The sequence below is a fragment of the Streptomyces sp. SAI-127 genome, assembly GCF_029894425.1.
Lineage (GTDB): Bacteria > Actinomycetota > Actinomycetes > Streptomycetales > Streptomycetaceae > Streptomyces.
Map to the genome: position 1 here is coordinate 342,542 of NZ_JARXYJ010000002.1, position 41,273 is coordinate 383,814.

Sequence of the window (41,273 nt, forward strand, 5' to 3'; positions counted from 1 at the left end):
ACCTCCCGCAACGGGCGGCGGATGGAGCGGAGAACACGCCGAGGCGGATCGTGCGGGTGGTCGCTGAGCGGCACGCCGGGCCGACGGGGCCGGCGGGCGAGCTGACCGCCGACGGGGTGGCGCTGTGGCTGTCGCCGTTGGACGACGACGAGCAGGAACAGGCCGCCGCCGGCACGGAGAAAGTGCACGTCACACGACTGGCCCCCTGCTGTGGCGCGGACGGTCCCGCGCATCGAGCGTGGTCTGGGCGGGGCAACGACGCCCCGGCCGAGCGCATAGAACGGATCCTCATGCCCGTCACCGTGAAAGACCACCGGGTACCCCACAAGTCCACCGTCCCCGCGAACAAGGACGAGCACGTCGAACTCTTCGTGCGGGAGCGCGACGGCACGTCCCTTGGCCACCTCGGCGAGCGCACGGCCGTCCTGATGCTCCACGGCCGGAGCGTTCCGGTGCTCGCGGGCTTTGATCTCGATTTCAAGTCGTACAGCTGGGCCGATGCACTGGCCAGGGCCGGTTACGACGTCTTCATGATGGACCTCCAGGGCTCAGGGCTGTCGCCGCGGCCGAAGATGGACGACCCTCGCAACGTCAACCCCGCCCAGCAGCACCTTCTGAAGCCGAGACCTCCGGGATTCACGCCGGGCCCGCCGAACTATCCGTTCCAGCTGACCAACTCGAACAGCGACCGGGACGACCTGAACGCCGTCGTGGACTGGATCATCCGCGAGCGCGGGGTGGAGAAGGTCGCCTTCATCGGCTGGTCCGCGGCCGCGTTCACGATGGGGCCGTACGCGGTCAAGAACCCGGGCAAGGTGTCGAGCCTGTTCCTGCTGGCGCCGATCTTCCCGCCCGAAGGCACGTCGAACGCCCCCGACCCCCTGCCACAGCCCGGCTTCCCGACGTTTGTGAGCACGAAGGGGGGAACCTGGGACGGGTGGGGCAGCGAGGTGCACTGCGAGGGCCAGCGCGAAGATGAGATGCGCGACAAGGTGTGGGACGCGATCATGGCAAGCGATCCGGTGGGCAGCACGTGGGGGCCGGTCGGTGAAGGGCGCAATCGCATCCGAAACTTCGTCCGGTGGGGTTGGAACAAGACCACCGCGGGGCAGGGTGGCGTCCTCGGCGGCAGCGTGCCGGTCCTCATCGCGTACGGGGAGTACGACAGGCAGGTGAACACGTCGAGCGAGGATCCGGAATTCAACTTCTCGGTCCCCGCGCTCTACAACGCCATCGCCGGCAACCACAAGCTGATGGTCAAGCTGGACTGCGCCGGGCATTCGCTGGTGTGGGAGATGCAGCACAAGAACGTGCACAACCTCTCGAAGCACTGGCTCAAGCACCTGAAGGTCGACGGCAAGACCCAGGGCATCTTCGACATGAACACCAACGGCGACATCAGCCCGGCTCCATAGAACAGCCGAGCCCTCGACCGCGAACCGCGGGCGCCCAGGCCGCCGAGGCACCGGCGAGGTGGAGTCCGCCGCCTGCGTGCCCTCGCCCGAACGACGGGCCACGGCATCGTCCACGGCAGCGTCGTCGCCCTGGGCGGGAGCGTGACCGGGTGGATCATCTGGTGGCTCCAGCAACGCTGACCCGGCGCTGATCCCGTCGTCCACCCGGATTGGTGGTCCCGGTCGTCCAAGACCGGGACCACCAGATCCGCCAGTTCTCCCCGATGACCGGCGAAGTGCGAGCTCGATCAAGGGGCCTCGATGAACGGCAGCCCGACCGCGGCGAGCTTCCTCTGGAGGTTGATGTCCCTGGTAGCCACGTAGATCGCGGAGCCGGGAATGGCAGCGCCTGGACGGTGGCGTGCCTGGCCCGGATACGGTTGGCGAACCGGTCGCTCCGCCATGGACAGTGCACCTTCTCCTCAGGCTGGACCGATACCTCGCCAAGGTTGTTCCACAGATGCCTCCTGTCAGAGACCTGGACAGCCTGGGGCGCCCCGGCCGTGGCCGCCTTCAGCGAAGAACGGCGCGCGGTCCCGGCAGACGACCTCGACCCCAGGTCGCTTCGGCAACCATGCAGCCATGCTTGACGCCTCCCGGTCAGGCAGCGGTCCACCGGCCGACGGGTTTCGACATCGACCAGCACCGTTCCGTAGACCCGTCCTTTACGTGTGGCGTACTCATCGACACCAACCACCCGCGGGGACGGGACTTCCGGTTCGGACAACGCGCCGAGCAGCCGCAACACCGCGCTGCGACTGGTGGACACCCGAAGGCCCGTGCCATCCGGGCGCCGGCCCGGCCGGCGAAGACCCCGGACCGCAGTGTCGACCACACCAAGATCGACCCTGGCCATTTCGGGCATCTTCCCGAAGCTCCGTCGGAGCGCCAGCTGTCACTCAGTCCGCGGGCATCACGGAAAGCGAGCCAGAACCGGTTCTCGCGAACAAGGCCAGCGGGGCTTTGAAGCAGGTCAGATGCGCAGCGGATGCGCTTGGAGGTGCAGGTCGAGACGGGTGCGGGGGAGCTGCGGTCCTTGCAGGGCTGGTTGCGGGCGGATTCTGAGATACGCCGCGTCTGTCGCGGTTGAGGTGCGGGGTGTGGTCGTGCTGGGCCCGCGCGGTGCTCAACTGCCCGATGGGCTCTCGGTGTGGCCTGACCGATGAGTTTTGCGCGCCGTGCTGGTCTGTACGCCGAATACCGACTCACGGGAGGCTGACGCCATGCGGAAACTGACCTTCGCCATGAGTATGAGCCTGGACGGCTACATCGCCGCGCCCGGCGACGACCTCGGATGGAGCGTGCCGAGCGACGAGCTGTTCCAGTGGTGGTCCGACCGGGTGGACACGACGGGCCTGGCGCTGTACGGACGCAAACTGTGGGACACGATGAGCTCCCACTGGCCGACCGCCGACAAGGAGCCGGATGCCACACCGGCGGCGATCGAGTTCGCCGGCCGCTGGCGGGACATGCCGAAGGTGGTGTTCTCCTCTACGGCCAGAACGGTCGACTGGAACACCCGTCTGGTCACCGGCGACGCGGTCACCGAGATCGCCAGGCTCAAGGCCGACGACGGCGGCCCCATGGACATCGGCGGTGCCACACTCGCCGCGGCGGCCATGCGGGCCGGGCTGATCGACGAGTACGCGATCGTCACCCATCCGGTCCTGGTGGGCGGCGGCACGCCGTTCTTCACCGCCCTGGACAACTGGGTGAAGCTCAGCCTGGTGGAGACCCGGACGTTTCCCGGCGGCGTGATGCTGACCAGGTACGAGACCAGGCGCTGAGTGCCCGACGGCGGATCAGCGCGGGCTTCGGGCCATCCGAGGATCTCGTGGCGCTGTGTTCCGAGGCGATCGTGACGTCCCTGCCGGATCGATCCTGTTCAGGGTGTCTCAGCCCCAAGGTGTCTCAGCGCGGCGCAGCTGCCATAGACGGGACGTGACGGGCGTCGCGGCCTCGTGCCGCAGCGGCCGCTCAGAGGTGGCCGTCCAGGAACTTCCGTATCTCGGCGATGGTCATGGGCCCCGTGCCGTGCGCCACCGCCTCTCCCTCCACCAGCAGGACGCAGGACGGGGCTCCGGTGATCCCGTATCGCTCGGTTGCGGCCGGACACCGCGTGATGTCAGTGCGGACAGCCGTCAGGCGGCCCGCGTAGTCGTCGGCGATGCCACCCACGACAAGGTCCATCACCCGGCAGGGTTCGATGGCCTTGGGCCATGCCCCGGTGAAGTACGCGAGGACCGGAACTTTGCTCATCCCGAGGATGAAAGAGAACTCCGCGTCCTCACGGGGTCGGTGAACCCGCTTCGCCATGCAAGCTCCTGACCTCACGTTCCGTCATTCCATCCCCATCATCCCTCGCGCCGTGTGCCAGGTCGGCGGTCTGTCGTCCGGCTGACCTTCGGAACGGAGGCACGGGGCCGTCGCGGAACTACGGTGGTCCCCGGCGCGAGCGGCCCGGCCCCCGGCCCCTGGTGAACGGCCTGGCCGCCCCGCCGGTCACCCAGCTGCAGCCCGCCGCGCGCCCGCGGGTCAGCTCGTTCCTGGCCGGCGCCCGCCGCGACGACGTGAAAGCCGTTTTACCGGGCGTAGCGGCCCAGATCGCCGACCAGATGCTCGATGAGCGCGTCGACGAACGGGCCGGTGTGCATCGTCCACCGGATCCAGTCAAGCCGTATCCGCCACCGCGCTTCTCAGAGGCAGCGCCCCCGCCGGGCTTTACGAGGCCTTGTCTCGTCTTCATAGGGACGAGGCACGACTGCTGGACCGCCGGCGGACGCGGTCGTGGACGGCCGACGTACGCGTCAGCTGACCCGAAGACCGAGCGCCAGCGTCAGTTCAAGGACCCGGCGTGGCGACGCGAGATCCGGAAACAGCTCCCGCAGCTGCGACATCCGGTACCGGACTGTCTGAGGGTGGACGAACAACGCCGCCGCCACCTCGTCCCGCCTGCCCTGGTGCAGCAGCCACTCCCGCAACGTTTCCTCCAGCCGTCGTGCGGTCGCGGCGGGCAAGGTCCGCAACGGTGCGAGGGCTCGGGCACGCAGGTCTGCGAACGCGTCCGCGTCGGCGCTCAGCACCAGCTCGGGCAGGTGGTCCTCGGTGTCGCGAATATCAGAGGAGAGCAAGCGCGCGCGTACGGCTCGTGCGTACGAGGCGGACGCACGAGTCCATGGCCGGGGCGGGCCGACCACGGCGGTGCGGTCGGTCAGCTGCCGCAAGAGATGTGGTCGGTCGGCATCGGGGACGAGCAGCACACCGGTGGCTTCCGGCAGATCGTCGAGGACGAGGGTGCTCGGGTCGAGCGCGCGGTAGGCGGGCCGGGCCTGGGCGGCGGGCAGCAGGACCGCGGTCAGCGAGACCGGAGGCTGCCATCCGGCCCGTTGAACAGAGGCCAGCAGCACGTCCGGGCTCGCGCCGGCGAGGAGGTCGCGGGCCAGGTGTTCCAGGTGGCGCTCCTGGTCCCTGCCCCGGGCGGCCAGTTCGTCGGCGTGGCCCGCGGCGCTCGCGGCGGAGAGCTCGTCGATGTAGGCGAAGGTCAGCTCGGCGAACTTGGCGACCTCGGCGGCGGGCAGACCTGCGGGTACGGCGCCTGCTGCCAGGCATCGCCATGCCACGCGGGCGCCGACGCGGTAGGCGCTGAGCAGGGCGTCCATCGAACGGCCGTCGCGCACCTCGCCGCGGCCCAGCTCATAGGCCGCGTCACCGGCGTCGCCGCCTGTGGCGTTCCCGCTCGCGAGGTCCAGGTAGTGCCCCAGGGCGGTGCGGACGGCTCGGCGGATGGTGGCGCCCATGTGGCCCGAGAGGGCGTTGGCGTAGGGAGGGACCTCGTCGATGATCGCCTGGACGACCTCGTCGGCGGTGGTCTTCAGCGCGGCCCGCAGTGCTGTGACCGTCGTCTCGTCCAGGGCCAGTTCGCTGGCCCTCTGGATTGCATGGCTCACGTTTCTATTCCCTGCGAACAATTCAGCCAGCCAGATTTACGTCCTGTGGTCAGGACTTTACGCCTTGAGGCGCAGCAAGCTGGAGTCATGACGAGTACAGCTCTGCGCAGCAGGGCGTGGAAACTGCTGGAGATGGTCACGACGCCGCTGCTGCCGTCGGACTACCTCGACCTGGTCAGCCCGCTGCGTGCGGGCGCTGACCTGCGTGGGCGCATTGAGGCCGTGCACCCCGAGACGGGGGACGCCGCGACCATCGTGATCAGGCCGGGACGGGGCTGGCGCGGCCACACGGCCGGTCAGTACGTGCGGATCGGAATCGACGTCGACGGAGTGCGCCTGTGGCGTGCCTACTCCCTCACCTCGCCGACAAACCGCCAGGACGGCCGCATCACGATCACCGTGAAGGCGATCCCGGACGGCAAGGTCAGCAACCACCTGGTCCGCAGGGCGAAACCGGGCACGCTGATCCAGCTCGACCAGCCGACCGGTGACTTCGTGCTGCCGCAGGCCAAGCCCGCCAAGGTGCTCTATCTGACGGCCGGCAGCGGCATCACGCCCGTGATGGGCATGCTGCGCGACACCGAGTTCGACGACGTCGTCATGGTCCACTGCGCGCCACAGCCGCAGGACGTGATCTTCCGCAGCGAACTGCACGACCTGGTCGCGGACAAGAAACTGCGGCTCACCGAGGTGCACACCGACACCGACGGCATGCTCGACATCGCCCGTCTCGACGAACTCGTGCCCGACTGGGCCGAGCGCGAGACCTGGGCCTGCGGGCCCGCGGGCCTGCTCGACACCGCCGAAAAGCACTGGAGCGAGCACGGCGTCCTGGAGCGCCTGCACACCGAACGCTTCCGCCCCACCATCGTCGTCGCCGGCGACGGCGGCGAGGTCACCTTCAGCGCCACCGGAAAGACCGTCGACGCGGACGGCGCCACGCCGTTGCTGGACATCGGCGAGGAGGCCGGAGTGCTCATGCCCTCCGGGTGCCGCATGGGCATCTGCTTCGGCTGCGTCACGCCGCTCAAGGCGGGCGCCGTCCGCGACCTGCGTACCGGCGAGATCACCGAAGCCGAACCGGGCGTCCTCATCCAGACCTGCGTGTCCGCCGCCGCGGGCCCCTGCGACATCGAACGGTAGGAGCACCTTGACCGCCATCGACCCCACCGCCCACCTGACCGCGGAGCAGATCGAGGAGCTCGGCCGCGAGCTGGACGCGATCCGCGACGAGGTGATCGCCGGCCGCGGCGAGAAAGACGCCGCCTACATCCGTAAGGTCATCTCGGCGCAGCGCACGCTCGAGCTGGTCAGCCGGGGCGTGCTGCTGTTCTCGATCTTCCCGCCCGCGTGGCTGCTCGGCACCGCCGGGCTGTCCGTCGCGAAGATCATGGACAACATGGAGATCGGCCACAACATCCTGCACGGCCAGTGGGACTGGATGCGAGACCCGAAGATCCACTCCACCACCTGGGAATGGGATCACGTCTCGCCGTCCGAGCAGTGGAAGCACTCGCACAACGAGCTGCACCACACGTACACCAACGTGATCGGCAAGGACAACGACCTCGGCTACGGCATCATGCGCGTCGACGAGGACCAGAGGTGGCATCCGATCCACCTCGGCCAGCCGCTGTGGAACTTCATCAACGCCTGCTTCTTCGAGTACGGCATCGCCGCCTACGACCTGGAGCTCGGCAAGAACCTGCACAAGCGCCGCCGCAAGAACCCGGAGTTCCGCGCGCGGGCCAAGGCCGTCGGCCGCAAGATCCGCAAGCAGGTGCTCAAGGACTACGTCATCCACCCGCTGCTGTCGGGCCCGTCGTTCCTCCCCACGCTCGCGGCCACGTTCACCGCGAACCTGGTCCGCAACATCTGGTCCCACTCGGTGATCATGTGCGGGCACTTCCCCGAAGGCGTGCAGGTCTTCGAGCGCCGCTCCATCAAGGGCGAGACACGCGGCCAGTGGTACCTGCGCCAGATGATGGGCTCGGCGAACATCAGCGGCAGCAAGGCCATGCACTTCATGACCGGCAACCTCTCGCACCAGATCGAGCACCACCTGTTCCCGGACCTGCCGAGCAACCGGTACGCCGAGGTCGCGGTGAAGGTGCGCGCGCTGTTCGAGAAGTACGAGCTGGAATACGTCACCGGCCCACTGCCCAAGCAGGTGTTCTCCGCTTGGCACAAGGTCGTCCGGCTCTCACTGCCGAACAAGAAGCCCAAGGTCAAAACGCCGGACCGCGCGCAGGAGCTCGTCGCCGCCTGATTCCCGGTTCGGTTCGGATCCCTCGGCCGACCGGCGGCACCACCGGGGTTCAGCCCGTGTCCGGGTGCCCTGGTCCGCCAGGGCCTCGTACGCCGCGTCAGCGTCAGCCTCGTCCGCGCCGAACCCTGCAGGGTCCGGCTCGTCGTCCTCCGCCCAGAACACCTCCTGGGACAGCCGCTCTTCCCCGGCAACGAGTGGGGCATCGCCAAATCTGTCGATCAGCACCCGCCGTGGACGGGCGGGTGACAGCAAGCGGGGGAGTGGTCGGCGCGGAATCGCGCACCCCCCACAGGGCGTCCGGGGTCCCGCCGATGCCGTGTAGCCCGACCCCGTTTCGGGAGCCGGCGAAGGCCCTGATTCAGAAGGTCGCGCAGCTCAGGTGAAGGACAGCAGCATGTTCGTCTCGCCGATGGCCAGTGTGGTGCCGATGACGCAGAACAGGCCTTGAACGACGCTGGTGATCGGCATGCGCAGCCGTGCGTGGACGTAGCACGACACGGCGAGCGCACACGGGATGAACCAGACCACGGCCAGCTGAAGCGGCGACACGTCCTCGCTCTCGGTCGGCGTAGGCCCTGGCGGCCCGGAGTGCGACATGCCGACGATGAACATGAACAGAGCCACTCCCGCCAGGGCCGCGGCATCGGCCACCGCCAGCAGCAGCGCGACCGCGGCATCGGTCAGCCGAGAGGGCCGCTGCCTCTGCGCCCCGGTGCCGTCATCCTCATCCGTGACGGACCGCTCGCCGAAGCGTCGCCGCAGTCCGCCGCTGTCGTTCCGGATTCTCTCCCACCAGACCACTGCTCGACTGCACCATGGAGGCGGCGATTCCACCCCGGCCCGGTTCATAACGACTCGGCTTCCGCCGACGCAGGCCGACCCGGGCCGTCGCGGTGGCGTACGTGGCGTCATGGGCGGAAGGTGATGTCGGCGGGCCTCCTCTCAGGGACCGCCCGATACTCGTCGCTCTCGGGGACGGCCGCCGCCCGCATACGTCTCAGCGTGTTGCTAGCGACGTTGGCTCGCGTGCGCTGATCGGCCGCGTACGTGCGGACCGATTGGCGGCGGATTCCTCGACTTGTCCGGGTGCTGTTCTGGGGCCGGAGAGCGTTGACCCGCCCGCCTGCGGCCAAGCGCTGCTCGGGGGCTCTCAGGGGCGGCGTGACGACAGGGTGATGTGCGCACCGTCGTGATCCAGGATCCGGACCGGATCCCGCTGGCACCCCGCGCACAACGGCTCAACGGGCAGCGACGCCATTTCGGGTGCGCCCGGGATGGCGGGAGCGTTGCTCATGCCCGGTGGACCGCGTGCCCCAGATACGTCACCACCGGGCTGCCTTCTGGTTCGAGCACCATGTCGACCAGTTCCGGCAGCTGCTCGTCGGTCAGCGTGCCACGCCGGCGCCCGCGCGTCGCGCGCACCAGGCTGCGTACGTCGCGCGGCTTGAACGCCGAGACGTCCTGTCCGGACAGCCCCGCCCGGTCGAGGGCCTCGGCGAGCTCCGCCGGGCGGCGCAGCCGGTGTGCGGCGTAGCGGCCGCGGGGCATGATCCGTGTGCCCGGGAAGGCTTGGAAGGCGCCGAGGTATATGAGGCGGGACACCGGGGTGCGGTTCACCGTGTCGTAGACGAAGGCCCCGCCGGGGCGCAGCACGCGCGCCGCCTCCGCGAGGACCGCGTCCGGCCGTTCGGTGATCTCGAGGGTGTCGGCGCAGTACAGGAGGTCGAAGGAGCCGTCCGGCAGGTCGAGTTGCTCTGCGGGTGTCGTCAGGTAGGTGATGCCCAGCCCGTCGTCCGCGTCAAGGGCGAGGGCCGTCGCGGCGGGGGACGGGTCGGCGGCGACGACCTCGAAGCCGAGCCGGGCGAGGCCGCGGGCCAGAATGCCGCGCCCGCTGCCGATGACGAGCGCCCGGCTGCCGGCAGCCGCGAGGCTCGCCTTCGAGAGCACCTGCCGCAGGTACTGAAGGCGTACGGACTGAAAGGTCAGGGCCCGGATGTGGCGTCCGTCGACGGCCGCGGGCCCGGCCGAGTCGAGTTCTATGCGCGGGGCGGTGGGCATGGCAGGCTCCCTCGACGCTCCGGGTCAGGTATCCCTAGGGAACCTAGCATCGACGAGTTCCCTGAGGGAACCCGGCGCCGATACGATGGCCTTGTGACCCGTACCCCCCTCTCCGGCGTCGCGTGTTCGATCGCCCGCGCGACCGATCTGTTCGGCGACGCCTGGACGGCCCTGATCATGCGCGACGTCCTCGTCGGCCTCCGCCGCTTCGACGAACTGGCCCAGGACCTCGGCCTGTCTCGCAAGATCCTCGCCGCGCGGCTGGCCCGGCTGGTCGAGGAGGGCGTACTGACGCGCGAGCGGTACCAGACCGCGCCGCCGCGCGAGGAGTACGTGGCCACGGAGAAGGGCCGGGAGCTGTACCCCGTCCTGCTCGCGCTGATGGCCTGGGGCGACAAGTGGTACGCAGGCCCCGCGGGGCCGCCCGCCCGGATCCGCCACGACGCCTGCGGGCACCTGGCAACGCCGGTCGTGGCCTGCGACGCCTGCCGGGAGCCGCTCACGGTGGCCGACACGACGCAACTGCCCGGCCCCGGCGGGCGGGTGGGGCCGGGCACGCAGCTGCTCGGACCGCTGATCGCTGCGCGAGGAGAGGCGGTCCCAGAGCCGGCTACGGCCCCGGATGCCGGCCGATCAGGCCCTTCATGATCTCGTTGTCGACCGTCCAAGTCCTCTTGACCCGGGCGTCCAGCCCAATGCACACCACGCGGCGCTCAGCCCCAGCATCGGCCTGACCGCACCCAAAGGCTGTCGTCCACGGTCCACCGCCGTCAGCTCACGCACCACGCACAGCCGGAACGGCACACCAGCCACGCCCGACCAGCCCCGACACGCAAGATCCTGTACGAGCTCCGAGGCAAAGGAGATCTACGGTGTCGCACCATGACCACTCTGATCATCGGCGGTAGCGGTTTCCTGGGTGCCGAGTTGATACGGCAGGCGACCGCAGCCCAGCAGACCACGGCCGCCACGTATGCCACCAGGCCCGGCAACGCCTCCCAAGCTGCCTGGTACCACCTTGATCTGCAGGACGCCGCACGCCTGGACGCCGTCATGACCGAGGTGAGGCCGCGCCTCGTCATCAACGCCTCGAGCGGCGCCTGGACGTGCGCCTCGACAGCTGGGCGACCCAGCGCCGCCTGACCACCAGGCTGCGCGGCGCTCGAGAGTTCTGCAAGTCTCCGCGCTGGCCCAGCCCGTCGGCTCATGAGTGAGCGGCCAGGGCCCCATGGGGCCCCGGCCGCTCCGCTGTGCAGGGGCGGCAGGATTTGAACCTGCGGCGTGCGGGTTTGGAATCCGCTGCTCTGGCCGGGCTGAGCTACGCCCCTTCGGTAGCTGGAGCCTGGCACGGCCGGGGCCCCGGCCGCGACCGGTTTTCGGGCGCCACGTCTGCGTCCTCGAGGGGCAGGAACGGGGGGCGTGTCTGGGGCCGCTCCATGGCCGCACGGCGGCGGCCGGCGAAAGTGCGCGTTCTCCACGGCGTCACTCTGCCTGGGCCCGATCGTCGTGGGGCGGCTGTCGACGTTCTCGACGGGGCGTTCGGTCACGGGCCCGCGCGTAGCACCAGAGCCCGCTTGCATACCGGTTCGCCGTCATGCGATGGCTGTCAGGGACAGCGAGGTCTCGGCTGTGGTCTTCTTTGTCGGCTGACGGCGGTGCTTGAGCTTGGTGCGGGCGTTTGCTCGTTCTTCCGCGGCGATCTGTTCCAGAACGGGTGGCCGACGATCAGAGCTGCGAGCTCGAGTTCCCGCGTGCGCAGCGTGCCGATGCGCAGCTGGTCCGCAGGGTCCCAGTCCGGGGAATCAGGGCGGGAAGAGGGACGCACGTGGTTCTCGTGGGTCGTCCACGCGGCCAGCGGCTCGACGGACCAGGGCTGCTTCTTGAGAAGGCTTTCAGCTCGCCTCGTACTCCTCAAGCTCGTCCTGGGCCTTGATGAGGTCCTTCGGTTCCCGGCTCGCCCTGAACGGTGACGGCACACTGGTCCTTCCCGCCGTACGCGGGGAACCGACGAAATGCGATGCTCCGGGTGACGGGATGCGTGGGGCTCAAGGCCAGTCGGCTGAGCAGTGGCCACATATCCGTCGACTCTCGCGGGACTCACAGTGCGTCGGCGCCGGCTAGCCGAGCCTTCGCAGCACCTCGGCGATGTTGGATCGGTACGTCTGCAGCGCCCGGAGTCCGGCGGCGTAGCGGTCGCGGTGCCGTGCGATGTCCACGGCCTGCGTCCGCGCCTGTGCAGCGTGCCAGAGCTCGGCTGTATGGTGGCGGCGTTTGCAGGTGACGTCCGCGGCGGCGGTGGCCCGCTCCCGCTGCGTATGGCGGGTGTTGCCGTCACTGCCCCGCTGCCAGGCGGGGTCCGTGTAGGCCGCGACGGGGTCGGGATAGCGCTTGAATCCTTGTTCTGCCACACAGCGGGACCACACATCCCATGCCGCACGGAGACGCGGGTCGCGCTTGACCGCCTTGTCGATCTCGATCGCCCGTGTACTTGCGTAGAGCCAGTCCCGCTTGAGGTCGATGCCGCGCATCAGCCGCCGGTTCGTCTCGGCGTTGCAGGCGGGGAAATCCGCATACTCGGCGTTGGTCATCCGGCGGCCCTTCGGCCGGGAATCCCGGGACGTTGCCGGGTCCCAGCCGTAGCCCCAGCGGCGGGCGGTGGCGAGATCCAGGGCGCCATAGTCGGTGCTGACCGCGGTCATGACGAAAGGGTCGCTGGGGTAGCGGGGGTCGAGTGGGAAGTCCGGGTGGCCATGCTCCGCCATGCACTGCCGGTCCAGCAACGCCGATGCACGCTGCGATCGTTGGTAGTCCTGCGGCGTGAAGTCGTAGCGGTCGGCCGGGAGGGGGCCGAGGTCCGACGCCGTACGGATGACCTCCGGGCGTCCTGGACCGGAGACACAGATCGCTGCCAGCACCACCACGACACCCAGTCGCCACCCCAGCATCGTCATGCGCAGGGATGCTAGCGAACAGCGCGCAGCGGCCGGCCATGGCCCCCGGCAACTCATCCACACATGCCAAGACTGGGTCAGCGACGAGATGCAGCGATGCCCAGTGACGAAATGCCGTCGGCGCCCGGATGCTCTGTGCTGGTTCGGACTTGCTTCCCAGATTGGGAACCGCAGCCGAGGTCGGTGGGCGAATCTGGAGGGTGCTCAGCAGGCCGAAGGAGAACCGTGGCACTCTGCGTGGACGAGATCAAGGCCTCCACCGCGATCGCGAAGCTCCGCGGTCTGCAGTACTTCCACTGGTGCCGCTTGACCGCCGGCACCGAGGCCGAACTGTGCCTGTTCGCATCTGCTGGCGGCGCCTGAAAAAAACAGTGCTGATCCGAGCCCTCAGCCCGAACCGGCGACCAGTGCCTCGCCGAGCGGGGTGCGCCGGTAGAGCACCGACCGTCCGGACCGGGCGCGGACGAGCAGCCCCGCGCCTCGCAGGATGGCGAGGTGGTCTCCTACCGCGCCGGGTGTCATGGCGAGGCTTCGGGCGAGGTGGCTGGTACTGGCCGGGGCGTCCAGCGCCAGCAGCAGCCGGGCTCGGGCCCGGCCGACCAGAGCGGTCAGCGCGTCCGGTTGCGGAACGGTCTGCTGTTCGCCCCACAAGGCGGCGGTGCCGCGGGCGGGATAGACCAAGGTCCTGGGCCAGGGGTCTTCCAGGTGGGCGGCGATATTCCCGACGAAGACCGAAGGGATCAGCAGGAGCCCGTCGCCGGCGAGGCGGACTGTTCCGACGTGGGGGAAGTGACCGATCTCGATGCCGCCGGCTTGCCAGGCGATGCTCGGGTGCAGGCTCTCGATGGTCGTGACCCATCCGTGTTCGCCGATCACACCCACCCGGTGCACGACGTCGCGCTCACAGATCGCGCGCAGTTGCGGCCAGTCCGGGGCGAGCAGTTGGTGCCACGCCTGGTCCATCGCCTCGGCGATCCTGGGGACGGCGTCCGTCGAGTCCAGCACTGCGCGTACGCGGGGATCGCGGGCGGACGGGCCGGTCGCGTTGGTGGCGATTTCGTGGCGGGCCGCTTCCAGCGGTGTGGCCCGGATCATGGCCAGGTCGTCTGCCCAGGTCTGGTTGAGGCCGCGCGGGGGTGGGGCGACGAAGTTCGGTCCGGATTGTGTCGTGTGCAGCGCGAGGGCAGCGTTCAATTCGGTCTCGCGGCGAAGCCGTTCAAAGGCCGGCAGGAGCCGGGTGGCCCAGGCTCGCGGCAGCGGCCGGTCTTGCCCGGCGAGCGAGCGCAGCAGGAAGCAGAGCTCCATCGCGGGGGAGAGCGCGAAGCGGCTGCGCAGCAGGTCCTCGACGGACACTTCGAAGCGGAGCACCCTGCCATGCTACCGAGGGACGTCTGTTCCGATTCGTCCAGCGACGAATCATTGGTGAGTGGCGTGGCCGCACGGCGAGGCTGGCCGTCATGACCCCAACCGCCGAACTCGCGCAGGGCAACCACCGTGCCACCTACCGGGAGGTGCTGGCCGAGCCACGCTTCCGGCTGCTCTTCTCGACCCGTACCGTCGCGATCACTGCGGACGCGCTGCGGATCACGACGTTCTCGGTTCTGGTCTTCTCGGCCACCGGCTCCGCACTGCTGAGCGCACTGGCCTTCGGCATCGGCTTCCTCCCACAGCTGTTCGGCTCGCTGCTGCTGGGCTCGCTGGCCGACCGACTGCCGCCCCGCGCGCTCATCACCGGCGGCTACGCCTTGACGTGCGCCGCCGCCCTACTGCTCGCCCTGGTGCGGATGCCGATCGCGGCAAGCCTCGGTGTCGTGGCGCTGGTCGCCCTCGCCACACCGGTGTTTCACGGCGCGTCGAGTCGGCTGGTCGCGCAGTCACTGGAGGGCGACGCCTATGTACTGGGCCGTTCACTGAACAACATCGCTGCCTCCGGCGCGCAATTGTTCGGTCTGGCGCTGGGAGGTGCGGCCGTCGCGGTACTCGGCCCGCACCGGGCGCTCGCGGTAAGCGCCGCCCTCTACCTCGGCTGCGCGCTCGCTATCCGCATGCGGCTACCCCGGCTGGAGCTGGGAGAGCTCGGCGGCACGCCCGGCAGCGATCGGGGCGATGGCGGGGCCGTTAGGGCCAGCCTGCACGGTGCGGGCCTGCTGCTGCGCGGACACACGGTACGACGACTGATGCTGGCCCAGTGGCTACCGCCCGCGTTCGTAGCGGGCGCGGAAGGTCTGATCGTCGCCTACGCGGGAGAACGCCACTTCGCGCCCGGCTGGTACGCGGTGCTGATGGGCTGTCTGCCGGTCGGCATGCTTGTCGGCGACCTGCTGGTGGGTCGACTGCTTCGGCCACCCACCCGGGAGCGACTGGTAGTCCCCTTGATTGCGCTGACGGGACTGCCGCTGGTCGGCTTCGCCGCCGAGCCCGGGGTGGGCGTCTCCTCCTGTCTGCTGCTGCTCTGCGGCTCCGGATTCGCATCCGGTCTCGGCCTGCAACGGCCGTTCCTGGACGCCCTGCCGCAGGATGGCCAGGGCCAGGCCTTCGGTCTGCTCGGCTCCGGCAGCATGACGTTGCAGGGCGTCGGGCCGGCCTGCTTCGGCTTGGTGGCCGCAGGCATCGGAACAGGCGGCGCAATCGCCCTGGCAGGCGGCGCGGCGGTGCTTACCGCCAGCTGGATTCTCACCTGGCACCCGCCCACCTCCCCGGTCCCCGTCCCGAACTACTCATCGGGATCGGAGAACGGCACCGAACAGCATGCGTGAAGTTCTCCTGCGTAATAACCGTCGCAGGTCGGGCCGGCCGCGAACCGCCAGGCACCCCACCCCACTCTCACCCCCACGTCTCTCCGACAGACAGTCAATCCCGGTAGCCCATTGGGTTGGGAGTCCGAAGCATCGGCTCTGCCAGCCGCTGCGGACCATGTACGGGATCTTGAGACCACGAGCAGCACACAGAGAGGCTCATGCCGCATGATCGATGAATTCGCGAAGGACAACCTGCACGGGAGACTGCGGCGGGACCGCGAGGCGCTGCTCTGGAAACTCGACGGCTTGTCCGAATACGACGCCCGCCGACCTTTGACAGCGACCGGGACCAACCTCCTCGGCCTGGTCAAACACGTGGCCAACGTCGAGGCCCGGTACTTCGGCGAGGTCTTCGACCGCCCTTCCCCGGAACCGCTGCCCCGGTGGCAGGACCACTCCCACGGCAGCGATCTGTGGGCGACCCAGGACGAAACCCGCGATCAGATCATCGGGTTCTACCGGCGCACATGGGAACACTCGGACGCAACGATCAACGAGCTTCCCCTCGACGCCCCCGGCCACGTGCCGTGGTGGCCGGAGCCTTGTCCCAACACGAACCTGTTCGCCGTCATGGTCCACGTCCTCGGAGAGTCCATCCGGCATGCCGGGCACGCCGACATCCTGCGCGAGGGCCTCGACGGCCGGACCGGGGTGCGCGCCGAAAACGAGAAGCAAATCGACGAGGAAGCCCGTGCGGCCTACTGCGCGAAGATCGAGCAGGCCGCCAGGTCAGCCGTCCCAATCAAGGCTTCCGCATCGTTCGCCATAAGGCGATCTTGAACACCCTCGTTCTCGTCTCCGCGGGCACCCCTTGGACGACACCACCAGGAGGAACCAGTGTCATACCCGCAACTGCTCACCCCCGAGGAGAAGCTCGACGACGCGAAGAAGCTGTTGAGCCTCCCGCGTATCGTCGTGATCTGCGGTTCCACCCCCTTCATGACCGAGATGGCCGAGGCCGATCTGCGGGAGACCAAAGCCGGAAAGATTGTCGGCAAACCGGGCTGTGACATGAAGTCGCCGCACGAACTCTGGTCCGATCCTGTCGAGGCCGAGGCGCTGAAGGTTCGACTCGACGATCTGCACCGGGCGAAGATCCGGCTCGCTGATGAGGTGCTCGTAGCCGGCGCTTACATCGGAGACAGCACCCGAGCCGAAATCGCCTACGCCCGGTCGCTGGGCAAGCCCGTGCGGTTCACGCACCCCGAAGTCGACCCTGACGCCTGACCGCCTCGCGGTGGCTTCGGCCGCCGCCCACCCCACACCCCCTGCAAGCATCCCTTGGAATTGATCATCTAAGGGCTTGCAGGGGATCAAGGTGATGCTTCCCGTTCTGACGCTCCTTGGTGTGGTATGCCCATCCCGGATGAAACTCGTCACCAACTCGCCGTGAAGTTCGCGGTGTTGCTCCCGCATCTGGACGAGCGGCAGCGACGGCTGCTGATGGCTGCGGAGGCCCGGGACCTGGGGCACGGCGGTGTCCGAGCCGTGGCACAGGCCGCTGCGGTCAGCGAGACGACGGTCCGCAAGGGCGTGTTCGAACTCGAGGCCGGTGAGGAGCCTCTGGGGCGGGTGCGGCGTCCGGGCGGGGGCCGTCGGAGGGTCGCGGATCTGGATCCGGGGCTGCGGCCGGCACTGTTGGCGCTGGTTGAGCCGGATGTGCGGGGTGATCCGATGTCGCCGCTGCGGTGGACGGTGAAGTCCACCCGCACGCTTGCGCGCGAGCTGACCCGGGCGCTCCGGGTCGCCGGGCGGTTTCGTGTCTTCTTCACTCGTGGCCTGGAGGAAGAGCTTCCCCGCTCGGTCTGCGGCAGCCCGTCGTACTGGTGGTGGCTGGGGTGGCCGCCCGCGTGCAAGTGCCGGAATTCTCGCCACGCGTCGCGGACGTCCGGTCCGATGTCCTCGACGATGTGCAGAGCCCAGTCCAGCAGCGCCGTCCTGGTGGCGGCACTTCGATCCTGGGGTCTTGTCGCCGCGGTCGGTCTTGCTGTCCTCGTGCAGCTCCCCGGGGGGCGGACCCGCCACGGTTCCGTGACGGACGTGCGGTGTTCTGGCGGCCGTTCCGCAGTGTGGCCGAGCAGCTTGCCCATCGCGACGGTGAGGCTCATGTCGAGTCGTGGTCCACGCCATCACCTCTACGCTTTGATCGAGCCGACCGCGGCGCGACGGGCAGACATGTCCGCAAGGACCGCGACCTGTTCCGCCCTGTGGAGGTAATCCCCTATGCGTCTGCTACTCATACGCCATGGCCAGACTCCGTCCAACCTCAAGCACCTGCTGGACACCGAGGCGCCGGGGCCGGCGCTGACACCGCTGGGGCAGGAGCAGGCTGCCGCGCTGCCGCAGGCTCTGGCGGCGGAGCAGATCGATGCCCTGTACGCCTCAACACTGGTGCGCACCCAGCTGACCGCAGCTCCACTGGCTGCCGCGACGCGGCTGGAGGTCCTGGTCCGGGACGGGATCAGGGAACTGGCTGCCGGAGACCTGGAAATGCGTGGCGACGACGACGCGGCCGCCCTCTACCTCGCCACCGCGTTCGCCTGGTCCGAAGGGGAGACCGGCCGCAGGATGCCCGGCGGCGAGAACGGCGTGGAGGCCCTGGGCCGTTTCGACGCTGTCGTCGCCGAGGCAGCGGGAACAGGTGCGAAGACAGTGGGCATGGTCAGCCACGGCGCGATGATCCGGACGTGGGTGGCAGCCCGAGCGGCCAACGTCGATGTGGCGTACGCGTCCAGCCACCCACTGGGCAACACCGGCGTCATCGTGCTCTCCGGCTCGCCCGACCGGGGCTGGCAGGTTCTCCTGTGGGAGGAACACCCTTTCGGCCCGGAAGGGAGCTTCCCCGAGGACAGTGGCCCGGCCGGCGCGGCCGCTCCTGGTCGCTGAAGGGCCGCCTTCTCTGCTGCTCAATCTCTGGCTGCCCTGCCGACAGAAGTTCCACCACGCTTGCCCGCCGGGTCCGGGAAGGACGAATCGCTGTCGCGGGCGAAGATCAGATGGCCAGGATCGCACGTACTCGCTTGCCGCCCCCGGTGACCGGGGTGACGTCGAAGTGCTCGGCCAGGCACCGCACCATGGCCAGGCCCCGCCCGCTTTCGGCTTCGGCCGCGGGTGGCCGCAGGCGGGGTCTGGCGGGGCTGTCGTCGGAGACCTCGACGGTCACCTGCTCATCGGTTACCCGCAGGCGCAGGCGGCAGCCACCGTGGCCGTGCCGGGTGGCGTTGGCGACCAGTTCGGACACGATGAGCGTCGCGTCGTCGATCTGCTCGGCGTGCACCGGCGCCATCCGGTGGCGGGGTCGGGCCAGAAACGCGGAGGTCAGCCTCCGCGCCCGTGCGGCCGAGGTGGCCTGGTCGGACAGCTGATACTCCACTCGTACGGAACGCCGATGGGTACGCCGATGCGTACGCATGGCGGATCACTTCCCCTCCTAGGGCACCCGGCATGCTGGCGGCCTGGCCGCTCGCCGGGGCTCGCGCCGTGTCCTGGGTACGGGTCCTGCCCAGTCCTGATGCCCCTGGAAGGTGATCGCCAACCCGCAGACGGGCGGGCGACTTGACGGGACCGATCTTCCGGAGGACCACGCAGTCCGCCCTGGTCTGCCCACTTGGTACACCGTGGACGCAGGGCCGTCAGCCAGGGAGCAGCTCCGGACTCTTCTGGGGGCGATGTGGCTGCGGACCCGGAAACGGCCGGCCTCGTTCCCCTGCGCCGGGATGAGATCGACGGCCACCGGTCCGGCGAATGGGCAGCCCTGTTCCGCGGCACGCCTGCTGGTCGCCGTCGGCCTGGACGATCGACGCGCCGCATCCAACGACCGCCGACGCGTGGAGCTCACCGTCACCCCCCGGGGCCGGGAACTCGGCCCGCGGGCCAAACGGACCGAGCGCAGCTGCGGCGCCAGCACCGCTGCGAAGCTCGACCACGCCAGTCTCACCGCAGCCTGCACCGCTTTGGAAGCACTGCTGCACGACACACCACTCGCCGCCCCGCCACCGTCATCGAGGGGCGTCAACGTCCGTGGACCAGCGGTATGCACGGAGCAGACGCTGAACACGAACGGCCTATCCGGGCTGCCCCACGGGATGGCTGGGGTTTCTCGGGGCAGGCGAAGAGGGGTCTTGAGTATCCATCCCACGGAGGATTGTGATCGTGCACCCGACCGAGGAAGACGAGGAAGACCATAAGGCCCTGCACGGGGCCAGCCCGCAGACCGCGGAGCGGGCGAGGGAGGTAACACGCGGGTTCTTGTCCGCAGTGGCCGCACCCGCCGGAGTCGCTACGGATGCGGTGCTGTTGGTGGTGTCAGAGCTGGTCACCAATGCGGTGCGGCATGCCGGCGGAGTGACCCAGTTCCGCCTGGTGGCCGGTCCGGGAACGGTGACGGTGACAGTGGAAGACGCAAGTTCAACTGCCCCCACGCTGCGGCGGAGCAGCGTAGGCGAGCCGGGCGGGTTCGGCTGGCAACTGGTGCGGGAGCTGTCCGAGGACGTGGAGGTCAGCACCCGACCGGGTGGGAAGACGGTGTCCGCGCTGCTGGCGCTGTCCCACTGACACCGCGGGCCGACTGGAGCCGCATCGCCGACAACGCGGCTCCAGCCGACTGGACCTCGGTCAGTCGATGCCCTCGACGATGCGGAAGTCGCGCTCGACGCCGTCGGAGAGGGCGACCAACGCCTCCTGGTAGGCCGCACTCTCGCGCGCCGCGACGGCCTGCTCGAAGCTGTCGAACTCGACCAGGACGGTGCGCTCGGCGATTCCGGCGTCATACGCCACAACCCGACCGCCACGGACGAAGGTCCGACCGCCCCCGGCCTCGACGGCCAGAGCGGCCAGCTTGTTGTAAGCAGCCAGCTTCTCAGGGTCTGAAATGGTGCGGTAGGCGCTGACCCAGTAGCCCTTGGGCATGGAACCTCCAGTGTTGGGATGAGTGCATCTGACTTACGGGTTGGTCTCGGACGAGCGTCGGCGGGCGAGAGCGAGGCTTGTCAGCGTCGTGATCGCCATGGCGCCGATGCCGACCAGCGCCGCGGTGGTGTAGGCGCTGTCGTCGGGGAAGAGGTGGCCGGGGCCGGTGCCCGCGGCGAGGATCAGGCCGCCGATGGCGCTGCCCAGGGAGTACCCGACGCTGCGGACGACGTAGTTGAAGCTCATGGCGTTCGACGTCTCGCTCTTGGGGGTGACGGCCAGGATGACGCCGGGCATCGCGGCCGAGAAGCCGCCGACGCCGAAGCCGAGCACGCCCATCGCCGCGAACAGTTCGGCCAGGTCCGACCGGGCCGCCGCGAACAGCGCGAACCCGCCGCCGACCACGACGGCGCTGCCGGCCAGGAGCAGGGGGTCGGCGATCCGCGTCCGGACCCGCGGCGTGAGCTTGCCGGCGACGAACCCCAGCACCGAGAACGGGATGAGGACCAGCCCGGCGACGAAGGTCGTCAGCCCGAAGCCGTTTCTCCGCACACGCATCCTCCACAGCCCATGACCGCGCATCCGTCACAAGATCTCCGACAGCGCGTCGTCCATCTCCCCGATCCGCCCGGGCAGGCCCCATCGGCCGAACGAACACGACGCTATGAGGCCGACTGGAAGATGCCAGCGAAGGCCTTGGACGGGTCCGGACGCCGGGCCTCGACGAACCATTCCCGACCGAACAACCAACCGAAGACAGGGGCCGGAAGACGAACCAGCACCCGGTGAGTGCTGGGCCGATCGACTACATGGCTCCGCCTGCAGTTTCCCCGCAACCGAACGGAAAGTTCATCAGGAAGGGGTAGAGGCTAGGGCACCCTGTATCCGGCGGCGCGGAACAGTTCGTACCATTCGGATCGAGTGAGCGGGAGGTCCGAACCGAGCGCGGCGGCCGTGACGCGTTCTGGCGTGGTCGTGCCGAGCACGACCTGCATCTGCGCGGGATGGCGCGTGATCCAGGCGACCGCGATCGCCTCGGCCGGCACGCCGTACTTGTCGCTCAGCCGGTCGATCACCGCGTTCAACTCGGGGAAGCGTTCGGAACCGAGGAACGGGCCGTCGAAGAATCCGGCCTGGAAAGGCGACCATGCCTGGATGGTGATGTCGTGCAGGCGGCAGTAGTCGACGATTCCGTCATCACGTACGACCGACTGATCGAGGTTCTGCATATTCGCGGCTACGCCCTGCGCGATCATCGGCGCGTGAGTGATCGACAGTTGCAGCTGGTTCGCCACGATCGGTTGGGTTACGTACTTGCGCAGCAGGTCGAGCTGTCGGGGGGTCTGGTTGGAGACGCCGAAAGCACGCACTTTGCCTGCCGCCGACAGCTCATCGAAGGCGCGGGCCACTTCTTCCGGCTCGACGAGAGCGTCGGGACGGTGCAGCAGCAGGATGTCGAGATAGTCCGTGCCCAGTGCCTGGAGTGAACCGTTCACGGACTCGATGATGTGGTGGTGAGAGAAGTCGAAGTACGGCCCGTCCTTGACGATGCCGGCCTTCGACTGAATGACGAACTGCTCACGCTCCGACGAGCTGAGCTTCATGGCTTCAGCGAAACGACGCTCGCAACCGTGGTCGTCCGAGCCATAGACGTCGGCGTGATCGAGGAACGTGATGCCGGCGTCGCGCGCAGTGTTCACCAGCCTGCGCACCGCCTCGTCGGTCATGTTCTCGATGCGCATCAGGCCAAGGACGACGTTGGGGACCACCATGTTGGTGCCGGGCAGAATGAAGGTCTTCATGTGCTTCTCTCGCTGTGACTTGAACGTTTCAGACGGAAGAAAGTGCGAACTGGTCAGCCGTGGGTTCGAGATCGGATCCGGCTGCGGAGTCGCGGATGCTTGCGGAGCGGGCGGCCGCGGGCTCCTTCACGTTCGCGATACGCCGAGCGGGCTCCAGGGCAGGAAGGAGAGGCCGAGCTTGGCGCCACTGCTCGAGTTCTCCCCGGCTGGAGCGGAAGGCGGGCGAAAACTGGTCCTGCACCGACACGAGCCGACCGCCGAGCAGTTCGCGGGCTACGTCGATCTGCGAGACACCGGCGTTTGACATGCCGGCCATCACGACGACGCCCCCGTCGAGCAACTCCCGTATTGCACCCACCGGGACGGCGGGCTCGGACGATGGAACCGGTAGGGACGGATCGCGTCGACGCCGAACCGGCGGGCTGGGCCCGATCACGGAGATGGTCCGGCCGACGAGAGTGCGATGCTGCATGAGTTTCCTCCTCCCGGACCCCTTGGCGAGTGCGCGGTGCAGTGCGACGTCGCGTGCTCACTCTAGAAATCGCCGATCTAGAAATCCAACAGCTGTTGGTTCTGATACTCAGAACTGTGGGATCTAAATGGATCGCCGAGCGGACAACTGGACTGAAGACGCGTTGTAGAGGATGGACCGCGGTGCGTCTGCGTCGTTGCCCCGAGAGACCCGGACACCACTTGATTGGCGTACCTGGTGCTGATCTTCTCAGTGTGAATGATCAGCAGGCGATTTCGCGAGGTGCGGGCGAGCTCAGGCGATGGGAGAGGGGCTCATGGAATGGGTCGTGGGAAGTGGAAGTGGCATGGTCCTGGGCGGCCTGCTGGCGGTCACCCTGGGCATGGTGTCGATGCGCACGGGCTGGACACTGCCCTGGGTGCGCCGTCGTGTCACCCGCCCGCGCATCTACGGGATCGCAGGTTTGCTGCTGGGAGCGCCTGCGTGATCGGGGTGTTCTACTTCCACGTCGTGCCAAGCCCGTCCTGGGAGTTCCGCTTCTTCGGCACGAATGCCCTGATGTTCTCCGGTCTGATCTTTGGACGTCGTCTCGGTTGGTGCACTACATGCCGCGGTCTGGGCCGTATGCCTCGCGAGCAGGTTGGCCTGGTCCTGCGGGTGGGTACTCCAGCCACACTGGGCCGGGGTAGAAGGCTGTGCTGTCCCAGCCGGCCGTCTCTTCGCCGATGAGGTAGCGGTACAGCCACTCGGCGAAGGTCATGGGGTGTCCGACCCAGTCGCCCTCTGCCCCTTGCACCACCACACCGTCGGAGAACCCGTGGACCGACGGGGCTACGAAGACCGCAGCTCCTTGATCGGTGGCGGCGATGGGCATGAGGCCCTCGGCGGTTCCGAAACTGAGCTGGGGGAGTTGACAGAAGACGCGAGGACCATCGTCCGGCCCAGTGATGGAGGACTCCCATTTGCTCTCGGCCCACGCTTCTGATGCCGAGCGGATCCCGTCGCCCAGGTTCCACCACTCTGAGGCGGGGTGGGACAGAGTGAGGTGCCCGTTGATCTGCACCGGTGCATGGGCGTCAACGATCTGTTTGTAGTCCGCCGGAAACGTCCTGCCGAGTTCCTCTTCCGGGCTGACCCAGGCCGCAGGGTCTGCGTGGCGTTTCTCTCCGGGCCGAGCATGGCGAAGACTGCCTGCAGGTAGTCGATCATGGCGGTCGTGGCTCCTCGAAGCGCTTGCCGGGGATCGTTCGTGTCAGCATCGTGCACCCCTCCTGTCGACGGTTGGCCGGGCTCTTCGTTGTCATGGCATGGAGATGGTGCGGCAGTTGGTGCCAGACAGGTTGTGGGAACTTTTCCTTCACGTGATGCCCGAGGCGCCGTACGTCCACAAGGCGGCGGACGTCGGAGGGCTGACGACCTCGGAGTCCTGGCCGCGATTTTGTTCGTTGCCACGTCCGGATGCACATGGCGGTGGCGGCAGCTCCCACCCCAGTTCGGAGCGTAATGGCAGCCCGCGCCCACCGCCGATTCACACGCTGGACCGAAGCCCGCGTTTGGGCCAAGCTCCACCGCCTGGTGCTCGATGAACTGGGTGCCCGCGGGGAACTGGACTGGTCGGGGTGTGCGATCGACTCAGTGGGCCCGCGGGCGGTAAAAGGGGGCCGCTGACCGGACCGAACCCGACCGACCGCGGCAAACTCGGATCGAAGATTCACCTGATTACCGACCCGAACGGACTGCCTCTCTCGCTGGGCATCTCGGGCGCCCACATGCACGACAGCCGCGGCCTAGAGCCGATCGTGCGCGGGATCCCGCCGATCCGTTCTCGCCGTGGATCACGCCGGCGACGGCCCGCGAAACTCCACGCGGACAAGGGGTACGACTACGTCCACCTGCGCCGCTGGCTCCGCAAACGCGGCATCCGCCACCGAATCGCTCGCAAGGGCATCGAGTCCTCGCAACGACTCGGCCACCACCGGTGGGTAGTCGAGCGGACCGTGTCCTGGCTTGCTGGCTGCCGCCGGCTCCACCGCCGCTACGAACGCACGGCAGAACACTTCCTTGGCTTCGTCGGCATAGCCGCGACTCTCATCTGTCACCGCCGCCTCACCAACGAGACGACGTCTTAGTGAGCGTTTGGTTCTGGTATTGAATGGTTCATGGCGAATTTCGGGAGCCAGATCGAGCGCCCAACGAAGTGATTCGCCGGAAACGCCGCTTCTGCGGCAATCAGCAGAACGGTAATGCGCCGGTTTCCTGGTAAGAGCTCCTGTCTCATTCAGGAACCTACCGGTTCGTACCGAGTTGAGAATGCACGCCCCGGTGCACCCAGCACCCCCGCACACGCCCTGCTCAGACCGACGGCCACCGCATACCCAGGCATCATGCAGCCCCCGCGGCCCTACCCCAGCGACCTGTCCGACGCCCGCTGGGAACTCATCCGCCCCACCCTCGAAGCCTGGCGCCAGGCCCGCAACGGCATCCGCAAACCCACCCACGACCTGCGCGCCCTGATGAACGCCATCCTCTACGTCGACCGCACCGGCATCCCCTGGCGCTACCTGCCCCACGACTTCCCGCCCCACCAGACCGTCTACGGGTACTTCGCCCACTGGGAAGCTGACGGCATCTTCGACCAGCTCACCGGGCTATTACGCGGCAAAGTCCGCCAGGCCGAAGGCCGCACCAGCGAGCCCAGCGCCTGCCTGATCGACAGCCAGAGCATCAAAACCTCCGCCACCGTCCACCTGACCAGCCAAGGCATCGACCCCGCCAAGAAAATCATCGGACGCAAGCGGCACATCGCCACCGACACCCTCGGCCTCCTGCTGGCCGTCGCCGTCACCGCCGCCAGCGTCCACGACTCCGCCGCCGGCACCCAGCTCCTGACCAACGTCCGCGAGCGCCACCCCACCATCACCAAAGCCTGGGCCGACAACGGCTACAAGACCAAAGCCGTCGAAGAAGCCGCCCACCTCGGCATCGACCTCGAAATCGTCCAACGCGACCCCACCACCCGCGGCTTCCACGTCCAGCCCCGCCGCTGGGTCATCGAACGCACCCTCGGCTGGCTCATGCACCACCGCCGCCTGGCCCGCGACTACGAAACCCACCCCCACCGATCAGCAGCCATGATCCAAATCGCAGCCATCAACCTCATGACCCACCGCCTCGCCCACGAAACCACCACCAACTGGCGCGACAGCTAAGCCAAACGAAACAGACAACGGAGAACCAAACGCTCACTTATGGGAGTCAGTCAGATGCGGCCGTCGCGGCCGTAGGGTATCTGAGCAGCCTGGACGGGCTGACGTTCCGCGTCCGAGCTGACACCGCGTGAAGCCGCCATGAAAGCGGCCGCCTGGGAGCCCGGCGTCCGCGCTGGGCGGGCTGGTTGTTGGCCGGTGATTCAGGCCGGGGCGCCCGGGTGGTCCAAGCCGGGCGCGGAGGGTGGCGGCGAGTCTTCGGCGCGGGCCAGTTCGATGCGCACGTCCTCGATCTTGTGGGCGGCCTGCTCGGGTCCTGATCCCGGTGGCAACCGCAGGAGGCGTAGCGGGTGCGCCCGTCTCGTCTCATGCCGAGGGCACGGACAAGTTGAGCAACGACCCCACTCAGTCAGGCCGCACAGCGGGGTGCCGGAATCTCAGCTTTTCGCCGAACCCTCGACGAACGGCGACATGGGGACTCATCCGTCGTGGCGTTGTCTTATGGAACGCGGCCATCGCTCCCGTGAGTCCCCGCGCACCTTCCGCAGGATCTCCTCCCGAAGGCGACTGCGATCGGAGTCTCGCCGGAAGCGAACGCCTCTCAAAGCCCTGACCGCCGCAGCCAGCCGCCCTGCCTGCTCCGCGTTGAGGGTGTCGGCCATCTGCACCGCGAGCCTTATGGCGTGGTATTGCTCGAAGGGGGTTCGCGGCTGCGCGATGACGGCAAGGACAGCGTCGAAGTCCCGCAGGTCAGGGCTGGCCTGCATCATTGCCAAGGCAGTGATGCGCTCCTCGTCCGTTCCATGCCGCAACCAGCGCAAGACCTCGATTGATTCGAAAGACTGCTCGTGCGCCATGTGTCGCGCACGGGCGATCACCTCTTCCAAGGCCCGGGTACGCGAGGGGCCGGGACGCATCGAAGCGCGCACTGCGCCGTACTCGGCGGCGACGGGCCCCGCGGCCTCCAGCAAGGTCCTCGCCTCTGCACGCAGAGCGCGAGCCGTGACGACGTCGCCCTGGCGTTCGGACTCCTCCGCCAACGCGAACCGCTGCGCTGCGGCGGCCCGCAGTCTCAGGGTGGCCCCCGCGAATTCGAGACTGTCGATCCGACTTCCCAGCAGGGCGAGGAGCAGCAAAACGCCCCCGAAAACGATCAAAGCCGCCGCGCCGGACCCGTTCTGCGTCACGAAGACCGCACACGCCCCCAGCCCGAACGACCCCGCGCCCACGACAACGGTCAGGGCACGCATGACGGGAGCGAACGAGACATCCGCGTCCGTCGTCTTCACCGGCCTCTCCGCCTCACGTCGGGTGAGCGCGAAAATACCGGCAAACGACCCTGAAGCCGACCAGCGAAGGCTCCGTGTCGACGCCGTCCACTAACAATGACCGTCCGGACGAGTGGACGCCTACGCGACCTGGAGCAGGTTGGAAAACCCTCGTGTCACCGACGGTCTTCTTGGCGAGCTGGCGGCTGCGTTGCTGTCGGGCCCAGCCCTTCAGCATGGCCTCGAACATGACCGGCGCCGGCGGCACTGCTCCTGAAGATCGGCGAGGGGCACGGCCGTAGCTAATGGTGAACTGCGTTCACAGGAGCATCTGTTGGCTCGTCATGGTCGCTCTTTCAGACGAGGCGAGAAAAGCGGACGGATCTTCCGCTCACTCCGCCCCGGCGTGCGTGGAACGCGGCCGCGGCGCCGCACGAGAGGGGATGTGGGGCACTTCTCGTACGGGGTGTGCGCCGCGGGTCGACGACAGGCGTGGTCACCGGTGGGCGCCGCGGTTCATCTCGACGACGTCCTCCGGGTGGGATTGGCACCGAGGGCGGCGAAGCGCTCCGCCATGCCGTCGCGGACGGCCGCGTCCGTGACGCGATGGGCCGCGGCCAGTTCCTTCCAGACACCGACGTTCCGGCCGACCTGCTCGACCGGCACGCGGCAGCTGCCATCGCGCAGGCGATCCCCGGGGTGGGGCCCGCCCTCACCGTGTCGCCAGGGCCGGCGGGTGCGGCGGGCCGCTCACGGTGCTGGGGAACCGGAGAGTGAGGCGGGGAGGCTGAACGACGGGAACAGCGCACCGTCGAGGAAGACCACGATCCGTGCGATCAGGCCGTTTCGGATCTCCAGCACGTGGATGCCGTGCGGGACGAACGAGCCGTTTTTCGCCGGGCTGTAGGTTGCCACTGCCGGGCAGCCGTTGGCGGAGGTGGCGAGGGACCGGTGCGGTCGGGTGAACGCCCGGCGGCTCAGGTGGTCGACGACGGCCGCGCGGCCGAGGAACCAGGTCGGGATCGGCGGCATCTCGTACTCGATGTCCGAGCGCAGCAGTTCCGCCAGAGCGGCGGTGTCCGAAGTCTCGAAAGCGCGCAGGTACTGCCGCATGATCTTCTCGTCGAGTGCCGCGTCGGCCGTGGAGTTCGACGCCGTGTCCTCCTCGTCGGGCATGTCCTGGGCCAGTGTCTCGCGGGCGCGCTGAAGAAGACTGCGGGCGGCGGTGACGGTGATCCCGAGGAATTCGGCTGCCTCGGCGGGACGGAAGGTGACCACGTCGACCAGGATCAGGACGGCGCGCTGCCGGGCGGGCAGCCGTTGAAAGGCGGCGATGAGTGCGAGCCGGGTGCTGTCGCGGAGCGCCGCGATGCCGGCGGGGTCGTCCTGCGGGTCGCCGAGTCGGTGCGTGGGGATCGGCCCGAGCCACGGCAGCGCATCCGCCCGCGACAGGTCGGCCGTCTCCGGAGTCTCCGTCGCGGCGCCCAGGCCGGAGGGCAGGACGCGTCGGTGGTTGCTCTGCAGGGCGGTCAGGCAGGCGTTGGTCGCGATCCGGTACAGCCAGGTGCGCAGCGACGATCGTTCGTCGAACTTGTCGTATCCGCGCCAGGCCCGGATCAGCGTCTCCTGCACGAGGTCCTCGGCGTCCTGGAACGACCCGAGCATGCGGTAGCAGTGCGCGAGCAGTTCCTGTTGATACGGGTCGGCGAGGCGGGTGAACTCCTCGCCCGTGCGGCGGCTCTCAGCGGACACCGAGTTCCTCCTGGGAGGTGTGAGCGACCGGGTGTTGCGCGGCCCGCCGCGCGCTGGGCGTGCGACCCGGGGCGAGGATGCCCGAGGCGGCCCCGACGAAAGCGAGCACCGCGGACGTGATGATGGCCGCCGAGAAGCCGTCCGCGAACTGCTCAGGCGACCGGTCGCTGCCGTGGGCCGCGAAGACCGCGGCGAGGACGGCGATGCCCAGGGCCGCCGAGTTGGCGCACCGTGCTGAAGGTGCCGCCGGCCTTGCCCATCGACTGCGGCGGCACCGACGTCATCACCGCGCTCTGCTGGGCGGGCATGGCCATCGACGTCCCGATGCCCGAGATGATCAGCGCGGCGACCGAGGACGCGTAGGAGTCGTGGTGGTGGGCGTTGACGCCCAGCCACACCAGTCCCGCACCCTGAAGGAACAGCCCCGACGAGATCAGCCAGCGCGGGCCGATACGGTCCTGCAGCCGGCCGGCGAGGGGGGCGACGAAGAACAGCGGCACCGTCCACGGCAGGAACCTGACCCCGGCGCCCAGAGGCGAGTAGCCGAGCGAGATCTGGAGGTATTGGGCCAGGAAGAAGACCGTGCTGAACAGGGACGCGGTCAGCAGGAGGGTCGAGAGGTTGCCGGCGGCGAAGGCGGGGACGCGGAACAGGCGCATCGGAAGCATCGGCTCCGTGACGCGCCGCTCCCAGCCGACGAACGCGGCGAGCAGCGCGAGGCCGCCGACCAGGGAGCCGAGAACCTCCCCGCTGGCCCAGCCCGCCGGGCCGGAGCGAACCAGCGCCCACACCAGGCCGAACATCGAGGCCGCGACGAGAAGGATGCCCATGTAGTCGATGGCGACGGGCTTTCCCTTCATCTCGGTGAGCTTGGCCGCCGCGAACGGGATGACCGCGGCGATGACAGGCACGTTGATCCAGAAGATCCACTGCCAGGCCAGGCCCTGGGTGACGGCTCCGCCGACGAGCGGGCCGCCGACGACGGCGAGACCCATCACGGCAGCGTAGATGCCCATGACAGAGCCGCGCTTGTGCGGCGGCGCGGCCGCGGTCAGGAGCGCCAGTGCCGCCGGCGAGATCATGGCGCCACCGGCGCCCTGGAGGACGCGGGCGGCGATCAGCAGTCCGATGTTCGGCGCCAGGGCGCATGCGGCCGAGGCGAGCGCGAAGACGACCAGGCCGAGAATGTATGTCCGCTTGCGGCCGATCCGGTCGCCGAGTTCGGCGCCGGGGATCATGAGTGCGGCGAAGCTGAGACTGAACGCGTTGACGGTCCATTCCAGGCTCGTCATCGAGGCGCCCAGGTCGTGGTGGATCGTTTGGAGCGCGGTGGCGACCACGAGTTGGTCGAGGGCCACCACGAGGGCGGCGACCGCGGTCAGTACCAGTACCCACGGCAGTGATGCCGGTGCCTTGGGAGGCGGGGCGAGGGTCATGTTCGGTCCTTCCGATCAGGTCTTGGTGATACAGACCTGTCGGCGGTCGCCGTTTCACCGGTCCGGGACGGCCGAGGACGGCGAAGAGCGCGTGGCTCGCTTCCACCGGCACAGAACTCACGGGCTCAAGAGGGCGTCGTACCCCGGAAGGCATACTCTGCGCCCCGGCGGTCGGGTCCTGCGGCTGTTGCCGACTGATGGGGCGGCGATGGCATGTCCAAAATTGGCGGGGGCGGCGACGGTTGGGTGAGGAGCCGTGTGCCCGGGCCCGGGGACGACGGTCGAGCGAGAGGGAGACGGAATGCCCGAATACATGGTGCTGCTGTACGCGTCCGGGGCCGACGAGGCCGAGGAGGTGGATCCCCGCAGCCGATGGGCGGAGATGTCGTTGTGGCAGGAGGTCACCGAAAGTCTCCGCGAGGCGGGGGTGCTCGTCGCCAACCGTCCGCTGCACCCCGCGGACAGCGCGACGACGGTGCGCGTGCGTGACGGGGAGGTGGAACTGACCGACGGGCCGTTCGCCACCACCAAGGAGGTCCTCGTCGGCTATTACCTGCTCGACTGCGTCGACCTGGACCAGGCGCTGACATACGCGGCCCGGATGCCGACCGCGCGGCGCGGCTCCGTCGAGGTGCGGCCCGTCGTGGACCGCGCCGATATCCCGGCGCTCGACCGGACGTGAGCGGCCGCGACGGGACCCGGCCGGAGTCGGACGACGCCGCGGCCGCCGCAGTCGACCGGGTGTTCCGCACCGAGCGGACGGCCGTCCTGGCCACCCTCATCCGCCAGTTGGGCGGCGACTTCCAGCTCGCCGAGGACGCGCTCCAGGAGGCCTTCGCCGCCGCCCTCACCGCCTGGCGTCGCGACGGCGTACCGGACCGGGCCGGAGCATGGATCACCGTCGCGGCCCGCCGCCGCGCCGTCGACCGCCTTCGCCGCGACCGGTCGCTCGCCGACCGCGCCGCACGCCTGGCCGAACTCGTCCGCCTGGACGGGCAGGAGCATCCTCCCGTGACCGACGACGCCGTCGGCGCGCTCGACGACGACCGGCTACGGCTGATCTTCACCTGCTCCATGGACGGTGGACGCCGGTCCGCCCTGGCGGCGAACCGGCTTCCCCTGCCCTGCTCCGCAAGAGCTTCAATCCCTCCCCGGCCTGACGGCCGGGGTGTCCACGAAGGACAGACCCGATGATGGAAGACATCGACGATGTCGGCCTGGTCACCGCCGGAGCCGATTGCTTGCCACCCAACAGGACCCCTCCCTCCTTCCGAGGCAGGCAGCCGCGCCGAAGGTATGCGCTCCATACCTGCTTCACGGCGCCGGTACGGCACCGATCTGCTGCAGGACTCCGAGGAGGTCGGGCTGGCCTCGTTCGCCGACGATCCGGCCGTGGGCAAGGTAGTAGAAGTTCATGGCCTGCACCGAGACCTTGTTGCCGCTCGCAGGGATCCCGAAGAATTCGCCCTCGTGCGTGCCGCGCATGGTGAACCGCGCAGCCACCGTGTCGCCTTCCCTGACCATCTCTTCCAGGGTCCACTGGACGTCCGGGAGTCCGCTGCGCATCATCCCGATGACTTCCATGTAGCCCTCGGGGCCTCGAAGCGGTTCCGGGTGACTCGGTGCGTGAAACACTGCGTCGGGAGAAATGACCTCGCGGGCAAGGTCCTCGTTGGCCGTGTTGATGAACTCGACGAAGCGGTTCATTACAGACTCGACAGATTCCGGCGGCATCATTCTCCACCTTTCAGGGTGGTCGGTGGCGATCCGGCCTCCACGCTAACATCGAATCGATGTATGCATCGATTCGATGTGACTGTGGGATAGTGGGGGCATGCTGGAACTAGCGATACTGGGCTTCCTGGCCGAGGGCTCCCTGCCCGGACACGAGCTACGCCGCCGGGTCTCGCAGTTGACCGGGTACACGCGGCCGGTCAGCGACGGCAGCCTGTATCCGGCGATCAACCGCCTCGCCAAGGCGGACCTGCTGGAGCGGTGCGCCGACCCAGGTGCGGGCGCAGCGCGGTACCTACTGAGCCTGACCGACGCCGGGCGCACTGAGCTGCTGAAACGGCTGCGCAAGCCGGCCGACCATGAGATCACCGACTTCACCCGCTTCTTCACCGTCCTGGCGTTCCTCTCCCACCTGCCCGACGTGTCCGAACAACACGCGGTGCTGCGCAGACGGCTGCAGTTCCTGGAGGAGCCGGCGAGTTTCTTCTACTCCGGTGACAGGCCGCTGCGAGCCGAGGAGGTCCCGGACCCCTACCGGCGCGGCATGCTGCTCACCGCCCGCGCCATCAGCAGCGCCGAACGCGCCTGGCTGCACAGTGTTCTGGATGGCGGCGAGCCCACCGAGAACGCTTCCTTCCCGCTCGACGAACCTGCAAGCTGACCGCCCACGGAGGTACCCGTCCATGCTTGCGTCCTGGTACGACGAACAGGGCCCTGCCGCCGATGTCCTGCACGTTGGGGACCTGCCCGACCCCACCCCCGGCCCCGGCGAGGCCCGCGTCCGCGTCAACGTGTCGGGCGTCAATCCCGGCGACACCAAGAAGCGGCGCGGCTGGCTCGGCTCCTCAATGCCGCACCCGCGGGTGATCCCGCACAGCGACGCCGCCGGAGTCATCGACACCGTGGGCGACGGGGTCGACGCCCGCCGCGTCGGACAGCGGGTCTGGGTGTACGGCGCCCAGTCCTACCGCCCCTCCGGCACCGCCGCCCAGTTCACTGTGGTACCCGCGGATCTGGCCGTCCCGCTGCCCGACCACCTCAGCGACGAACTCGGCGCCAGTCTGGGTATCCCCGGAATCACCGCCCACCGCACCGTGTTCAGTGACGGCCCCGTCGACGGACGCCTCGTGCTCGTGCACGGGGTGCTCGGCGGCGTCGGCTCCCTGGCCGCGCAGCTCGCCCGGTGGGGCGGCGCGACGGTGATCGGAACCGTGCGGCACGGCAGCGACCTGGACCGCGTCGACCCCGCCGTGGTCACCCACGCCGTGGCGCTCGACGCGGACGACCCCGTCACCGCGATCCGCGCACACGCTCCCAACGGGGTGCACCGAATCGTCGAAGTGGCCCTGTCCGACAACGTGGACCTGGACAACGCCGTCGTCGAGAACGGCGCGGTTATCGCTGCCTACGCCACCAGGGACGATCGGCCCCGACTTCCCTTCTGGCCCCTGCTGTTCAACAACGTCACGCTGCGCATGCTCGGCAGCGACGACTTCCCCGTTGCGGCAAAACGGCAGGCGGCGCGCGACATCACCGCCGCAGCCGCGGTCGGCATGCTGACCGTCGCCATCGGCGACCTGCACCCGCTCGAAAAGATCGCCCAAGCCCACGACCGTATCGACGCCGGCGGCCGAGGTCGCGTACTGGTGACCATCCCCAGCTGAACTGCACCGGTCCCCGGCAGCACGAAGCCCGCTAGGTCGCGCGCAACATCATCCGTCTCAAGCATGGCCGGGAAGCTAGCAGATACCGCCTCTGACCAGCGAATATTTCTCGCTTAGTTCAGCTAACGGCACGGTACCGATCCACCTTGCGTCCGCGACCGAGAACAACTCGATCCAGTTCCACCAGTACCACTTGGAGGACATGGGCAGTGAGTACGCCAAGGACCAGGTGGTTGGACCTCGGATGCGGAGCTGAGGGAGCTGCGGCTGCCCACGGCGAAGACACCTCACGTTGCTCTGCCATCAAGTCGGTTGGCCGTGAGGGTCGGGGTCTTCGAACAGTCCCGACTGGGCTTGGAGAGAATCCCGGCATGGTGATGGCACGGCACTGGTACTCCTCGTCGCCCGTCGTGGACGGGCACGCGCTGCTGAATGAGCCGGGCTTCTGGCCCGCGTACTTGGCGGACCTGGCTGAGGGGTTCGCGCCGGAAGCCTTCGGATCGGACGCGGGCGACGCGGACGCCATGCTGGACACGCTCCACGACCCGTCGGCGTGGCCCATGTTCACGGTGCCGCTGGCCGACGGCTTCGCGATCGTCGTGCACTTCAACAGCGGCGAGGAGTTCACAACCACGGACTACTTCCTCACACATCCCGACTGGAGCCAGGATCTCGTCCTGGCCAGTGACGATCAGGACCGCATTGGCCCGGGGCTGTGCTGGCCCGAGCTCTCCGCACTGGTGGAGGCGCCAGCGGCCGCTGTTGGCATCACCGACCCCCATGCCCGGCTCCTTCTCCTGCTGCCCGTTCTGGGCGACACGGCGGTCTCGGAGGACGCGGTGGCCGCCGTCGTCCAGGCGCTCGTTGCTGCAGGGGCTCCCGAGGCGAGCGAGCTGTTGGCCAGGCGGCTGCTCCAAGGGCACCCGATGTGGGGCGGCGAGGACTGGTGGTTCGACACGCCCCGGCACAGCGTGCCGTCAGCCGGATGTCTCCCAACTGGTGGTGAACAACGCGCATTCGAGCAGGTCGGGTGCTGCACCGGACGGCCAGCTGTCGCCTCCGGCCAGCTGGTTGGCGGCGGCGTGCATGAAGGAGAGGTAGACCTGGTAGCGGTGGGGCGACCAGTTGCTGTCCGACCAGACCCAGGCGGCGACCGAGCCGTCCACATCGTGGCGGCTCTCGCGGCCGACCGCGGCGGCCATCCACCTCAGGCGCCTGGACAGCACGCGGTCGAGGATGAGTGGACGCGGGCCGTGGGCGGGCGGCAGCGCGATGCCGGTGAAGTAGAGGAACTTGGTGAAGAAGGCTGGGCCGAGCCCGGGAACTTGCCGGTGGAGTGCGGCGTACGCCTGTGGTGCACCGTGCTCGCGCAGTGCGGTGACCGCGGTGGCCAGCGCCGTGTCGAGGCTGTCGAAGGCCAGGATCTTGTGCAGGGTGGCCGGGCCGCTGCCGCCGGGAGTGCCGCGCTTGCCCTTGCCCCACACATACGTCGCGACCAGTGCCTCCTGGAACGCCTCCCGCCGTAGCGCGTCGGCGACGGCCGAGGCCACCTCCGCCCGGCTGACCGGAGCGTCACCGCCTGCGGAGGTGGGCGCCAGCGCCTCCGGCCACGGAGTGATCTGCGCCCACCGGCCGGGCGTGTAGCGGACGGTGTGCGCGCCGGCTGTCCCGTCCGCGAAAGCAGCCGCATTCGTCTCCCACCAGCTGCCCAGCGCCCGTACAACGGCGTCGGGCAGCAGGCGTGCGGCCATCTCGCGGTCCACCGCGTCCGCACGCTCCTGGCGACCCTGCCCGTCCTGTTCGTTCACGAGCCGTTCCCTGCCTGACGTGCCGCCGAGTCGGGGGAGTGTGCGCCGGAGTCCTTAGGTTCGGGCTGCTGCGGTACGCCTACGTCCGGCACGAGCTCGGCGGCTGCCTGCTCCAGCTCCTGCCGGCGAAGTTCGCCTCCCTCGATTAGGTACGTGTCGGGCAGGGGCAGTGCCGGCAGCCCCCAGGCGCGGGCGCGGGTCCGTACGCCGATGTCGCGGCTGACGACGACCACCTCCGCGGGAGCGACGGCCTGGTGCAGACACAGTGCTGAGGCCACCAACTCGTCGTCCGGCACGGGAAGGCGGGCGTGCCCGGGCTCATCGGCCGCGATGAACACTGGGGTTCCGTCGTCCGCGGTCGCCTTCTCGGGCCCTGATTCCAGGACCGACTCCAGCAGCCGGAACACGCCGCGCGCTCGCCGGGAGATCTTCTTGTCCCCGGTCTGGTAGCTCTTGGTGTCGATCTCGTCGACCACGACGTGCGGGACCATGACCGCGGTGCCCTTCCCGAAGACCTTCTGCCAGGGGACCTTGTCGAACCGCGTGAAGTGCAGCGTGGTGTTCGTGTCCAGCACCGCGTACCGCAAGGCACCGGCGTGCCCGTAGCGCTCCTGCATGGCACGCACCCGGTTGGCCACGGTTCTGAAGTACTCCCGGAGTTCGGCGAGTTCCACGTACATCATCAGCCGGGCCTCGTCCAACGGAGCAGTGAGGATCGCCCGGTAGCGTCCCGCACGAAGCGGTGCTGCGATCTCCCGGTCGCTGAACCGCCGGTTGATCTCCTCGGCGGCCTGCCATGTCCACTCGTCGTACCGCTTTCGCACGGCCCGCATCTCGGCCTCGGCGTCCGCGCCCGTCCTCATCATGTGAGGGATCCGGATGGAGACGTCGTTGAGGGTTCCGGCCACGAGATCGTCATCCAGGAAATTGATCGCCTCGGCGCAGGTCGTTCCAGCTCTCAGCATGGCCTTGTTCCTCCCCCTCGGGGCCCGGCGGTCCCCGTCCGGCACATCCTGTCAGCGCTGACGCCCTATGCGAGTTCCAATTCCTGCACCCGACCCGGCCAGGCCCCTTGCCCTTGGTCGTCACCTCCTGCCGCCAGCGCGTCAACGAAGCAGGCGCCCGCCGCGACGCCACCCGACTTCACACCGAACACTTCTCCCAAACCGTCGTGGTATCCGGCCTGATCGGCCGCTGAGGCCCTGCCACGCCGGGGCGGCGTCAGCGGCCGCCCCGCGGCCGGAACCTGCGCGCCGTCAGGAGCACCAGTGCGCCGCCCGCCGCGAGCAGGACGGCGGCGCCCGCCCGTAGCAGGACTTGGTGTGAGCCGGTGGCGGCGAGATGGCCGCCAGTCGTCGTTCCGCTGGTGGTTCCCGTCCCGGAGCCGGACGGGCTCACGGTGGCCGGCGTGGGCGCGGAGGCGCTGGGCGTCGGGCTGGACGTCGCCGAGCCGGTGGCCTTCACTGTGATCGCGGTGGTGTCGTTCGCCGTGTCGTCGTCACGGTTGGGGTATTCGGGGTTATTCACCGCCCGCACGCTGCCCTGCGCGCCGGGGACGACACCGTCGATGCGCACCGTGAACTCCTGGGACACGGAGTCGCCCGGGCGGAAGTCCGTGCTGGCGATGGCGCAGGTGTAGCTCTTCGCGCCGGCCTTGCCCGGAGTGCAGTTCCACAGTGGCCCGGGGTCGCCCTGCTCGCCCGGGCCGGGGGCGCCGGTGATGGTGGTGCCCGGGGGCGGGGTCACCACGAACGTGCCGGAGTTGGCGGCGTCCATCCACCGGAAGTTCATCCAGCCCGGCCCGTTGTTCCGCACCCCCACGGTGATACTCACCGTCTCGCCGGCCTTGCCCTCGACCGTGTCACCGAGCGCCTGGTAGTCGGCGTGCTGGGTGGTGGAAAAAGTGCCGTACCCGGAGCCGGTGAATGTGGAGCCGGAGGCGACAGGCTTCAGGCCGAGCGGCGCGCCGGTGCCGGTCTCGGGGAAGTCGTACGGGTCGAAGGAGTCGGGCGCCGCGGCACCGACCGGCCACACCATGTAGGTGTTGTAGCCGTACATCGTGTCCTTGGATGCGGTGTAACGCAGCGGCGCATCCGTCTCGTAGGCCGCGCCGGGCGTGACCGGAGTGTCGAACCGGCACCACGCGCCGCCACCGGGCCGACCCGAGTAGTGGCAGTTGGAGCGGTCACGGGCGAGCGAGACGCCTTCTGAGTCCTGCACCAGCAGCATGACGCCCTTGTCACACCTGACCTTGAGGGTGCCGGTGCTCACGCAGTCCCCCGTGACCACCATCGTCGCCTTCCCCGCGAGGGACGACGCGTCGACCGCGACCGAGACGTCAAGGGCGTCCCCGCCCGAGGCGGTGATGCCGAGGTCCAGGTTCGGGCCTTCGCCCTTGGTGGGGAGGTAATAGTTCTCCTGGGCGTCCAGGACGAGCGTCGTTGCGGCAGCGTGCGCGGCCGGGGTTGCGACCGCCAAAGCCGCGGTCCCGACTGCGGCGGCCGCCGCAGTCCGCCATGTTCTGCGTATCGTCAGCACACTACGTGGACACGCCAGAAACCAAAAGGTTGTGCCCTGAGCGTCCGTCAGCTGACGGACGGGCTCCGCTCTGGGAACCTCTCCAGAGCACCCGAATCAGCGACGGCCGACGGCCGACGTTCACCGGCGATCTGCACAGATCAGCGCGACGTGTCCTTCGACGACGCCGGAACTGTAGGTGAGCGTCATGCCGGCGAGGACGGCATCCCAGTCCTGGCGCAGGAATCCGGCGAAGCCCCGCACAGGCCAGGGACCGTTGGTTCGGCAGTGTCATACCCGCGCCAGGGTCTCTCTTCCCTCCACTTTGTTGCGTCTTGAAGCGTGTGGGAAATGTGGGGAGTGAAGAGCGCGTGTGAGGGCCCAGCGACCGAAGCCGCCGGCGCCGGCCTGGTTGCCGTCCAGGCCGGCGGACGGGGCGAAGTCACGCAGGGACGTCGAGCGGCGGGTGCTCGAGCACTCGGGGCTTGTACTCGACCAGCTGGATGCGGCCGTCGAAGGTGCGGTGCTCGATCATCTCGAGGGCAACGTCCGGATAGCCGTCGTAGATACGTTCCTCGCCCGTGGCCCCGGTGATCACCGGGAACATCACGACCCGGAAGCGGTCGACGAGTCCGGCTCGTAGCAGGGACCGGCACAGGCTGAGGCTGCCGATGGTGCTGAGGAGCCCCGAGCCACTCGACTTCATGGCGCGGACCGCCTCGACGGCGTCGTCGCGGACGAGCGTGGAGTTGGCCTACGTCAGTGGCTCCTCGAGTGAGGAGGAGAACACCAACTTGGACGCTTGCGTGAGCTCGTCGACGGACGCTTCTTCTTCGGGCCTGAACTCGTCTTGGCCGTTCGGGACCTCGCCTGCGGCGAAGCCCGACATCAGGCGGTAGGTGTTCGCTCCCATCAGGTAGGTGGCCTCAGGCTGCTCACCGAGCCATGCGAGGTACTCCGGGCCCTCGAGGCCCCAGAACCCGGGCCATCCCTCTCCCGATGCGTAGCCGTCGAGGGAGGTGATGAAGTCGACGAGAAGCTCCGACATGGCGGTGTCCTTTCCTGGGGTGTCATGAAATTGGACCGGCCGGGAGCCATAAACTCATCGGTCGCTGCCAACACAAGCCGCCGTGGCCCTCACGAACGCTGATCTACTGTTCGGGAGCGGTGGTGACCAAGCACAAGGTGCGCGCTCTGCTGGCGCCGCTGGACCGGTTCCCGGCCGCTCGAAAGACGGATGCCTTTCCTGCTTACGTGTTCAGCATGGCGCAGAAGGGCCTTGGTGACCTCGTCGCGCTGGCGGCGAAGGGCCAACCGCAGGTGCTCCTACGCTCGAAGGGGCCGAGCTATCACTCAGAGTGGCCGCGTGAGAGAAGCCGAGCCAGAACCTCCTCTGGCCCAGGGCGGACGACTGATCGCCGGGCTCTGTACCCCAGACGGGCCAGTCGAAGAGGCACCCGCGCGGAAGCTGCGGTACTCATTGATCACGACCCGATACGCGGCCCTGGCGCCGTACTGAATAGGAAGCGATTTTGAGGCAGTCATGCGACTGCTTCGAATGAGACAGCCTTTGCCAGAGTCCGGAACGTTCAATGAACAACGAGACACATGGTCCCCGTTTGGGGGGAACGTTCATGCTGAAGGTCAGCATCGTGGTGCCCGTCTACAACGCGGGCCGTTACGTCGACATGTGTGCGCCGTCGCTTTTACGTCAGACTCTGGGGGAGGACGCGTACGAGGTCATCTACGTCGATGACGGCTCGACCGACGATTCCGCGCAGCGGCTCGATCAACTGGCGGCGCAGCACGCGCATGTGCGGGTGATCCATCAGGAGAACTCGGGCTGGCCCGGCAAGCCCCGCAACGTCGGCATCCGGGAGGCGCGCGGGGAGTACGTGCAGTTTGTGGACCAGGACGACGAGTTGACCCCGGCGGCGCTGGAACACCTGCACCGGCTGGCCGCCCGTAACGGCTCGGACATTGTCCTGGGCAAGGTCGTGGGCAGCATGGCGGGACCGAGCAACGTCTTCAAGCGCACCGTGGAGCGCTGCACGGTCGAGGACGCGCCCCTGATGGAGAGTCTGACCCCGCACAAGATGTTCCGCCGCGACTTCCTGCTCGCCCACGACCTCAGGTTTCCCGAGGGCCCGGTGCGGCTGGAGGACCAGCTGTTCATGGTCCGCGCCTATTTGCGTGCCAAGACGGTCTCGATCCTCGCCGATCACCCCTGCTACGTGTGGAAGCGCCGGGACGACGGCGGCAACACCAGCAGCCGCGCCTCCGCCCCGGAGGACTACTACGGTCATCTGCGCACGGTGGTGGAGGCGATCAAGAAGGAGACCCGGCCCGGCCCGCTGCAGAACCACCTGCTGCGCCGTTCCTATCGCGTGGAGCTTCTGCGTCCGGTGGGTGAGCCCCGCGTTCTGCAGCGCACCGGCAAGAACCTCGAGCGTTACTTCGACGTCGTCCGCGCCTTGGCCCTTGAGGCCTATCCGCCCGGTGTGCGCGAGGGCCTGCCCGCCCTGACCCGGCTGCGGGCGCACCTGCTGGAGGAGGGCCACCTGGACTCCCTCGTCGAACTCTCGCGCCGCACCCAGCGCATCAGGCCCGAGGTCACCGTGGACGACATCCGCTGGCGCGACGGAAAGCTCCACGTCACGACGACGGTCGGTATGCGCCGCGCGGACGGTGAACCCCTGGCTCTGGTCGAACGTTACGGCCGTATGCTCCTGGACCCCGAACTGTTGGCCGGTATCAAGGGCGCCGAGGGCTGGGAGGCCCCGCACCCCCTCGGCCATGCCTACGGCGAACTCCTCGTCCATGACACGGCCCGGGAGCTGTGGTGGTACCCGGACGCCGACCTGACCCCGCGCACGCAACCGCTCGGCGGTGGCCGCCACCGTGTCGTGCTCACCGGCGAGACGGCCATCGACCCCCTCACCCTGGTCGGCGGCCGGCCGATGGAACCCGGCACGCACGTGGTGTGGGCGAGCGCCCAACTCCTCGGCGTGGGCCGCAGGGCGCGAGTGACACGCAGCGACGCCGCAACGCGCAGAGCCGGGACCGACGTCGGTTTCGGCTCGGTCAGGGTAGGAACCCGACCCCACCTGGTGATTCCGGCCTGGGACGGCCAGGCCGGCCAACTCCGCCTCGCCGTACGCCCACCGGGGCAGGCCACACTCCCGCACCGCATCTACCTGCGCACCACATCGGCCCCACCCATCCGCCG

The 41,273-nt window shown here is 68.7% G+C and carries 37 protein-coding genes, 1 tRNA gene and 4 pseudogenes; 21 read left to right on the forward strand and 21 right to left on the reverse strand.

Annotated elements, in window-relative coordinates; translation table 11 throughout:
• The first annotated feature begins 371 nt into the window (after positions 1–371).
• Both M2157_RS46905 and M2157_RS46910 read left to right on the forward strand, forming a co-directional pair.
• Entirely contained in the window at positions 372–1,415 is a 1,044-nt protein-coding gene (locus M2157_RS46905; RefSeq protein WP_280868563.1) for an alpha/beta fold hydrolase, read from the forward strand.
• Between the two features lie 1,262 nt (positions 1,416–2,677).
• Positions 2,678–3,241 (forward strand): dihydrofolate reductase family protein, encoded by a 564-nt coding sequence (locus M2157_RS46910; protein WP_280859383.1) that lies wholly within the window; start codon positions 2,678–2,680, stop codon positions 3,239–3,241.
• A gap of 190 nt (positions 3,242–3,431) precedes the next feature.
• On the opposite strand, the gene M2157_RS46915 is transcribed toward M2157_RS46910, so the two are convergent.
• Positions 3,432–3,770: a thioredoxin domain-containing protein gene (locus tag M2157_RS46915; protein WP_280859382.1), complete on the reverse strand. Its 339-nt coding sequence runs from the start codon at positions 3,768–3,770 to the stop codon at positions 3,432–3,434.
• A 491-nt stretch (positions 3,771–4,261) separates the two neighbouring features.
• Positions 4,262–5,401: a helix-turn-helix domain-containing protein gene (locus M2157_RS46920; protein WP_280868535.1), complete on the reverse strand. Its 1,140-nt coding sequence runs from the start codon at positions 5,399–5,401 to the stop codon at positions 4,262–4,264.
• Between the two features lie 87 nt (positions 5,402–5,488).
• Between M2157_RS46920 and M2157_RS46925 the strand changes: the two genes are divergently transcribed.
• Positions 5,489–6,544, forward strand: a complete 1,056-nt coding sequence (locus tag M2157_RS46925) for a ferredoxin reductase (protein WP_280859379.1) — start codon at positions 5,489–5,491, stop codon at positions 6,542–6,544.
• A gap of 7 nt (positions 6,545–6,551) precedes the next feature.
• Positions 6,552–7,670, forward strand: a complete 1,119-nt coding sequence (locus tag M2157_RS46930; RefSeq protein ID WP_280859378.1) for an acyl-CoA desaturase — start codon at positions 6,552–6,554, stop codon at positions 7,668–7,670.
• A 375-nt stretch (positions 7,671–8,045) separates the two neighbouring features.
• Here the strand turns inward: M2157_RS46930 and M2157_RS46935 are convergent, their stop codons facing one another.
• Both M2157_RS46935 and M2157_RS46940 read right to left on the reverse strand, forming a co-directional pair.
• Positions 8,046–8,471, reverse strand: coding sequence for a DUF6234 family protein (locus M2157_RS46935; RefSeq protein WP_280868536.1), 426 nt, complete (start codon positions 8,469–8,471; stop codon positions 8,046–8,048).
• 489 nt (positions 8,472–8,960) lie between these two features.
• The gene (locus tag M2157_RS46940) at positions 8,961–9,728 is read right to left on the reverse strand and encodes a methyltransferase domain-containing protein (RefSeq protein WP_280868537.1); all 768 of its coding nucleotides are present in this window, start codon (positions 9,726–9,728) and stop codon (positions 8,961–8,963) included.
• Between the two features lie 93 nt (positions 9,729–9,821).
• Between M2157_RS46940 and M2157_RS46945 the strand changes: the two genes are divergently transcribed.
• Both M2157_RS46945 and M2157_RS46950 read left to right on the forward strand, forming a co-directional pair.
• Positions 9,822–10,376, forward strand: a complete 555-nt coding sequence (locus tag M2157_RS46945; protein WP_280868538.1) for a helix-turn-helix domain-containing protein — start codon at positions 9,822–9,824, stop codon at positions 10,374–10,376.
• Between the two features lie 234 nt (positions 10,377–10,610).
• Positions 10,611–10,871, forward strand: a complete 261-nt coding sequence (locus tag M2157_RS46950; protein WP_348541846.1) for a sugar nucleotide-binding protein — start codon at positions 10,611–10,613, stop codon at positions 10,869–10,871.
• A 110-nt stretch (positions 10,872–10,981) separates the two neighbouring features.
• Here M2157_RS46950 and M2157_RS46955 read toward each other — a convergent pair.
• Together M2157_RS46955 and M2157_RS46960 are read right to left on the reverse strand one after the other, a co-directional pair.
• Positions 10,982–11,056 (reverse strand) — tRNA-Trp (locus M2157_RS46955).
• Between the two features lie 789 nt (positions 11,057–11,845).
• Positions 11,846–12,679 (reverse strand): hypothetical protein, encoded by an 834-nt coding sequence (locus M2157_RS46960; RefSeq protein ID WP_280868539.1) that lies wholly within the window; start codon positions 12,677–12,679, stop codon positions 11,846–11,848.
• 225 nt (positions 12,680–12,904) lie between these two features.
• On the opposite strand from M2157_RS46960, the gene M2157_RS46965 reads away from it, so the two are divergent.
• Positions 12,905–13,042 carry a hypothetical protein gene (locus M2157_RS46965; RefSeq protein ID WP_280859373.1) on the forward strand — a complete coding sequence of 46 codons (138 nt, stop codon included), beginning with the start codon at positions 12,905–12,907 and terminating at the stop codon, positions 13,040–13,042.
• A 24-nt stretch (positions 13,043–13,066) separates the two neighbouring features.
• Here M2157_RS46965 and M2157_RS46970 read toward each other — a convergent pair whose 3' ends face one another.
• The gene (locus tag M2157_RS46970) at positions 13,067–14,047 is read right to left on the reverse strand and encodes a winged helix-turn-helix domain-containing protein (protein WP_280868540.1); all 981 of its coding nucleotides are present in this window, start codon (positions 14,045–14,047) and stop codon (positions 13,067–13,069) included.
• Between the two features lie 89 nt (positions 14,048–14,136).
• Between M2157_RS46970 and M2157_RS46975 the strand changes: the two genes are divergently transcribed.
• From M2157_RS46975 to M2157_RS46995, 5 genes and pseudogenes are all read left to right on the forward strand, one after another.
• The gene (locus tag M2157_RS46975) at positions 14,137–15,435 is read left to right on the forward strand and encodes an MFS transporter (RefSeq protein ID WP_280868541.1); all 1,299 of its coding nucleotides are present in this window, start codon (positions 14,137–14,139) and stop codon (positions 15,433–15,435) included.
• 207 nt (positions 15,436–15,642) lie between these two features.
• On the forward strand, positions 15,643–16,257 hold the full coding sequence (locus tag M2157_RS46980; RefSeq protein WP_280868542.1) for a DinB family protein: 615 nt from the start codon (positions 15,643–15,645) through the stop codon (positions 16,255–16,257).
• Positions 16,258–16,314: 57 nt separating this feature from the next.
• Positions 16,315–16,704 carry a hypothetical protein gene (locus M2157_RS46985; RefSeq protein ID WP_280868543.1) on the forward strand — a complete coding sequence of 130 codons (390 nt, stop codon included), beginning with the start codon at positions 16,315–16,317 and terminating at the stop codon, positions 16,702–16,704.
• A gap of 126 nt (positions 16,705–16,830) precedes the next feature.
• A pseudogene (locus tag M2157_RS46990) lies at positions 16,831–17,211 on the forward strand (ISAzo13 family transposase); the annotation flags it as partial.
• A 489-nt stretch (positions 17,212–17,700) separates the two neighbouring features.
• Positions 17,701–18,363 (forward strand): histidine phosphatase family protein, encoded by a 663-nt coding sequence (locus M2157_RS46995; protein ID WP_280868544.1) that lies wholly within the window; start codon positions 17,701–17,703, stop codon positions 18,361–18,363.
• A 106-nt stretch (positions 18,364–18,469) separates the two neighbouring features.
• Here M2157_RS46995 and M2157_RS47000 read toward each other — a convergent pair whose 3' ends face one another.
• The gene (locus M2157_RS47000; RefSeq protein WP_280859367.1) at positions 18,470–18,889 is read right to left on the reverse strand and encodes an ATP-binding protein; all 420 of its coding nucleotides are present in this window, start codon (positions 18,887–18,889) and stop codon (positions 18,470–18,472) included.
• A 740-nt stretch (positions 18,890–19,629) separates the two neighbouring features.
• On the opposite strand from M2157_RS47000, the gene M2157_RS47005 reads away from it, so the two are divergent.
• The gene (locus M2157_RS47005; RefSeq protein ID WP_280868545.1) at positions 19,630–20,031 is read left to right on the forward strand and encodes an ATP-binding protein; all 402 of its coding nucleotides are present in this window, start codon (positions 19,630–19,632) and stop codon (positions 20,029–20,031) included.
• A 60-nt stretch (positions 20,032–20,091) separates the two neighbouring features.
• On the opposite strand, the gene M2157_RS47010 is transcribed toward M2157_RS47005, so the two are convergent.
• The 4 genes and pseudogenes from M2157_RS47010 to M2157_RS47025 all read right to left on the reverse strand — a co-directional run.
• Positions 20,092–20,385 carry a DUF1330 domain-containing protein gene (locus M2157_RS47010; protein ID WP_280859365.1) on the reverse strand — a complete coding sequence of 98 codons (294 nt, stop codon included), beginning with the start codon at positions 20,383–20,385 and terminating at the stop codon, positions 20,092–20,094.
• Positions 20,386–20,418: 33 nt separating this feature from the next.
• Positions 20,419–20,943: an MFS transporter gene (locus tag M2157_RS47015; RefSeq protein ID WP_280868546.1), complete on the reverse strand. Its 525-nt coding sequence runs from the start codon at positions 20,941–20,943 to the stop codon at positions 20,419–20,421.
• 311 nt (positions 20,944–21,254) lie between these two features.
• Positions 21,255–22,187, reverse strand: coding sequence for an aldo/keto reductase (locus M2157_RS47020; protein ID WP_280859362.1), 933 nt, complete (start codon positions 22,185–22,187; stop codon positions 21,255–21,257).
• Between the two features lie 28 nt (positions 22,188–22,215).
• Positions 22,216–22,607: pseudogene (locus M2157_RS47025) on the reverse strand (aldo/keto reductase); the annotation flags it as partial.
• A 380-nt stretch (positions 22,608–22,987) separates the two neighbouring features.
• On the opposite strand from M2157_RS47025, the gene M2157_RS47030 reads away from it, so the two are divergent.
• The 3 genes and pseudogenes from M2157_RS47030 to M2157_RS47040 all read left to right on the forward strand — a co-directional run bounded on the left by M2157_RS47030 (position 22,988) and on the right by M2157_RS47040 (position 25,868).
• A complete protein-coding gene (locus tag M2157_RS47030) occupies positions 22,988–23,146 on the forward strand; it encodes a hypothetical protein (RefSeq protein WP_280859360.1) in 159 nt (52 codons plus the stop codon).
• Between the two features lie 826 nt (positions 23,147–23,972).
• Positions 23,973–24,788: pseudogene (locus M2157_RS47035) on the forward strand (IS5 family transposase).
• A 255-nt stretch (positions 24,789–25,043) separates the two neighbouring features.
• Complete coding sequence (locus M2157_RS47040; protein ID WP_280868547.1) at positions 25,044–25,868, forward strand: IS5 family transposase; 825 nt, start codon at positions 25,044–25,046, stop codon at positions 25,866–25,868.
• Positions 25,869–26,344: 476 nt separating this feature from the next.
• On the opposite strand, the gene M2157_RS47045 is transcribed toward M2157_RS47040, so the two are convergent.
• The 4 genes from M2157_RS47045 to M2157_RS47060 all read right to left on the reverse strand — a co-directional run bounded on the left by M2157_RS47045 (position 26,345) and on the right by M2157_RS47060 (position 30,321).
• Positions 26,345–27,154: a hypothetical protein gene (locus M2157_RS47045; protein WP_280868548.1), complete on the reverse strand. Its 810-nt coding sequence runs from the start codon at positions 27,152–27,154 to the stop codon at positions 26,345–26,347.
• 495 nt (positions 27,155–27,649) lie between these two features.
• Entirely contained in the window at positions 27,650–27,799 is a 150-nt protein-coding gene (locus M2157_RS47050) for a hypothetical protein (protein WP_280868549.1), read from the reverse strand.
• 84 nt (positions 27,800–27,883) lie between these two features.
• Positions 27,884–28,885 (reverse strand): RNA polymerase subunit sigma-70, encoded by a 1,002-nt coding sequence (locus tag M2157_RS47055; RefSeq protein ID WP_280868550.1) that lies wholly within the window; start codon positions 28,883–28,885, stop codon positions 27,884–27,886.
• 152 nt (positions 28,886–29,037) lie between these two features.
• Positions 29,038–30,321, reverse strand: a complete 1,284-nt coding sequence (locus tag M2157_RS47060; RefSeq protein WP_280868551.1) for an MFS transporter — start codon at positions 30,319–30,321, stop codon at positions 29,038–29,040.
• A gap of 301 nt (positions 30,322–30,622) precedes the next feature.
• On the opposite strand from M2157_RS47060, the gene M2157_RS47065 reads away from it, so the two are divergent.
• Both M2157_RS47065 and M2157_RS47070 read left to right on the forward strand, forming a co-directional pair.
• Positions 30,623–31,003, forward strand: a complete 381-nt coding sequence (locus tag M2157_RS47065) for a YciI family protein (protein ID WP_280859355.1) — start codon at positions 30,623–30,625, stop codon at positions 31,001–31,003.
• A complete protein-coding gene (locus M2157_RS47070) occupies positions 31,000–31,515 on the forward strand; it encodes a sigma factor (protein WP_280868552.1) in 516 nt (171 codons plus the stop codon). The genes M2157_RS47065 and M2157_RS47070 overlap by 4 nt, the downstream gene beginning before the upstream one ends.
• Before the next feature lie 120 nt (positions 31,516–31,635).
• On the opposite strand, the gene M2157_RS47075 is transcribed toward M2157_RS47070, so the two are convergent.
• On the reverse strand, positions 31,636–32,028 hold the full coding sequence (locus tag M2157_RS47075) for an ester cyclase (protein ID WP_280859351.1): 393 nt from the start codon (positions 32,026–32,028) through the stop codon (positions 31,636–31,638).
• Between the two features lie 127 nt (positions 32,029–32,155).
• On the opposite strand from M2157_RS47075, the gene M2157_RS47080 reads away from it, so the two are divergent.
• Entirely contained in the window at positions 32,156–32,716 is a 561-nt protein-coding gene (locus M2157_RS47080) for a PadR family transcriptional regulator (protein WP_280868553.1), read from the forward strand.
• Positions 32,717–32,738: 22 nt separating this feature from the next.
• Entirely contained in the window at positions 32,739–33,719 is a 981-nt protein-coding gene (locus M2157_RS47085) for an NADPH:quinone reductase (RefSeq protein ID WP_280868554.1), read from the forward strand.
• Positions 33,720–34,696: 977 nt separating this feature from the next.
• On the opposite strand, the gene M2157_RS47095 is transcribed toward M2157_RS47085, so the two are convergent.
• The 4 genes and pseudogenes from M2157_RS47095 to M2157_RS47110 form a co-directional block, all read right to left on the reverse strand.
• Positions 34,697–35,527, reverse strand: a complete 831-nt coding sequence (locus tag M2157_RS47095) for a hypothetical protein (RefSeq protein ID WP_280868555.1) — start codon at positions 35,525–35,527, stop codon at positions 34,697–34,699.
• The gene (locus M2157_RS47100; RefSeq protein WP_280868556.1) at positions 35,524–36,492 is read right to left on the reverse strand and encodes a PIN domain-containing protein; all 969 of its coding nucleotides are present in this window, start codon (positions 36,490–36,492) and stop codon (positions 35,524–35,526) included. Before M2157_RS47100 ends, M2157_RS47095 begins: the two co-directional genes overlap by 4 nt.
• Before the next feature lie 256 nt (positions 36,493–36,748).
• Complete coding sequence (locus M2157_RS47105) at positions 36,749–38,005, reverse strand: hypothetical protein (protein ID WP_280868557.1); 1,257 nt, start codon at positions 38,003–38,005, stop codon at positions 36,749–36,751.
• A gap of 481 nt (positions 38,006–38,486) precedes the next feature.
• Positions 38,487–39,092, reverse strand: a pseudogene (locus M2157_RS47110) (dihydrofolate reductase family protein).
• Positions 39,093–39,678: 586 nt separating this feature from the next.
• Between M2157_RS47110 and M2157_RS47115 the strand changes: the two are divergent.
• Positions 39,679–41,273, forward strand: a 1,595-nt coding sequence (locus tag M2157_RS47115) for a glycosyltransferase (RefSeq protein ID WP_280868558.1), incomplete at its 3' end; no start/stop codon positions are given.

Bases quoted from the DNA above. Each gene is read 5' to 3' on its own strand.
- M2157_RS47010 (WP_280859365.1), bottom strand. From the start codon at position 20,385: ATGCCCAAGGGCTACTGGGTCAGCGCCTACCGCACCATTTCAGACCCT.
- M2157_RS46940 (WP_280868537.1), bottom strand. From the start codon at position 9,728: ATGCCCACCGCCCCGCGCATAGAACTCGACTCGGCCGGGCCCGCGGCC.
- M2157_RS46925 (WP_280859379.1), top strand. From the start codon at position 5,489: ATGACGAGTACAGCTCTGCGCAGCAGGGCGTGGAAACTGCTGGAGATG.
- M2157_RS47100 (WP_280868556.1), bottom strand. From the start codon at position 36,492: ATGCTGAGAGCTGGAACGACCTGCGCCGAGGCGATCAATTTCCTGGAT.
- M2157_RS46980 (WP_280868542.1), top strand. From the start codon at position 15,643: ATGATCGATGAATTCGCGAAGGACAACCTGCACGGGAGACTGCGGCGG.
- M2157_RS46975 (WP_280868541.1), top strand. From the start codon at position 14,137: ATGACCCCAACCGCCGAACTCGCGCAGGGCAACCACCGTGCCACCTAC.
- M2157_RS47065 (WP_280859355.1), top strand. From the start codon at position 30,623: ATGCCCGAATACATGGTGCTGCTGTACGCGTCCGGGGCCGACGAGGCC.
- M2157_RS47040 (WP_280868547.1), top strand. From the start codon at position 25,044: ATGCAGCCCCCGCGGCCCTACCCCAGCGACCTGTCCGACGCCCGCTGG.
- M2157_RS46960 (WP_280868539.1), bottom strand. From the start codon at position 12,679: ATGACGATGCTGGGGTGGCGACTGGGTGTCGTGGTGGTGCTGGCAGCG.
- M2157_RS47020 (WP_280859362.1), bottom strand. From the start codon at position 22,187: ATGAAGACCTTCATTCTGCCCGGCACCAACATGGTGGTCCCCAACGTC.
- M2157_RS46915 (WP_280859382.1), bottom strand. From the start codon at position 3,770: ATGGCGAAGCGGGTTCACCGACCCCGTGAGGACGCGGAGTTCTCTTTC.
- M2157_RS47015 (WP_280868546.1), bottom strand. From the start codon at position 20,943: ATGCGTGTGCGGAGAAACGGCTTCGGGCTGACGACCTTCGTCGCCGGG.
- M2157_RS47075 (WP_280859351.1), bottom strand. From the start codon at position 32,028: ATGAACCGCTTCGTCGAGTTCATCAACACGGCCAACGAGGACCTTGCC.
- M2157_RS46910 (WP_280859383.1), top strand. From the start codon at position 2,678: ATGCGGAAACTGACCTTCGCCATGAGTATGAGCCTGGACGGCTACATC.
- M2157_RS47000 (WP_280859367.1), bottom strand. From the start codon at position 18,889: ATGCGTACGCATCGGCGTACCCATCGGCGTTCCGTACGAGTGGAGTAT.
- M2157_RS47080 (WP_280868553.1), top strand. From the start codon at position 32,156: ATGCTGGAACTAGCGATACTGGGCTTCCTGGCCGAGGGCTCCCTGCCC.
- M2157_RS46995 (WP_280868544.1), top strand. From the start codon at position 17,701: ATGCGTCTGCTACTCATACGCCATGGCCAGACTCCGTCCAACCTCAAG.
- M2157_RS47060 (WP_280868551.1), bottom strand. From the start codon at position 30,321: ATGACCCTCGCCCCGCCTCCCAAGGCACCGGCATCACTGCCGTGGGTA.
- M2157_RS46950 (WP_348541846.1), top strand. From the start codon at position 10,611: ATGACCACTCTGATCATCGGCGGTAGCGGTTTCCTGGGTGCCGAGTTG.
- M2157_RS47085 (WP_280868554.1), top strand. From the start codon at position 32,739: ATGCTTGCGTCCTGGTACGACGAACAGGGCCCTGCCGCCGATGTCCTG.